This is a genomic window from Ralstonia condita, from assembly GCF_958405655.1.
GTDB classification, from domain to species: Bacteria; Pseudomonadota; Gammaproteobacteria; order Burkholderiales; family Burkholderiaceae; genus Ralstonia; species Ralstonia condita.
The window spans coordinates 112,402-168,274 of the sequence record NZ_CATYWO010000007.1 but is presented as its reverse complement, the minus strand read 5'-3'; the positions used below and the strand labels follow the sequence as shown (position 1 = coordinate 168,274).

The 55,873-nt window shown below is 63.1% G+C and carries 58 protein-coding genes and 4 tRNA genes (1 of these 62 cut by a window edge); 59 read left to right on the top strand and 3 right to left on the bottom strand.

Features of this window, described 5'->3' with window-relative positions:
- The first annotated feature begins 332 nt into the window (after positions 1–332).
- The 21 genes from R2N03_RS18850 (at position 333) to recQ (ending at position 28,211) form a co-directional block, all read left to right on the top strand.
- Positions 333–418 (top strand) — tRNA-Tyr (locus tag R2N03_RS18850).
- Positions 419–475: 57 nt separating this feature from the next.
- A tRNA-Gly gene (locus R2N03_RS18845) sits at positions 476–549 on the top strand.
- Between the two features lie 18 nt (positions 550–567).
- A tRNA-Thr gene (locus R2N03_RS18840) sits at positions 568–642 on the top strand.
- Positions 643–685: 43 nt separating this feature from the next.
- On the top strand, positions 686–1,876 hold the full coding sequence (gene tuf, locus R2N03_RS18835; protein WP_316659353.1) for an elongation factor Tu: 1,191 nt from the start codon (positions 686–688) through the stop codon (positions 1,874–1,876).
- Positions 1,877–1,964: 88 nt separating this feature from the next.
- A tRNA-Trp gene (locus R2N03_RS18830) sits at positions 1,965–2,040 on the top strand.
- Positions 2,041–2,097: 57 nt separating this feature from the next.
- Complete coding sequence (gene secE / locus R2N03_RS18825; protein ID WP_316659369.1) at positions 2,098–2,478, top strand: preprotein translocase subunit SecE; 381 nt, start codon at positions 2,098–2,100, stop codon at positions 2,476–2,478.
- 12 nt (positions 2,479–2,490) lie between these two features.
- A complete protein-coding gene (gene nusG, locus R2N03_RS18820; protein ID WP_004634452.1) occupies positions 2,491–3,075 on the top strand; it encodes a transcription termination/antitermination protein NusG in 585 nt (194 codons plus the stop codon).
- A gap of 164 nt (positions 3,076–3,239) precedes the next feature.
- The gene (gene rplK / locus R2N03_RS18815) at positions 3,240–3,671 is read left to right on the top strand and encodes a 50S ribosomal protein L11 (protein WP_316659368.1); all 432 of its coding nucleotides are present in this window, start codon (positions 3,240–3,242) and stop codon (positions 3,669–3,671) included.
- A gap of 2 nt (positions 3,672–3,673) precedes the next feature.
- Positions 3,674–4,369, top strand: a complete 696-nt coding sequence (gene rplA, locus R2N03_RS18810) for a 50S ribosomal protein L1 (RefSeq protein WP_316659367.1) — start codon at positions 3,674–3,676, stop codon at positions 4,367–4,369.
- 383 nt (positions 4,370–4,752) lie between these two features.
- Entirely contained in the window at positions 4,753–5,259 is a 507-nt protein-coding gene (gene rplJ / locus R2N03_RS18805; RefSeq protein WP_296226226.1) for a 50S ribosomal protein L10, read from the top strand.
- Positions 5,260–5,322: 63 nt separating this feature from the next.
- Positions 5,323–5,697 (top strand): 50S ribosomal protein L7/L12, encoded by a 375-nt coding sequence (gene rplL / locus R2N03_RS18800; protein WP_316659366.1) that lies wholly within the window; start codon positions 5,323–5,325, stop codon positions 5,695–5,697.
- Positions 5,698–6,153: 456 nt separating this feature from the next.
- A complete protein-coding gene (gene rpoB, locus R2N03_RS18795; protein ID WP_316659365.1) occupies positions 6,154–10,260 on the top strand; it encodes a DNA-directed RNA polymerase subunit beta in 4,107 nt (1,368 codons plus the stop codon).
- Positions 10,261–10,387: 127 nt separating this feature from the next.
- On the top strand, positions 10,388–14,623 hold the full coding sequence (rpoC, locus tag R2N03_RS18790) for a DNA-directed RNA polymerase subunit beta' (RefSeq protein ID WP_316659364.1): 4,236 nt from the start codon (positions 10,388–10,390) through the stop codon (positions 14,621–14,623).
- A 214-nt stretch (positions 14,624–14,837) separates the two neighbouring features.
- Positions 14,838–16,691 (top strand): DUF2138 domain-containing protein, encoded by a 1,854-nt coding sequence (locus tag R2N03_RS18785; protein ID WP_316659363.1) that lies wholly within the window; start codon positions 14,838–14,840, stop codon positions 16,689–16,691.
- A complete protein-coding gene (locus R2N03_RS18780; RefSeq protein WP_316659362.1) occupies positions 16,688–17,392 on the top strand; it encodes a DUF1175 domain-containing protein in 705 nt (234 codons plus the stop codon). Before R2N03_RS18785 ends, R2N03_RS18780 begins: the two co-directional genes overlap by 4 nt.
- 8 nt (positions 17,393–17,400) lie before the next feature.
- A complete protein-coding gene (locus tag R2N03_RS18775; protein ID WP_316659361.1) occupies positions 17,401–22,182 on the top strand; it encodes an alpha-2-macroglobulin family protein in 4,782 nt (1,593 codons plus the stop codon).
- 7 nt (positions 22,183–22,189) lie between these two features.
- Positions 22,190–23,920, top strand: a complete 1,731-nt coding sequence (locus tag R2N03_RS18770) for a YfaQ family protein (RefSeq protein ID WP_316659360.1) — start codon at positions 22,190–22,192, stop codon at positions 23,918–23,920.
- Positions 23,921–23,928: 8 nt separating this feature from the next.
- Positions 23,929–24,720 carry a YfaP family protein gene (locus R2N03_RS18765; RefSeq protein ID WP_232041201.1) on the top strand — a complete coding sequence of 264 codons (792 nt, stop codon included), beginning with the start codon at positions 23,929–23,931 and terminating at the stop codon, positions 24,718–24,720.
- A gap of 10 nt (positions 24,721–24,730) precedes the next feature.
- Positions 24,731–25,573, top strand: coding sequence for a YfaP family protein (locus tag R2N03_RS18760; RefSeq protein WP_316659359.1), 843 nt, complete (start codon positions 24,731–24,733; stop codon positions 25,571–25,573).
- Positions 25,574–25,594: 21 nt separating this feature from the next.
- Positions 25,595–26,185: a class I SAM-dependent methyltransferase gene (locus tag R2N03_RS18755; protein WP_260804342.1), complete on the top strand. Its 591-nt coding sequence runs from the start codon at positions 25,595–25,597 to the stop codon at positions 26,183–26,185.
- A 112-nt stretch (positions 26,186–26,297) separates the two neighbouring features.
- Positions 26,298–28,211, top strand: a complete 1,914-nt coding sequence (gene recQ / locus R2N03_RS18750; RefSeq protein WP_316659358.1) for a DNA helicase RecQ — start codon at positions 26,298–26,300, stop codon at positions 28,209–28,211.
- Here the strand turns inward: recQ and R2N03_RS18745 are convergent.
- Positions 28,208–29,128: a LysR family transcriptional regulator gene (locus tag R2N03_RS18745; RefSeq protein ID WP_316659357.1), complete on the bottom strand. Its 921-nt coding sequence runs from the start codon at positions 29,126–29,128 to the stop codon at positions 28,208–28,210. The two genes, recQ and R2N03_RS18745, sit on opposite strands and share 4 nt — an antisense overlap.
- A gap of 99 nt (positions 29,129–29,227) precedes the next feature.
- Between R2N03_RS18745 and R2N03_RS18740 the strand changes: the two genes are divergently transcribed.
- From R2N03_RS18740 to dsbD, 36 genes are all read left to right on the top strand, one after another.
- Positions 29,228–30,487, top strand: a complete 1,260-nt coding sequence (locus R2N03_RS18740) for an MFS transporter (protein ID WP_316659356.1) — start codon at positions 29,228–29,230, stop codon at positions 30,485–30,487.
- 298 nt (positions 30,488–30,785) lie between these two features.
- A complete protein-coding gene (rpsL, locus tag R2N03_RS18735; protein WP_003265519.1) occupies positions 30,786–31,163 on the top strand; it encodes a 30S ribosomal protein S12 in 378 nt (125 codons plus the stop codon).
- A 186-nt stretch (positions 31,164–31,349) separates the two neighbouring features.
- Entirely contained in the window at positions 31,350–31,820 is a 471-nt protein-coding gene (gene rpsG, locus R2N03_RS18730) for a 30S ribosomal protein S7 (protein WP_004634470.1), read from the top strand.
- A gap of 114 nt (positions 31,821–31,934) precedes the next feature.
- On the top strand, positions 31,935–34,046 hold the full coding sequence (gene fusA / locus R2N03_RS18725) for an elongation factor G (protein ID WP_316659354.1): 2,112 nt from the start codon (positions 31,935–31,937) through the stop codon (positions 34,044–34,046).
- 80 nt (positions 34,047–34,126) lie between these two features.
- Entirely contained in the window at positions 34,127–35,317 is a 1,191-nt protein-coding gene (tuf, locus tag R2N03_RS18720; RefSeq protein WP_316659353.1) for an elongation factor Tu, read from the top strand.
- A gap of 105 nt (positions 35,318–35,422) precedes the next feature.
- Positions 35,423–35,734, top strand: a complete 312-nt coding sequence (gene rpsJ, locus R2N03_RS18715) for a 30S ribosomal protein S10 (RefSeq protein ID WP_004634473.1) — start codon at positions 35,423–35,425, stop codon at positions 35,732–35,734.
- A 284-nt stretch (positions 35,735–36,018) separates the two neighbouring features.
- Positions 36,019–36,672, top strand: a complete 654-nt coding sequence (rplC, locus tag R2N03_RS18710) for a 50S ribosomal protein L3 (protein WP_024977883.1) — start codon at positions 36,019–36,021, stop codon at positions 36,670–36,672.
- An 11-nt stretch (positions 36,673–36,683) separates the two neighbouring features.
- A complete protein-coding gene (gene rplD / locus R2N03_RS18705) occupies positions 36,684–37,304 on the top strand; it encodes a 50S ribosomal protein L4 (protein ID WP_004634475.1) in 621 nt (206 codons plus the stop codon).
- Positions 37,301–37,615 (top strand): 50S ribosomal protein L23, encoded by a 315-nt coding sequence (rplW, locus tag R2N03_RS18700; RefSeq protein WP_004634476.1) that lies wholly within the window; start codon positions 37,301–37,303, stop codon positions 37,613–37,615. The genes rplD and rplW overlap by 4 nt, the downstream gene beginning before the upstream one ends.
- Before the next feature lie 2 nt (positions 37,616–37,617).
- Complete coding sequence (gene rplB, locus R2N03_RS18695; protein ID WP_004634477.1) at positions 37,618–38,448, top strand: 50S ribosomal protein L2; 831 nt, start codon at positions 37,618–37,620, stop codon at positions 38,446–38,448.
- Positions 38,449–38,469: 21 nt separating this feature from the next.
- Entirely contained in the window at positions 38,470–38,745 is a 276-nt protein-coding gene (gene rpsS, locus R2N03_RS18690) for a 30S ribosomal protein S19 (RefSeq protein ID WP_004634478.1), read from the top strand.
- Between the two features lie 9 nt (positions 38,746–38,754).
- On the top strand, positions 38,755–39,084 hold the full coding sequence (gene rplV, locus R2N03_RS18685; protein ID WP_004634479.1) for a 50S ribosomal protein L22: 330 nt from the start codon (positions 38,755–38,757) through the stop codon (positions 39,082–39,084).
- Positions 39,085–39,093: 9 nt separating this feature from the next.
- Positions 39,094–39,882 (top strand): 30S ribosomal protein S3, encoded by a 789-nt coding sequence (gene rpsC, locus R2N03_RS18680; RefSeq protein WP_009241892.1) that lies wholly within the window; start codon positions 39,094–39,096, stop codon positions 39,880–39,882.
- A 2-nt stretch (positions 39,883–39,884) separates the two neighbouring features.
- A complete protein-coding gene (gene rplP / locus R2N03_RS18675) occupies positions 39,885–40,301 on the top strand; it encodes a 50S ribosomal protein L16 (RefSeq protein ID WP_003264123.1) in 417 nt (138 codons plus the stop codon).
- A 12-nt stretch (positions 40,302–40,313) separates the two neighbouring features.
- Positions 40,314–40,508, top strand: coding sequence for a 50S ribosomal protein L29 (gene rpmC, locus R2N03_RS18670; protein WP_004634481.1), 195 nt, complete (start codon positions 40,314–40,316; stop codon positions 40,506–40,508).
- Entirely contained in the window at positions 40,505–40,774 is a 270-nt protein-coding gene (gene rpsQ, locus R2N03_RS18665; protein WP_004634482.1) for a 30S ribosomal protein S17, read from the top strand. Before rpmC ends, rpsQ begins: the two co-directional genes overlap by 4 nt.
- Positions 40,775–41,042: 268 nt before the next feature.
- On the top strand, positions 41,043–41,411 hold the full coding sequence (rplN, locus tag R2N03_RS18660) for a 50S ribosomal protein L14 (RefSeq protein ID WP_003264129.1): 369 nt from the start codon (positions 41,043–41,045) through the stop codon (positions 41,409–41,411).
- Between the two features lie 11 nt (positions 41,412–41,422).
- On the top strand, positions 41,423–41,731 hold the full coding sequence (gene rplX / locus R2N03_RS18655; protein ID WP_316659345.1) for a 50S ribosomal protein L24: 309 nt from the start codon (positions 41,423–41,425) through the stop codon (positions 41,729–41,731).
- 26 nt (positions 41,732–41,757) lie between these two features.
- Positions 41,758–42,300, top strand: a complete 543-nt coding sequence (gene rplE, locus R2N03_RS18650) for a 50S ribosomal protein L5 (RefSeq protein WP_009241894.1) — start codon at positions 41,758–41,760, stop codon at positions 42,298–42,300.
- Between the two features lie 9 nt (positions 42,301–42,309).
- Complete coding sequence (gene rpsN, locus R2N03_RS18645) at positions 42,310–42,615, top strand: 30S ribosomal protein S14 (protein WP_004634486.1); 306 nt, start codon at positions 42,310–42,312, stop codon at positions 42,613–42,615.
- Positions 42,616–42,642: 27 nt separating this feature from the next.
- Positions 42,643–43,038 carry a 30S ribosomal protein S8 gene (gene rpsH / locus R2N03_RS18640; protein WP_004634489.1) on the top strand — a complete coding sequence of 132 codons (396 nt, stop codon included), beginning with the start codon at positions 42,643–42,645 and terminating at the stop codon, positions 43,036–43,038.
- 12 nt (positions 43,039–43,050) lie between these two features.
- A complete protein-coding gene (rplF, locus tag R2N03_RS18635; RefSeq protein WP_316659343.1) occupies positions 43,051–43,584 on the top strand; it encodes a 50S ribosomal protein L6 in 534 nt (177 codons plus the stop codon).
- An 11-nt stretch (positions 43,585–43,595) separates the two neighbouring features.
- Positions 43,596–43,952, top strand: a complete 357-nt coding sequence (rplR, locus tag R2N03_RS18630; protein WP_009241896.1) for a 50S ribosomal protein L18 — start codon at positions 43,596–43,598, stop codon at positions 43,950–43,952.
- A 21-nt stretch (positions 43,953–43,973) separates the two neighbouring features.
- Entirely contained in the window at positions 43,974–44,492 is a 519-nt protein-coding gene (rpsE, locus tag R2N03_RS18625) for a 30S ribosomal protein S5 (protein ID WP_004634493.1), read from the top strand.
- 22 nt (positions 44,493–44,514) lie between these two features.
- Positions 44,515–44,697 (top strand): 50S ribosomal protein L30, encoded by a 183-nt coding sequence (rpmD, locus tag R2N03_RS18620; protein WP_003264137.1) that lies wholly within the window; start codon positions 44,515–44,517, stop codon positions 44,695–44,697.
- 18 nt (positions 44,698–44,715) lie between these two features.
- Complete coding sequence (gene rplO / locus R2N03_RS18615; RefSeq protein ID WP_024977880.1) at positions 44,716–45,147, top strand: 50S ribosomal protein L15; 432 nt, start codon at positions 44,716–44,718, stop codon at positions 45,145–45,147.
- 57 nt (positions 45,148–45,204) lie between these two features.
- Positions 45,205–46,527 carry a preprotein translocase subunit SecY gene (gene secY, locus R2N03_RS18610; protein ID WP_316659339.1) on the top strand — a complete coding sequence of 441 codons (1,323 nt, stop codon included), beginning with the start codon at positions 45,205–45,207 and terminating at the stop codon, positions 46,525–46,527.
- Positions 46,528–46,553: 26 nt separating this feature from the next.
- Entirely contained in the window at positions 46,554–46,772 is a 219-nt protein-coding gene (infA, locus tag R2N03_RS18605; protein ID WP_003264140.1) for a translation initiation factor IF-1, read from the top strand.
- Positions 46,773–46,802: 30 nt separating this feature from the next.
- The gene (gene rpmJ, locus R2N03_RS18600) at positions 46,803–46,919 is read left to right on the top strand and encodes a 50S ribosomal protein L36 (protein ID WP_003264141.1); all 117 of its coding nucleotides are present in this window, start codon (positions 46,803–46,805) and stop codon (positions 46,917–46,919) included.
- 21 nt (positions 46,920–46,940) lie between these two features.
- Positions 46,941–47,306: a 30S ribosomal protein S13 gene (rpsM, locus tag R2N03_RS18595; RefSeq protein WP_004634501.1), complete on the top strand. Its 366-nt coding sequence runs from the start codon at positions 46,941–46,943 to the stop codon at positions 47,304–47,306.
- A 24-nt stretch (positions 47,307–47,330) separates the two neighbouring features.
- Positions 47,331–47,732: a 30S ribosomal protein S11 gene (rpsK, locus tag R2N03_RS18590; RefSeq protein ID WP_003264143.1), complete on the top strand. Its 402-nt coding sequence runs from the start codon at positions 47,331–47,333 to the stop codon at positions 47,730–47,732.
- Between the two features lie 201 nt (positions 47,733–47,933).
- Complete coding sequence (gene rpsD, locus R2N03_RS18585) at positions 47,934–48,557, top strand: 30S ribosomal protein S4 (RefSeq protein ID WP_316659328.1); 624 nt, start codon at positions 47,934–47,936, stop codon at positions 48,555–48,557.
- Between the two features lie 238 nt (positions 48,558–48,795).
- Positions 48,796–49,776 (top strand): DNA-directed RNA polymerase subunit alpha, encoded by a 981-nt coding sequence (locus R2N03_RS18580; RefSeq protein ID WP_316659327.1) that lies wholly within the window; start codon positions 48,796–48,798, stop codon positions 49,774–49,776.
- A 155-nt stretch (positions 49,777–49,931) separates the two neighbouring features.
- Positions 49,932–50,330 (top strand): 50S ribosomal protein L17, encoded by a 399-nt coding sequence (rplQ, locus tag R2N03_RS18575; protein ID WP_252684657.1) that lies wholly within the window; start codon positions 49,932–49,934, stop codon positions 50,328–50,330.
- Between the two features lie 162 nt (positions 50,331–50,492).
- A complete protein-coding gene (gene cutA / locus R2N03_RS18570) occupies positions 50,493–50,831 on the top strand; it encodes a divalent-cation tolerance protein CutA (protein WP_316659325.1) in 339 nt (112 codons plus the stop codon).
- 18 nt (positions 50,832–50,849) lie between these two features.
- Positions 50,850–52,667, top strand: a complete 1,818-nt coding sequence (gene dsbD / locus R2N03_RS18565; RefSeq protein ID WP_316659323.1) for a protein-disulfide reductase DsbD — start codon at positions 50,850–50,852, stop codon at positions 52,665–52,667.
- On the opposite strand, the gene hemB is transcribed toward dsbD, so the two are convergent.
- Positions 52,668–53,663, bottom strand: coding sequence for a porphobilinogen synthase (gene hemB / locus R2N03_RS18560; protein ID WP_316659322.1), 996 nt, complete (start codon positions 53,661–53,663; stop codon positions 52,668–52,670).
- Between the two features lie 150 nt (positions 53,664–53,813).
- The gene (gene yihA / locus R2N03_RS18555) at positions 53,814–54,515 is read right to left on the bottom strand and encodes a ribosome biogenesis GTP-binding protein YihA/YsxC (RefSeq protein ID WP_316659321.1); all 702 of its coding nucleotides are present in this window, start codon (positions 54,513–54,515) and stop codon (positions 53,814–53,816) included.
- A gap of 243 nt (positions 54,516–54,758) precedes the next feature.
- Here yihA and R2N03_RS18550 point away from each other — a divergent pair, with 243 nt between their 5' ends.
- Positions 54,759–55,418 carry a c-type cytochrome gene (locus tag R2N03_RS18550; RefSeq protein WP_316659320.1) on the top strand — a complete coding sequence of 220 codons (660 nt, stop codon included), beginning with the start codon at positions 54,759–54,761 and terminating at the stop codon, positions 55,416–55,418.
- A 112-nt stretch (positions 55,419–55,530) separates the two neighbouring features.
- Positions 55,531–55,873 carry the 5' end (the start) of a cytochrome c biogenesis protein ResB gene (locus R2N03_RS18545; RefSeq protein WP_316659318.1) on the top strand. The gene runs 1,844 nt beyond the window's last position, so 343 of the gene's 2,187 nt are visible here — the first part of the coding sequence; its start codon is at positions 55,531–55,533; the stop codon falls past the right edge of the window.

Below are 55,873 nucleotides of genomic sequence, written 5' to 3'. Positions count from 1 at the left end.
TTCCCGTGTGAAAGTAGGTCATCGCCAGGCTCTCCCTCTAAACACCCCAGCTACTCAAATAGCTGGGGTGTTTGCTTTTTACGGGTCGGTTGTTTTTGCTCAAAAGCGGTAAGCATGCGCTAGCTGGTGGCGCGGTTTGCGCTGTACGCAGCTCTGACAGAGCGAAGCTGCAATTGCCCTTCCGGCAAAAGCTCGGGGTCTGTCCACCGTCTGGACCTGCTAAGTGGGCGCTGGCGGGCCATATGCGGAAGATCTGTCAGTGTTTTCATGTGATTTCTTCATTGGGCGCTTGACAAGACATCTTCGCGGTCCCATAATCGCAAGTTCTCTTCGGAGAGGTGCCCGAGTGGCTAAAGGGGGCAGACTGTAAATCTGTTGGCTTACGCCTACGTTGGTTCGAATCCAACCCTCTCCACCAAAATTAAGCAGTGAGTTCGGCCCGCAGGGTCGGGCGGCAAGGGAAGAAGTAACCCGGGCGGGTGTAGCTCAATGGTAGAGCAGAAGCCTTCCAAGCTTACGACGAGGGTTCGATTCCCTTCACCCGCTCCATTCGCTGTTGCAGGTTTCGCCCATGTGGCTCAGTGGTAGAGCACTCCCTTGGTAAGGGAGAGGTCGGCAGTTCGATCCTGCCCATGGGCACCACGCATCCACCAACGCAAATCGCTACCGAGACAGGAGTCGCGACATGGCAAAGGAAAAGTTCGAGCGGACCAAGCCGCACGTGAACGTTGGGACGATTGGTCACGTTGACCACGGCAAGACGACGCTGACCGCAGCGATCGCGACCGTGCTGTCGAGCAAGTTCGGTGGCGAAGCGAAGAAGTACGACGAAATCGACGCTGCGCCGGAAGAAAAGGCACGCGGCATCACGATCAACACCGCGCACATCGAATACGAAACGGCTAACCGCCACTACGCGCACGTTGACTGCCCGGGCCACGCCGACTACGTCAAGAACATGATCACCGGTGCCGCCCAGATGGACGGCGCGATCCTGGTGTGCTCGGCCGCTGACGGCCCGATGCCGCAAACGCGTGAGCACATCCTGCTGGCCCGCCAGGTTGGCGTGCCGTACATCATCGTCTTCCTGAACAAGTGCGACATGGTGGACGACGCTGAACTGCTGGAGCTGGTCGAGATGGAAGTGCGCGAACTTCTGTCGAAGTACGACTTCCCGGGCGACGACACCCCGATCATCAAGGGTTCGGCCAAGCTGGCGCTGGAAGGCGACAAGGGCGAACTGGGCGAAGTGGCCATCATGAACCTGGCCGACGCACTGGACACCTACATCCCGACGCCGGAGCGCGCTGTTGACGGTACGTTCCTGATGCCGGTGGAAGACGTGTTCTCGATCTCGGGTCGCGGCACCGTGGTGACCGGCCGTATCGAGCGCGGCATCATCAAGGTCGGCGAAGAAATCGAAATCGTCGGTATCAAGGCCACGCAGAAGACCACCTGCACGGGCGTGGAAATGTTCCGCAAGCTGCTGGACCAAGGTCAGGCAGGCGATAACGTCGGTATCCTGCTGCGCGGCACCAAGCGCGAAGACGTCGAGCGCGGCCAGGTGCTGTGCAAGCCGGGTTCGATCAAGCCGCACACGCACTTCACGGGCGAGGTCTACATCCTGTCGAAGGACGAAGGCGGCCGTCACACGCCGTTCTTCAACAACTACCGCCCGCAGTTCTACTTCCGTACGACGGACGTGACCGGCTCGATCGAGCTGCCGGAAGGCAAGGAAATGGTCATGCCGGGCGACAACGTGTCGATCACCGTCAAGCTGATCGCCCCGATCGCCATGGAAGAAGGCCTGCGCTTCGCCATCCGTGAAGGCGGCCGTACCGTCGGCGCCGGCGTCGTCGCCAAGATCATCGAGTAAGTGCTGTAAAGCTTCCGTGCGACCGCCAACCGGTCGCGCGTGAAGCGCCAGAGTGGGGTTGACCGAATGGCGACCCCAAAGCTGTTTTAGGGGTATAGCTCAACTGGCAGAGCGTCGGTCTCCAAAACCGAAGGTTGGGGGTTCGATTCCCTCTGCCCCTGCCAATTCATCAGCCGCGTTGCGCGACACCGCGCCACGCGGCTTAGTCTCGTTTGGGAAACATGGCCAATCCGAACGTCGAAACCGTCAACACCGCCAGCGGCAAGTGGCTGCTGGCCGTTGCGTTCCTACTGGTGGTCGCCGGGGTGATCGGTTTTTACCTGCTGGCGCAGCAACCAGGCTACGTCCGTGCCGCTTCGCTGATTGGCGGGCTGGCGCTTGGTGCGGGGGTTGCACTCGTCTCTGCGCCGGGGCAAAGCTTCATTGAGTTTGCGCGCGAGTCGTACCGTGAAGTTCGCAAGGTGGTTTGGCCGACGCGCAAGGAAGCCGGCCAGATGACCGGCCTGGTGTTCGCGTTCGTCGTCGTTATGGCCGTGTTCCTATGGTCTGCGGACAAGCTCATCGAGTGGGTGATCTTTTCCCTCGTGCTGGGCTGGAAATAATCGGGTAAAGCCATGACGGATAACGTAGCGAACGACACGTCCACGGATTCGTCCGCACCGGCCTCAAAGAAGCGCTGGTATGTCGTCCATGCCTACTCGGGCATGGAAAAGAGCGTGCAACGCGCGCTGCAGGAGCGCATTGAGCGCGAAGGCCTGCAACATCTGTTCGGCCAGATCTTGGTGCCGTCGGAAGAGGTGATGGAAAGCAAGAGCGGCCGCAAGACCGTGACTGAGCGCCGCCTGTTCCCCGGCTACGTCTTTGTCGAAATGGAGATGACCGACGAGACCTGGCACTTGGTGAAGAACACTTCCAAGGTGACTGGTTTCATTGGTGGTACGGGCAATCGCCCCTCGCCGATTTCCAAGAGCGAAGTCGACAAGATCATGGCTCAGATCCAGGAAGGGGTCGAGAAGCCGCGTCCCAAGACATTGTTCGAAGTGGGCGAAATGGTCCGCGTGAAGGAAGGTCCGTTCACCGACTTCAATGGCAACGTCGAAGAAGTGAATTACGAGAAATCGCGCCTGCGCGTTTCTGTGACGATCTTCGGGCGAGCCACGCCAGTCGAGCTTGAGTTCGGCCAGGTCGAGAAGGTGTGATGAATTGGGCGTGGCGGTATCAGCCGCTGCGCCGATCGCCAGGTTCAACGAACCCGGCGGGCAACGGCGGCGAAGCCGCCCGCGCCAACAGAGGAGCGTCAGTCTTGCGCTGATGCGTTACCACTCAACAGGATTGCCTCGCGGCAGTCCGAGTAGGAGTCAAGATGGCCAAGAAGATTATTGGCTTTATCAAGCTGCAAATCCCGGCTGGTAAAGCAAATCCGTCCCCGCCCGTCGGCCCGGCCCTGGGTCAGCGCGGTCTGAACATCATGGAGTTCTGCAAGGCGTTCAACGCGCAGACTCAAGGTATGGAACCGGGTCTGCCGGTGCCGGTGGTGATCACCGCCTTCGCCGACAAGAGCTTCACCTTCGTGATGAAGTCGCCCCCGGCGACCGTGCTCATCAAGAAGGCAGCAGGTATCCAGAAGGGTTCGTCCAAGCCGCATACCGACAAGGTCGGCAAGATCACCCGCGCCCAGGCTGAAGAGATCGCCAAGGCGAAGAACGCTGACCTTACCGCAGCTGATCTGGACGCCGCCGTGCGCACGATCGCCGGTAGCGCCCGTTCGATGGGTATTACGGTGGAGGGCCTGTAATCATGGCAAAGATTTCGAAGCGCGTGGCCGCGAACAAGGCCAAGGTCGAGCGCACCAAGTTCTACCCGATCGACGAAGCACTGAGCCTCGTCAAGGATTGCGCCAGCGCCAAGTTCGATGAATCCATCGACGTGGCCGTGCAACTGGGTATCGACGCGAAGAAGTCGGACCAGGTGGTTCGTGGTTCGGTGGTGCTGCCTGCCGGTACCGGCAAGTCGGTGCGTGTTGCCGTGTTCGCCCAGGGCGATAAGGCCGAGCAAGCCAAGGCTGCCGGCGCTGAGATTGTCGGCATGGAAGACCTGGCCGAGCAGATCAAGGCTGGCAACATGGACTTCGACGTCGTGATCGCCTCGCCCGACACGATGCGCGTGGTCGGTACGCTGGGTCAGATCCTGGGCCCGCGCGGCCTGATGCCGAATCCGAAGGTCGGTACCGTGACGCCGGACGTGGCTACGGCTGTGAAGAATGCCAAGGCTGGTCAGGTGCAATTCCGCGTCGACAAGGCCGGGATCATCCACGCCACCATCGGCCGCCGCTCGTTCGAGCCGGCAGCGCTGAAGAGCAATCTGGCTGCGCTGCTGGACGCGCTGAACAAGGCCAAGCCGGCCTCCAGCAAGGGCGTGTACCTGCGCAAGATCGCCGTCTCGTCGACGATGGGTGTGGGCGTACGTGTGGACCAGGCGAGCCTGGCAGCCTGATCGCTTTCGATCATTCGCGCCGGGTGGCCCGATAACCGTCCCGGTGTTGGCAGATTTGCGGCGCACGGTCATACCGTGCGCTCCCTTGAAGTTTTGAGGGAAGAACTTTGGGCAGCAGTGCAAGTGTGCGAAGGCACGCAGAAGCTGCTGGTTATCAAAGACCGTTGGCGGTGAAGGACTCAGGATTTCGTCTGGATCTTCACCTTAATCGCAGCGCAATCCGGCAACGGATCAGCGCTGCAGCCAACGCAGATGGCGCCCCCGAAGGGAATGAGTGACTTTGGTATTGCCGAAGTGATTTGTGCCAATCGGACGCCGTACTTTTGGACTGACCGAGGTGACCGCAGTGACTGCGCAAGCCGAAGTCGTTTTGGAGCTTAACCGTGGCACTCAATCTCGAAGATAAGAAGGCCGTCGTGGCCGAGGTAACGGCGCAAGTCGCCAAGGCCTCGACCATCGTCGTCGCCGAATATCGCGGTATCACGGTTGGCGATCTGACCAAGCTGCGCGCGCAAGCGCGCCAGCAAGGCGTCTACCTGCGCGTTCTGAAGAACACGCTGGCTCGCCGTGCTGTTGAAGGCACGCCGTTTGCCGAACTCGCCGAGCAACTGACCGGCCCGCTGATCTACGGTATTTCCGAAGATGCAGTGGCCCCGGCCAAGGTGCTGAACGATTTCGCCAAGGGCAACGACAAGCTGGTGCTGCGCGCCGGTTCTTACGATGGCAAGGTCCTCGATGTCAACGGCGTGAAGGCCCTGGCAACGATCCCGAGCCGGGAAGAACTGCTCAGCAAGCTGCTGTTCGTCATGCAGGCACCGGTGTCGGGCTTTGCCCGCGCCCTGGGTGCCCTGGCTGCCAAGCAAGGCGAAGGCGAGGCTGCCGCGGCCTGATCGGCTGCTGCACCGCGCACAGATCGCACGATCGATACCGAATCACATTCTGGAGTTATTCAAATGGCAATCACCAAAGACGACATCCTGGAAGCCGTTGGCGCGATGTCCGTAATGGAACTGAACGACCTGGTCAAGGCGTTCGAAGAAAAGTTTGGCGTGTCGGCTGCTGCTGTGGCAGTGGCTGGCCCGGCTGGCGGCGCAGCTGCTCCGGCTGCTGAAGAGCAAACCGAATTCACCGTGACGCTGAAGAGCGCCGGCGCGAACAAGGTTGGCGTCATCAAGGCCGTGCGTGAAATCACCGGCCTGGGCCTGAAGGAAGCCAAGGACCTGGTCGATGGCGCACCGAAGCCCGTGAAGGAAGGCGTCGACAAGAAGACTGCTGACGAGCTGGTGAAGAAGCTGGTGGAAGCCGGCGCGGAAGCCGAAGCCAAGTAAGTGCAGGTCTCGCGTGCCGTATCGGTGCGCGATCGAGGCTGGCAAAGGGAAATTTCCCGGCGCCAGCCTTTTTGCGCTTGTAGGACCGGATGTTGAGCGGCCTTACAATCACACCGCAGGTAAGCAATAGGTATTCTTGACGTCACTTTCGCCCGAATTTTCGGCGGCCGGCCCTACTGAGGCCAGCAGAGGTCAAACATCAGTGGCACACTGGACGACTCGCAGTCCGCTGATGTTTGTCTTCTGAACCGACTGCAGAAGGCAAGTTTGGTCGGGTACTCCCCCGTTCGTGGCATGGGCTCCATGGGCCCATGTGCGGGCGGTGCGCGCAGTACTGTCAGCCAGAGGTTGGTAGCGGCCAACCGCCAAATCCCGTCACCAGTCGCTGAACACCTCAAGTGCCAGGCGCGACCACGCCACAGTCCGTCGCTGCACTTGCGATGATTCGGAGATCCCATGGCGTACAGCTTTACCGAGAAGAAGCGTATTCGCAAGAGTTTCGCGAAGCGCGCAACGGTTCATCAGGTTCCGTTCCTGCTTGCTACCCAGATTCAATCGTATACCCAGTTCTTGCAGGAAAACGTGCCGGTCGCGCAGCGCAAGACCGAAGGCCTGCAAGCGGCATTCAACGCCATCTTCCCCATCGTGTCGCACAATGGTTTGGCACGGATGGAGTTCGTGTCATACCACCTGTCCAGCCCGCCGTTCGACGTCAAGGAATGTCAGCAGCGTGGTCTGACCTATCATTCCGCGCTGCGCGCGAAGGTGCGCCTGATCATCAACGACCGCGAGAACCCCACCAAGGTCAAGGAGATCAAGGAGCAGGAAGTCTACATGGGCGAAATTCCGCTCATGACCTCCACCGGTTCGTTCGTGATCAACGGCACGGAACGTGTGATCGTGTCCCAGCTGCACCGTTCGCCAGGCGTGTTCTTCGAGCACGACAAGGGCAAGACGCACAGCTCGGGCAAGCTGCTGTTCTCGGCGCGGATCATTCCGTACCGCGGCTCGTGGCTCGATTTCGAATTCGACCCGAAGGACATCCTGTACTTCCGCGTTGACCGCCGCCGCAAGATGCCGGTGACGATCCTGCTGAAGTCGATTGGCCTGACGCCGGAGCAGATCCTGGCGCACTTCTTCGTGTTCGACAACTTCACGCTCAAGACCGAAGGCGCACTGATGGAATTCGTGCCCGAACGTCTGCGCGGTGAAGTCGCTCGCTTCGACATTTCCGACAAGAACGGCAAAGTCGTCGTCGAGAAGGACAAGCGTATCAATGCCAAGCACATCCGCGACCTGGATTCCGCCGGTACCAAGCTGATCAGCGTGCCGGAAGACTACCTCCTGGGCCGCGTGCTGGCGAAGAACATCGTCGATCCGGATACCGGTGAAGTCCTGGCCAACGCCAACGACGAACTGACCGAAGGCGTGATCGAAAAGCTGCGTGATGCCGGCGTCAAGGAAATCCAGACGCTGTACACGAATGACCTGGATCAGGGTCCGTACATCTCGTCCACGCTGCGCACAGATGACACGGCCGACCAGACCGCCGCGCGTATCGCGATCTACCGCATGATGCGCCCCGGCGAGCCGCCGACCGAAGATGCCGTCGAAGCGCTGTTCCACCGCCTGTTCTACAGCGAGGACTCGTACGACCTGTCGCGTGTGGGCCGCATGAAGGTCAACAGCCGCCTGAACCGCGCGGAGGGCTCGGGCCCGATGGTGCTCACGGATGACGACATCCTCGACACGATCAAGCTGCTCGTGAACCTGCGTAACGGCAAGGGCGAAGTGGACGATATCGACCACCTCGGCAACCGTCGCGTGCGTTGCGTCGGCGAACTGGCCGAAAACCAGTTCCGCGCCGGCTTGTCGCGCGTCGAGCGTGCTGTCAAGGAGCGTCTGGGCCAGGCCGAGACGGAAAACCTGATGCCGCACGACCTGATCAACTCGAAGCCGATTTCGTCGGCGATTCGCGAGTTCTTCGGTTCGTCGCAGCTGTCGCAGTTCATGGACCAGACCAACCCGCTGTCGGAAGTCACGCACAAGCGTCGTATTTCGGCACTGGGCCCGGGCGGTCTGACGCGCGAGCGCGCGGGCTTTGAAGTCCGTGACGTGCACCCGACCCACTACGGCCGCGTGTGCCCGATCGAAACGCCGGAAGGTCCGAACATTGGTCTGATCAACTCGCTGGCGCTGTACGCACAACTGAACGACTACGGCTTCCTCGAAACGCCGTATCGCAAGGTTGAAAACGGCAAGCTGACTGACCAGGTGGATTACCTGTCGGCCATCGAGGAAGGCAAGTACGTGGTGGCGCAGGCCAACGCGACGCTGGACAAGGACGGCAACCTGATCGACGAGCTGGTCTCCGCGCGTGAAGGCAGCGAGCGTGAAACCCGTATGGTCACGCCGGACCGCGTGCAGTACATCGACGTGGCACCGTCGCAGATCGTGTCGGCTGCAGCCTCGCTGGTGCCGTTCCTCGAGCACGATGATGCAAACCGTGCACTGATGGGCGCAAACATGCAGCGTCAGGCCGTGCCTTGCCTGCGCGCAGACAAGCCGCTGGTCGGTACTGGCATTGAGCGTACCGTGGCCGTGGACTCGGGTACGGCCGTGCAGGCCACGCGCGGTGGTCGTGTCGATTATGTCGACGCCAACCGCGTGGTGATCCGCGTGAACGACGACGAAGCCGTGGCCGGTGAAGTCGGCGTGGACATCTACAACCTGATCAAATACACGCGTTCGAACCAGAACACGAACATCAACCAGCGTCCGATGGTCAAGGTGGGCGACATCGTTGCCCGCGGTGACGTGATCGCCGATGGCGCCTCGACCGACATGGGCGAGCTTGCGCTCGGCCAGAACATGCTGGTCGCGTTCATGCCCTGGAACGGCTACAACTTCGAGGATTCGATCCTGATCTCGGAGCGTGTGGTTGCTGAAGACCGCTACACCTCGATCCATATCGAGGAGCTGTCGGTCGTCGCCCGCGACACCAAGCTCGGACCGGAAGAAATCACGCGCGACATCTCGAACCTGGCCGAAGCCCAGCTGGCGCGCCTGGACGAATCGGGCATCACTTACATCGGCGCAGAAGTCGAAGCCGGTGACGTGCTGGTCGGCAAGGTCACGCCGAAGGGCGAGACCCAGCTGACGCCGGAAGAGAAGCTGCTGCGCGCGATCTTCGGCGAGAAGGCGTCCGACGTGAAGGACACCTCGCTGCGCGTGCCCTCGGGCATGAGCGGTACCGTGATCGACGTGCAGGTCTTCACGCGTGAAGGCGTGGTGCGCGACAAGCGCGCCCAGTCGATCATCGACGAAGAACTGAAGCGCTACCGTCTGGACCTGAACGACCAGCTGCGTATCGTGGAAGGCGATGCCTTCCAGCGTCTGGAGCGTCTTCTGGTGGGCAAGGTTGCCAACGGCGGCCCGAAGAAGCTGGCCAAGGGCACCGCGCTCACGAAGGAATACCTGGCCGATCTGGACAAGTGGCACTGGTTCGACATCCGCCCGGCGGAAGACGAAGTCGCGCTGCAACTGGAAGCCGTGAAGGTTGCCATCGAGCAGAAGCGCCACGACTTCGACCTCGCGTTCGAAGAGAAGCGCAAGAAGCTCACGCAAGGCGACGAACTGCCGCCGGGCGTGATCAAGATGGTCAAGGTGTACCTGGCCGTGAAGCGCCGCCTGCAGCCTGGCGACAAGATGGCCGGCCGTCACGGTAACAAGGGTGTGGTGTCGAAGATCACCCCGATCGAAGACATGCCGTACATGGCCGACGGTACGCCTGCCGACATCGTGCTGAACCCGCTGGGTGTGCCTTCGCGGATGAACGTGGGTCAGATTCTCGAAACCCACCTGGGCTGGGCCGCGCGCGGTCTGGGCGAGCGCATCGGCAACATGCTCAAGGCGCAAGCCAAGGCAGCCGAGGTCCGCAAGCTGCTGAACCAGATCTACAACGAAAGCGGCAAGACCGAAGATCTGGACAGCCTGTCCGACGCCGAAGTCCTGGAACTGGCCGAGAACCTGAAGAAGGGCGTGCCGTTCGCGACGCCGGTGTTCGACGGTGCGCATGAGGACGAGATCCGCCGCATGCTGGACCTCGCCTATCCGGAAGACATCGCCAAGGAAAAGGGTCTGACCGCCTCCAAGCAGCAGGTCACGCTGTACGACGGCCGCACCGGCGAAGCGTTCGAGCGTCCGGTCACGCTGGGCGTCATGCACATGCTGAAGCTGCATCACTTGGTCGACGACAAGATGCACGCGCGTTCGACCGGTCCGTACTCGCTGGTGACGCAGCAGCCGCTGGGCGGTAAGGCCCAGTTCGGTGGCCAGCGTTTCGGTGAAATGGAAGTGTGGGCGCTGGAAGCGTACGGCGCGTCGTATGTCCTGCAGGAAATGCTGACCGTCAAGTCGGACGACGTGAACGGCCGGACCAAGGTGTACGAGAACATCGTCAAGGGCGAGCACTCGATCGATGCCGGCATGCCGGAATCGTTCAACGTGCTGGTGAAGGAAATCCGCTCGCTGGGTATCGACATCGACCTCGAGCGCAACTGAGCGCCGATGCGGTGAGGGCGTGGCGGCAACATCGCCATGCCCTGGTAACAGCAGCCATTGACGAAGATTTAGGGCCGGTGCCTTTGGGTCACACCAAGGCGCCAGCCTCAAACTCAAGGAGTTTGGAATGAAAGCATTGCTCGACCTATTCCGTCAGGTACAGCAAGAAGAGCAGTTTGACGCGATCAAGATTGGTCTCGCGTCGCCCGAGAAAATCCGTTCGTGGTCGTACGGCGAAGTCAAGAAGCCCGAGACGATCAACTACCGCACGTTCAAGCCCGAGCGTGACGGTCTGTTCTGCGCCAAGATCTTCGGCCCGATCAAGGACTACGAGTGCCTGTGCGGCAAGTACAAGCGCCTGAAGCACCGTGGCGTGATCTGCGAGAAGTGCGGCGTTGAAGTGACGCTGGCCAAGGTGCGCCGTGAGCGCATGGGCCACATCGAACTGGCTGCGCCGACCGCGCACATCTGGTTCCTGAAGTCGCTGCCGTCGCGTCTGGGCATGGTGCTCGACATGACGCTGCGCGACATCGAGCGCGTGCTGTACTTCGAAGCATTCGTCGTCGTTGAGCCGGGCATGACCCCGCTCAAGAAGAGCCAGATCATGTCGGAAGACGACTACCTGGCCAAGTGCGACGAGTACGGCGAAGGCGAGTTCGTTGCCATGATGGGCGCCGAAGGCATTCGCGAGCTGCTGCGCGGCATCGACATCGAGAAGCAGATCGAAACGATCCGCGCCGAGCTGCAGGCCACGGGCTCGGAAGCCAAGATCAAGAAGTTCGCCAAGCGCCTGAAGGTGCTCGAGGCATTCCAGCGTTCGGGCATCAAGCCGGACTGGATGATCCTCGAAGTGCTGCCGGTGCTGCCGCCCGAGCTGCGTCCGCTGGTCCCGCTGGACGGCGGCCGTTTCGCCACGTCGGACCTGAACGACCTGTATCGCCGCGTCATCAACCGGAACAACCGTCTGAAGCGTCTGCTTGAGCTGAAGGCGCCGGAGATCATCGTGCGCAACGAAAAGCGCATGCTGCAGGAGGCGGTGGACTCGCTGCTGGACAACGGCCGTCGCGGCAAGGCGATGACCGGCGCCAACAAGCGTCCGCTGAAGTCGCTGGCTGAAATGATCAAGGGTAAGGGCGGCCGTTTCCGTCAGAACCTGCTGGGCAAGCGCGTGGACTACTCGGGCCGTTCGGTCATCGTGGTGGGCCCGACGCTGAAGCTGCATCAGTGCGGCCTGCCCAAGCTGATGGCGCTCGAGCTGTTCAAGCCGTTCATCTTCCACAAGCTGGAAACGATGGGCATCGCCACCACGATCAAGGCGGCGAAGAAGGAAGTGGAAAGCCAGACGCCGGTGGTGTGGGACATCCTCGAAGAGGTGATCCGCGAACACCCGGTGATGCTGAACCGTGCGCCGACGCTGCACCGTCTGGGTATCCAGGCGTTCGAGCCGGTACTGATCGAAGGCAAGGCCATCCAGCTGCACCCGCTGGTCTGCGCGGCGTTCAACGCCGACTTCGACGGTGACCAGATGGCTGTTCACGTTCCGCTGTCGCTCGAAGCGCAGATGGAAGCGCGCACGCTGATGCTGGCGTCGAACAACGTGCTGTTCCCGGCCAACGGCGATCCGTCGATCGTGCCGTCGCAAGACGTGGTGCTGGGTCTGTACTACACGACCCGCGACAAGATCAACGGCCGCGGTGAAGGCATGACGTTCGCCGACATCTCGGAAGTGATCCGCGCCTACGAGAACAAGGAAGTCGAACTGGCTTCGCGCGTGAACGTGCGGATCACCGAGTACGACCTGGTGAACCCGGAAGCCGACGGCGACGCCCGCTTCGCACCGAAGATCACGCTGCAGGCCACCACGGTCGGCCGCGCGATCCTGTCGGAGATCCTGCCGAAGGGCCTGCCGTTCTCGGTGCTGAACAAGCCACTGAAGAAGAAGGAAATCTCGCGCCTGATCAACACGGCGTTCCGCAAGTGCGGTCTGCGCGAAACCGTGATCTTCGCTGACAAGCTGCTGCAGTCGGGCTTCCGCCTGGCAACGCGCGCCGGTATCTCGATCGCCATCGACGACATGCTGGTGCCGCCGGCCAAGGAGAAGATCATTTCCGAGGCGGCTGCCAAGGTGAAGGAATACGACAAGCAGTACATGTCGGGTCTGGTGACGGATCAGGAGCGTTACAACAACGTCGTGGACATCTGGGGCGCCGCTGGTGACCAGGTGGGCAAGGCGATGATGGAGCAGCTCCAGACCGAAGACGTGGTTGACCGCAACGGCAACACCGTCAAGCAAGAGTCGTTCAACTCCATCTACATGATGGCCGACTCGGGCGCACGGGGTTCCGCGGCGCAGATCCGTCAGCTCGCCGGTATGCGTGGCCTGATGGCCAAGCCGGACGGCTCGATTATCGAGACGCCGATTACCGCGAACTTCCGCGAAGGCCTGAACGTTCTGCAGTACTTCATCTCGACCCACGGTGCGCGTAAGGGTCTGGCGGATACGGCACTGAAGACCGCGAACTCGGGTTACCTGACCCGTCGTCTGGTTGACGTGACGCAGGATCTGGTGGTGGTGGAAGACGATTGCGGCACCTCCAACGGCGTGGCCATGAAGGCCCTGGTCGAAGGCGGTGAAGTGATCGAAGCCCTGCGCGACCGTATCCTCGGCCGCGTGGTCGTCAACGACGTGGTGAACCCGGAAACGCAGGAAACCGCGATTGAAGCCGGCACGCTGCTGGACGAAGACCTGGTCGAGCTGATCGATTCGATCGGCGTGGACGAGGTCAAGGTCCGCACGCCGCTGACCTGCGACACGCGCTACGGGCTGTGCGCGAAGTGCTATGGCCGCGACCTGGGCCGTGGTGTGCTAGTGAACTCCGGCGAAGCGGTGGGTGTGATCGCCGCGCAGTCGATCGGTGAGCCGGGCACGCAGCTGACGATGCGTACGTTCCACATTGGTGGTGCGGCATCGCGTGCGGCAGTGGCATCGAGCGTGGAAGCAAAGGCAACCGGTACCGTGCGCTTCACGGCGACCATGCGTTACGTCACCAACGCGAAGGGCGAGCAGATCGTCATCTCGCGTTCGGGCGAAGCGCTGATCACCGACGACCATGGCCGTGAGCGTGAGCGCCACAAGATCCCGTACGGCGCGACGCTGCTGGTGCACGATGGCCAGGCCATCAAGGCCGGCACGCAGCTCGCCACGTGGGATCCGCTGACGCGTCCGATCATCTCCGAGTACTCGGGCACCATCAAGTTCGAGAACGTCGAAGAAGGCGTCACCGTCGCCAAGCAGATGGACGAAGTGACCGGTCTGTCGACGCTGGTGGTGATCGATGCGAAGCGTCGTACCGCTGCCACGAAGGGCATCCGTCCGCAGGTGAAGCTGCTCGACTCGTCGGGCGCGGAAGTGAAGATCCCGGGCACGGACCACTCCGTGACCATCGGCTTCCAGGTGGGCGCGCTGATCACCGTGAAGGACGGTCAGCAAGTGCATGTGGGTGAAGTGCTGGCACGTATCCCGACCGAATCGCAGAAGACGCGTGACATTACCGGCGGTCTGCCGCGTGTGGCCGAGCTGTTCGAAGCCCGTTCCCCGAAGGACGCCGCCGTGCTGGCGGAAGTCACCGGTACGACTTCGTTCGGTAAGGACACCAAGGGCAAGCAGCGCCTGGTGATTACGGATCTCGACGGCAATGCGCACGAGTTCCTGATCGCCAAGGAAAAGCAGGTGCTGGTGCACGACGGCCAGGTCGTCAACAAGGGCGAAATGATCGTCGAAGGCCCGGCCGACCCGCACGACATCCTGCGTCTGAAGGGCGTGGAAGAGCTGGCGACCTACATCGTCGACGAAGTGCAGGACGTGTACCGTCTGCAAGGCGTGAAGATCAACGACAAGCACATCGAAGTGATTGTTCGTCAGATGCTGCGCCGCGTGCAGATCGTCGATACGGGCGATACCAAGTTCATCCCGGGTGAACAGGTGGAGCGCTCGGAGCTGCTCGACGAGAACGACCGCGTGATCGCCGAGGGCAAGCGTCCGGCCACTTACGAGAACCTGCTGCTGGGTATCACGAAGGCATCGTTGTCGACCGACAGCTTTATCTCGGCGGCGTCGTTCCAGGAAACCACGCGCGTGCTGACCGAAGCCGCCATCATGGGCAAGGTCGACGACCTGCGTGGTCTGAAGGAAAACGTCATCGTCGGCCGTCTGATCCCGGCTGGTACCGGTCTGGCTTACCACCGTGCCCGCAAGGCCAAGGAAGCCGCCGACCGCGACCGCGCCGCAGCGATTGCCGAAGAGGAAGCTGCTTCGATCTTCGAGACGCCCGTCGTCCATCAAGAAGAAGGTGGCGCAGCCTGAAGCTAGGCAGCGTCCCTCGCATCAAAGCCCGGCCTTGTGCCGGGCTTTTTTTTGGCTTGCTTGACCTGACGCTCTCAAGGCCGCCTCGACGGCATGCCCGCGGTTATCTCGAAACGTTAACCTGCCTTAACATCGCAGCCGCTATGATTTCGCGATCTTGAACCGGCAACCCGCGCAATCTGCCGGCCCTTCCCGTCTTGCCGATGATTCCTCCATGAAGCTCACACGCAAGCAGATCGCGGTTGGTGCAGTTGCCCTGGTGGCCGCTGGTGCGGCGGTGGTGCAGATGGTCTGGCACTCGTTTGGCCGCACGCGCGCACTGCACGCCCGCCAGGTCCAGCTCGACCTGACCTATCCCGATGCCCTGATCGACAGCCAAAGCCTGTCGCAACTGCCGCGCGACGTGCTGCGTGTGCCGCTGCTGCGCGACGTGCTGACTGAAGATTTCGTGGCCTATTACGAAGGCAACGAAGACCGCCTCTCCGTGGCCGGGGCGCTGCGCCGCCTGGCGTACGAGCAGAAGCTCGACCTGGCCGAGACGGTGCTCAAGCACGTGTTTGACGAGCCCGCCCGTGTGATGCTGTGGCGCGGCCCGGACGACAAGCTGCGTTACTGGGTGCTCTCGATGCAGCGCAACGGCCTGGCCAAGGCGCTGGAAGCCGTCGCCACGGTGGCCACGAGCGATACGCAGCTCACCAAAGTCGCCGATGGGCTGGGCGATTCGGGCGCGCCGGTCTATGCGCTCAGGCTCTCGGCCACGCGTTCGATCCTGATTGCCAGCAAGGGCGATCGGCTGATCGCGCTGTCCGAGCCCGGCATCCTGCTGGACAAGGACGGCAAGCCGATTTCCAAGCAGGCCAGCGCGCTGGCGGCGCTGCTGTCGGACGATACCGGCAGGCGCAATGTCCAGGGCACGGCGTACGCGCTGCCCGCGCAGGAGCCGACGGGCCATCACGTTGTGGTGAGCGCCAACTATCTGTCGTTCGGTTATCAGCAATACTTCCCCGGCATTGAAGCGCTGCGTTTCGACTTCGGTGCGGGCAAAGACGGCGCGGGCAACGGCTGGCAGAGCGCCGCGCTCATCGACCCGGCCCGGCTGACGGCCAAGTGGGACAACGCCGGCCTGTGGCGTGCGCTGCCGTCTGACCCTGCCGCATGCGCGACGCTGCCGGTTGATTGGAAGGCTGCCGGCACGCTGCTGAAGTCCGTGGCAGGCGACGCCAAGGAGATCAGCGAAGCCGCCGCGCATGTTGGCGATGCGTTTGCGGGGCCGGCGGCCGCGTGCTGGTACGGCAAGTCGTCGCTGGTGGCGCCGTTGTTCGTGGCGAAGCTGTCGTCGGCGTCGCAGGCAGAAGCCGTCAAGCCGGCGCTCGGTGCGCTGTTCGGCCAGATTGTCGGGTCGTACGAAGCCAAGGCGCAGGCTGACGACAAGTCCGGTCCGTACAAGCGCCTGCCGGTGACGACAAAGCAGGGGCCCGCCAACGCCACGCTGTGGCAGCGGCCGGTCAGTGCGCGCTACGGTACCGCGCAATCGGCGGGTGCTCCGTTTGCGGCGCAGTTGTCGGCGGATCGCTATTTCCCGGTCACGCTCGCGATTGCGGGCGATGTGGTCGTGTTCTCGCCGGACGCACGCCTCGTCGATGACGCCTTGGCGGTGCTCGCCAAGCGCTTCCCCGCAGTGGCCGACAGCCTGCCGAAGGACAAGACCGATCGCATCGTCCTGACCATGACGCCCGCATCGCTCGCCCCGCTTGTCCGCCGCGAAGCGGGTGCAGCGCTGCCGGCCGACCAGGAAGCGGTGTTCCTGAACGCCGCGCAGACGCATCTGTTCCCGAAGCTCAAGGCGCTGTCGCGGTACGCGCCGGTGTCGCTGGCGCTGGATGGCGGCGTGCCGTCGTCGCGCGGCTGGGTGCCGGTGACGTGGCTCTCAAGCGGACGCGGTCTGCCTGCCGGTGGCGATGGCACGCCGCCGCTGGCTGACGCAACGGCAGCGCAAGCTCCGGCGGCCGATGCGCCGACCGCAGCGGCTGCGGCTTCCGCCTCCGAAGCCAACACCAGCACGCAATGACGTTGCGCGCCCAGGCCGCCGCGCTGAACCGCCGCCGTTGGTTGACGGCGGCGGGCGCCTGCCTGCTCGCTCCGTCTGTGCATGCGTTGTCGGGTTGGGCCGACGCGGCTCCCGCGGATGCCGATGCACTCACGCCGGACCAATCCAGCGTGTTCCGGGCGTGGTTCGTGCGCATCGTCAACGAGCAGCTCCGCCAAGGCCCGACGCCGCGCTGGACGCATCGCGACTGCGCTGGCCTCGTGCGCTTTGCCGCCGGCGAGGCGCTGCGCCCGCACGACGCCCGCTGGCTGCGCGCCAACGGCATGCGCGATGCGGAATCTGCGCGACACCTGCCGCCCGAGCTGAATCTCACGCCTGCCCAGCGCGCGCTCACGCAGCGTTGGGCACGCTTCGATGGCAGTACCGGCGCATATGTCTCGGCGCTGGGGCTCATCCAGCAGAACAGCCGGTTCATCGCCAAGGACGTCAACCAGGCGCTCCCGGGCGATCTGCTCTTCTTCGATCAAGGCGACGACCAGCATCTGATGATCTGGATGGATCGCTACATCGCTTACCACACCGGCACCGTCACCCGCACCGACAACGGCCTGCGCGCGGTCCCGGTTTCTGAACTGATGCAATGGAAAGACTCGCGCTGGCAGCCGCAGAGCGGCAACCCCAACTTCATCGGCGTGTTTCGTCTGGCCTTTTTGACACGGTAGAAAAACGCATGCGCAACCGTTGGCTGTCGTTCAATCTCGTCGCCGCCGTCTGCGTGACGGTGCTGGCGTTCGTCGTTTCGGTGCCGGCAGCGCATGCGGCCGATGCGCCGGAAACGCCCAACCCCACGCTGTTCGACGTGCCGGGCAGCGGCTATGAGCCGTTCAAGGGGCAGCCGTTCTTCCTGCTGTCGGATGCGAGCTACGGCACCGATCAGGAAGCGATGGTCCGTCTTGAAGCGCCGGGCCGCGAGTACAAGGACGAACTCTCCCGCTACGGCGGCGCCGACATCCTCGTCTACCGCGTGCCGCAGCCGCTGGAATTTCTGAAGGCGCAGAAGAACCTGCACCGCATCGACGTCAAGGCCAACTACACGGGCGAAGGCCTGGCCAACACGCTCGCCTATCTGTGGGACAACTGGACACGCCAGGCCCGCCGCGCCTGGCAGCGCGTGTTGTCGTTCGCCACACGCAGCAAGGCCGTGGAAACCGCGCCGCAGTTCAGCATGGGCGACCAGATGACCGCGCCCACGCGCTTCTCGAACAACCCGCAGTACGCGCCGCTCAAGGGCTACGAACTGCTGGGCCGCTTCCGCTACCCGATCTGGGATGCCAAGCCGATCGCGCCGCCCAAGGACGTGAAGCTCGAGGGCAGCAGCAGCGAATGGATGCCGCAAAACGCCGGCAACGTGATGATTCCGGTCGGCAAGCTGCCTGCAGGTCTGTACATCGTTGAGGCGGTGATTGGCGCGTACCGTGCGCACACGCTGCTGTTCGTGTCGGACACCGTGGCCGTCACCAAGGGCACCTCGCAGGGCATGATGGTGTGGACGGCTGAGCGCAAGAGCGGCAAGCCCGTCAGCGGCGCGTCGGTCAGCTGGACCGACGGTGTGGGCGTGCTGGCTTCAGGCACCACCGAAGCGGACGGCACGGCCGACCTGCGCCACGTGTCGCCTGAACGCAGCTACGTGATCGGCAACGATCGCGCGGGCGGTGTGTTCATCTCCGAGAATTTCTATTACGACAGCGAGATCTACAACACCAAGCTGTACGCCTTCACCGATCGCCCGCTGTATCGCCCGGGCGACGAAGTGAACGTCAAGTTCATCGGCCGCAACTTCAAGAACGCGACCGAGTCGACCGTGCCGGCTGCCGGCGACATCAAGCTGCAAGTGCTCGACCCGAACGGCGCGCCGGTGGCCACGACGACCACGCGCCTGGCGGGCGAGACCGGGGCGGACGCACGCTTTACGCTGCCGTCCAACGCGCCGGCCGGCGGCTACTCGCTGCGCTTCGACTACAACGGCGGCACATACGGCGGCGCCTTCCGCGTGGCCGAATACATCAAGCCGCACTTTGACGTGAACCTCTCGCTGGACAAGGCGAGCTACGGCACGGGCGAAGCGGTCAAGGGCAAGATCAGCCTGCGCTATCCGGACGGCAAGCCGGTCAAGAACGGCAAGGTGTCGGTCAGCCTGCGCGCGCAACAGGTGACGATGGTGGAGGGCGAGCTGCGTTACGCGGGCCTGTTCCCCGTCAAGCTGGAGCAGCAGGAGCTGACCACCGACGGCGACGGCAACGCCAAGCTGGAACTGCCCGCCGCCAAGGAACCGAGCCGCTATGTGGTGACCGTGTTTGCCAACGATGGCGCGGCGTACCGTGTGAAGGTGACGCGCGAATTGCTGATCGCACGTGGCGCGACGCCGTACAAGCTGTCGACCACGTCGAACTTCACCACGCCGGGGCAGAACGTGTCGTTCACGCTCACGCCGATGCCGGTTGTGAGCGGCGCAAGCGGTGCCAGCGCGCCGCCCGCCAAGTGGGATCTGGTGCGCCTCGAAACGCGCACGCGCACCGAAGGCACGCTGGCGCCGGATGCCAAGGGCAACGCCACGTTCCCGGTCAAGTTCGACCAGCCGGGTTCGTACACGCTGTCGGTGCGCGATGCGGCCGGCAACCTGCTCGCCGCATCCAGCCACTGGGTGGCCGGTGACGGCGTGCAGACCGTTCCGGGCAACATCGAAATGGTGTTCGACCGCGATCGCTACCAGATTGGCGACACGGCCGAAGCGCTGATCACGTTCCCGCTGCCGGTGGACGATGCGCTGCTCACGCTGGAGCGCGATAAGGTCGAGCGCCACGCGCTGCTCACGCGCGGCGGCGAATGGCTCAGCCTGCAGAAGGTCACGCCGTCGCAGTACCGCGCGCGCATCAAGATCGGTGCGGAGTTCGCGCCCAACATGACGTTCTCGGTGCTGTACGTGCGCGACGGCGACATGGTGTTCCAGAACGCCGGCATTGTCGTCACGCAACCGACGCTGGACCTGGGCGTGCATGCCGACAAGGCCGTCTACGCCCCGGGCGAAACCGTCACGCTGGACTTGACCAGCGCGCTGGCGGGCAAGCCCGTGCCGGCCAACCTGACCGTGTCGGTGGTCGACGAAATGATCTACGTGCTGCAGCCTGAAGTGGCACCCAGCATCGTCGACTTCTTCTATCACCCGCGCCGCAACAGCGTGCGCACCACATCGAGCCAGAGTTTCATCAGCTACGACCTGGCGCTGGCCTCGCTGCCGGGCAAGCCGGGCGGCACGTATGGCCGCCATAACGAGCGTGGCGTGAAGGTGCTTGAGCGCCCGCGCCGCGACGAGAAAGACACCGCTGCCTGGGTCGCCAACCTGCAGACCGGCGCCGATGGCCGTGCGCGCATGACCTTCAAGATGCCGGATTCGCTGGCGCGCTGGCGCATCACGGTGCGCGCCGTGTCCACCACCGGCGCATCGGACGGCATCGTTGGCCAGCGCACGGCAAGCATCCGCTCCGACAAGCCGCTGTATCTGAAGTGGACCGGCCCGCAACGCTTCCGCGAAAGCGATCAGCCGCGCCTGGACATGGTCGCCTTCAACCAGACCGACAAGGACATCACCGCGGACTGGATCGTCTCGGGCGCCGGGCTGAACATCAACCAGCGCGTGACGCTCAAGCGCGGCGCCAACTATCTGCGCGCACCCGTGACCGCGCTGCAGGCGGGTGTCGTGAATGCCGAGCTGAAGCAGGACGACAAGGTTTCGGACCGCCTGCAGACCACGCTCAAGCTGGACGCAACGGGCTGGCTGGCCGACCGCGAAAACGTCGTTCCGCTCACGCAGCTGCAAGGCACGCGCCTGCCGCTGGGCCTGCCCGCCGATGCACGCGACGTGCGCCTGCGCGTGGTCGGCAACACGGCCAGCCAGTTTGCCCGCGTGGCCGATGACCTCATCGAATATCCGTACGGTTGCGCCGAGCAGACCGCCAGCCGCCTGATCCCGCTGGCACTGGCCCAGCAGAGTCTGGCGGCCACAGGCACGCGCCTGGGCGATGGCGGCCCGGCCGGCACGCAAGGCGTCGACGCGCTGCTGCGCACGCAACGCCAGCGTCTTGCACTGCTGGCGGGCACCAACGGCACCTTCGGCTGGTGGGGCGAGCTGACGACCAGCAGCGCGCTGATCACGTCGTATGCGTATTACGCGGATTGGCTCGCCAGCCGCTCGGTCGGCATCAGCCTGCCGGCAGACAACTGGAAGCAGGTGCTCGAAGCCTACAAGCGCACCAGCCAGAACGAGCCGCTGCTGCACCGCGCGCTGGCGCTGTGGTTTGCCAACGAGATGGGCCTGCCGGTGGCGACGCCGCTGTCGGGCGTGGCCAACGAGCTTGCGCCCAGTGGCGGCAAGGCGGCCAAGGCCCCGGTCGATGCCGACCCCGCCGCGGGCGACAGCCTGATCTTCGTGGCGCCGGATTCGCCACGCGGCCGGCAGGTCGCGACGGTGCTGACGGCACAGCTGATGCGCCAAGTCGGCCAGCCGGTGCCGGAAGCGCTGGTCTCCGCAGACATTGCCGCACGCAACGCGCTGGCTGCCGACAATTCCCCGCTGGTGCAAAGCCTGTTGCTGATGGGCGGCGGGCGCTCAGCTGCCGACCCGGCACCGCTGCTGGCTCGCGCCAGCGCCGCCATGCCGACCATGGATCGCGCTGTGGCGCTGGTCTGGCTGCAGAAGGGTTTGGGCGGCCTGCAAGGCGCCAGCGTTGCCACCATCCAGCCGGCCGTTTCTGCTGGCGGCTGGCAGGCGACGCGCTCGCCGGTGGGTGTGCCGACCTGGCGCTGGACCGGCGCGCAAGCGCCCGCCGCGCTGGACCTGACCACGGCTCCGACCGACGTGACCACGCAATCGGGCATCGTGTCGTACCGCAGCCGCGCGGCCGAGGCGTCCAAGCTGCCGATCACGGTGGAGCGCAAGCTGTATCGTCTTGAGCCGATCGACAGCGCGCCCGCCAAGGCCGATCCGAAGGCGCCCAAGCAGCCGGCGGCCGACGCCAGCAGCGGCATCGCGTTCACCACCAAGCCGGTCAAGCCGGGCGACACGCTCGACAGCAATGCGCTCTACGTCGACGAGGTTGTGTTGACGCCGCGCCAGGGCACGTACCGCTACGGCTTGGTCGAAGTGCCGCTGCCGCCGGGCGCCGAAGTGGAAGCCACCACGTGGGGCATCCAGATCGACGGGCTGAAGGGCGAACCGAACGAAGGCAACGGCGCGCAGCCGTTCGAGCGCAAGGCCGCGTATGAAATGGGCCAGCTCTCGTACAACCAGCCGGTGCCTGCGCTGGAGCGCCCGACCGTGCTGCGCCAGCTGGTGCGCTTCTCGCTGCCGGGCCGCTTTGCGCTGCCGCCGGTGCGCTACTTCCGCATGTACCAGCCGGAAGCCAAGGCGTTCCAGGGCGACGGCAAGACGGCCAGCTATCCGTTCAAGGTGGAGTGATCTGGCGATGCCTTCCCGCCTGCTCGCGCGTAGTGTGCTGACCGGCCTGCTGTGGGCTGGCGGCGCACTCGCGCTTGCCGGGCAGGCTGGGCACGCCACCGCCGGGCCGGTTGGCCAGCCGCTTACGCAACTGAGATATGCCGCGTTGCAAGGCGATGACGCCAAGCTCTGGCAGTTCAGCGCTGACCCGGCCGGCGGCGTGCCGCAAGCCACCGCGTTGCCGCACGACGCCGAAACGCCGCTCGGCAGCGTCTGGAAGCTCTTCGTCTATAGCTACCTTGTCTCGCGCCGCATCAGCACGCCCGACTACACGTGCCACGGTAACGACCCCGAAGAGGTGTACTGCTGCACCGCAGGCAACAGCATCGACCGCGAGCGCGCGCTCATCCAATCGTGCGGGCGCTATTTCGAACCGGCGCGTCTCGGGCTGGACCGCGCGGATTGGCGCCGCTTCTGGCAGCAAGCTGGATCGCCCACGTGGCTACGTGACCTGCGTGCCATGCAGCCGACGCATCGCGTGCCGGTCGCCGATCTGCTCACAGCGCTGCGCAGCGTTCCGGCCGAGGGGCGCGAAACTGCCGCGCAGACACTCGTCTCCGTGCTGACCGTCGGACGTGGCGAGGGCACGGTGTCGGACTTCGGTGGTCTGCTGCGCGCCAAGACGTGGACGATGCCCGACCCGCAGCGGCCCGGCGCGTCGATCGGCGGCGCCGCGGGCTGGCTGGCCGACGGCACGCCCGTCTGGCTGGGCGGTGCGGGGTCGAGCAACCAGGTGCTGGCCGCTGCCGCACCGCGCCTGACGCCGCTGATCGAGCAGACGCCCGTGCCCGACGATGATGCCTGCGTCGCGGTGGACTTCTTCGCGCGTTACCCGATTCGCGAGGTGCGCGATGCCAGCGGCAAGCCGGTCGCCCCCGGCCGCCTGGAAGGCCGCTATGCCGTGCGCTTCGTCAATGGCAACACGCTGCCGATCGAAAGCAAGGGCGAGTTGACGCTCGCGCGCCAGAACAACACGCCGGTCATTACGGGCCGCCTGGGCATGAACGACTACGTGGCGCGCGTGGTCGAGCGCGAAGGCGAACTCGCCGAGCCGCAGGCCGCGCGTGCGTTGGCCGTGGCGGCGCGCAGCTACCTCGTGCAGCACGCCTCGCGCGACAAGGGCTGCTACCGCATCGCCGACAGCTCGCGGACGCAGCGCGTGCTGCCGCGTCCACCGCTGGCCGCCGCGCGCAACGCAGCCGAATTTACCGACACGCTGGTCCTAACCGGCCAGTCCGTGCAGTACCACGGCACCATCAGCGCACGCGGCCAGATGAGCTGGACCGCCGCGCGTGCCGCTGCCCAGCGCGGCCAGGGTTTCGACGCGATTCTCGCGCAGTGGTGGCCGCAGGCGACGCTCACGTCGTTCCAGAGCCCGGTGGCGGGGGATTGTTCACCCGTGGCGGGTGCGCAGCCATGGCTGCAGACGCACGCACCGCGTTGGTCCGCGCGCCTCAGTGCCGAGCCCGGCTACGAGACACCGCCGCTGCCGGCCGTGTGCGTCGTACAAGAGGGCCGCCCGTATGCCGACGCGCGCCGCAACCGGCTCTACGTGCACCGGTTCGCCACCGAGGAAGACCGCATCGCGCTGACGCACGAATATCTGCACCTCGCCTTTGCGCGCCACCCGCGCGGGCAGGACGAACAGTTTGTCGAGGCGATGGCGCGTCGCCTGATCCGAGGGGAGGGTTTGCTGTGAAGAGTGGGATGACGCGCTTGGCGCTGGGCACCGTTGCGCTGCTGCTGGCCGCTTCGGCGCTGGCTGAGCCGGTGGCCGATCTGGAAGGGCCGATCGGCGGCTGGCGCAACAGCAAGCTGACCAACGAGCTGGAGCAGTACACCGCGGCGTATCCGAAGCCGCCCGTAGACCGCGGCGCGCAAAAGTACCGCACGCTCATTGCCGGGCGCATCCGCGCGGCCGGCAAGCAGCGCCGCCCGCCGGTGTTGGTCGTCAATGGCAACGCCATGCCGTTGTATGGCGATGGCGAAGGCCGTTTCGCGCGCCCCTGGGCGTTCGGCCCGGGTTCGAACAGCGTCGAAATCGTCAGCGCCGACGGCCAGTCGCGCCAACGTCTGCAGTTCTACGAGGCGGACACCACCAAGACGTCGGCCAAGCTGCGCGCCGTCCTCACGTGGGACGACCCGCGCGCCGAGGTCGACATGCACGTCATTTCGCCGATTGGCGATCACGCGTTCTGGGCGCAACCGCTGCTCTCCGACGGCGGTGGGCTCGACGTGGACAGCGTCGACGGCGCCGGCCCCGAGATTTTCTCGACCGCCGCGCCGCGCCCCGGCGTCTGGCTGTTCTACGTGAACTACTGGGGCAACTTCAACGCCGGCGGCTACAACTTCGACGAAAAGGCGCACGACCGCGATCTCATCACCGCGCAACTGACGCTGATCTATAACGAGAACACGCCCAACGAGCGGCGCGAGTTCGTCAGCGTGCCGCTGCGCAAGATCGGCGAGCTGGCGCTGATGAAATCGATCCGCTTCTGACGTGACACACATGACGCCTTCCAATTTCCGTCTCGCCGTCGCCATCGCGCTGGCTACGTTTGCGGCTGCTGGCAGCGTGCTCGCGCAAACCGACGCCGGGAATATCGAGATCACCGCGCCGCTCAATGGCTGGCGCAATTCGGCGGGCGACGAATCCCGCTACACGCAAGACGTGCATTACCCGGCGGTGTCGGTGTCGACGCCGCAGGGGCAGGGCATCGCGTCGATGATCGCCGGGCGCATCCGCAACCAGCCGAAGGCTGCCGCAGCAACGGACGAAAACAAGCCGCGCCGCCGCCGTGGCGCCGATGGCGCGTCGGTCGGTACGCTGATCGTCAACGGCGTGGCCATGCCGCAGCGCATTGAGGCTGACGGCACGTTCTCCCGTCCGTACGCATTTGGCGCGGGCAGCAACAGCGTCGAGGTGCGCAGCGCGCGCGGCGACGCCAAGCGCGTGCAGTTCTACGACAGCTACGCCGGCAAGCAGCGTCCGCGTCTGCGCGTGGTCCTGTCTTGGGACACCGACGGCACCGATCTCGACTTGCACGTCATTTCGCCCGATGGCCAGCATGCCTGGTACGGCAACCGCGTGGTCCAGAACGGCGGCGCGCTCGACGTGGACGTCACGACCGGCTATGGTCCTGAGATCTATTCGAACCCGGCCCCCGTCCCCGGCACGTATCTCGTCTACGTGAACTACTACGGCAGCGGCAACGACAACAGCATCATCACCACGGCCACTGTCAACATCATTACTGACGAAAACACGCCGTCCGAGCGCCAGCAGACGTTTGTCGTGCCGATGCGCAAGGCCGGCGATCTGACGCTGTTACGCAGTTTCACGATGAAGTAGCCACACGCTTTCGGAGCCGCCATGGATACGCAAACCGTTGCCGCCTACGACACCCTTGCTGAGGCTTTCGCGCAGGAGTGGCGCGAGCAGCCCGCGCCTGAAGACCTGTACGCGTTGCTGCGCCGCGAGTTCAAGGCGGGCGGCGCCACCGCCGACATCGGCTGCGGCGCGGGCCGCGAGGTGGCGTGGCTCAACGCCAACGGGTATCCGGCTGTCGGCTACGACGCCTCGGCGGGGTTGCTGGAAGCGGCGCGGGAGCAGTATCCAGGGCTGTCCTTCCGGCAGGCGCTGCTGCCCGAGTTGGTCGGTATTGCCGAAGGCGCGTTCGACAACGTCCTCTGCGAGACCGTCATCATGCATTTGCCGCCCGAGCAGATTGGTGCGGCGGTGGAGCGCCTGGTGTCGTTGCTGCGCCAGGAGGGCACGCTGTACCTGAGTTGGCGGGTCACGCCTGAGGCCGATCAGCGCGATGGACGCGGCCGGCTGTTCACGTCGTTCGATGCGGCACCTGTGCGCCAGGCGCTGGCCGGCACCGAACTCGTCTTTGACGAGGCGGCCGTCAGCCAGTCGTCGGGGCGGACGATCCATCGCATCGTTGCACGCAAGGTCTGACGGCGGCGTTGCCGACAATCCGACTGTCCTGATTGACCACCCTGCGGCGGGGTTTGTCACAATAGCGGTTTCGCCCAGCCCGCGCGTGACACCGCGCGCACCCGCCGCCCCGATGTACGACTCCCCCGCCATAGACCACGCGCTGCAGGCGCTGCCCGAGGACACCGCCGCCGCCACGCATGCAGTGCTGCACGATGTGTTCGGCTACAGCGCCTTCCGCGGCCCGCAGGCGGAGATCGTCGCCCACGTGGCGGATGGCGGCGATTGCCTCGTGCTGATGCCCACCGGCGGTGGCAAATCGCTCTGCTATCAGATCCCGGCGCTCGTACGGCACCGGCGCGGGCAGGGCGCCGGTATTGTCGTGTCGCCGCTGATCGCGCTGATGCAGGATCAGGTGGCCGCGCTGGAAGAGGCCGGCGTGCGCGCCGCATACCTCAACTCTGCGCTGACGGGCGCCGAGGCAGCGCAGGTCGAGCGCGATCTGGCGGCGGGGCGGCTGGATCTCGTCTACGTGGCGCCCGAGCGGTTGATGACGCCGCGCTTCCTCGAGCTGCTTGAGCGATCGCGCATTGGCCTGTTCGCCATCGACGAAGCGCACTGCGTGTCGCAATGGGGGCACGATTTCCGGCCCGAGTACATCCAGCTTTCCGTGCTGCACGAGCGATTCCCGCACGTGCCTCGCATTGCGCTCACCGCCACGGCCGATGCCGTCACCCGCGACGAGATCGTTGAACGGCTGGCACTGACGGACGCGCGCGTCTTCCTCTCCAGCTTCGATCGCCCGAACATCCGCTACACCATCGTCGAGAAGGACAGCGCGCGCCAGCAGCTGCTGCGCTTCATTCGCGCCGAACACATGGACGGTGACACCTGCGACGCCGGCATCGTCTACTGCCTGTCGCGCAAGAAGGTGGAGGAGACCGCGCAGTGGCTGGCCGAGCAGGGCATCCGCGCGCTGCCGTATCACGCCGGGATGGACTCCGAAGTGCGCGCCCGCCATCAGGCGATCTTCCGCAAGGAGGAGGGCGTCGTCATGGTGGCGACCATCGCCTTTGGCATGGGCATCGACAAGCCGGACGTCCGCTTCGTTGCGCACCTCGATTTGCCCAAGAGCCTCGAAGGTTATTACCAGGAAACCGGCCGCGCAGGCCGCGACGGCATGCCCGCCAACGCGTGGATGGCGTATGGCTTGTCTGACGTGGTGCAGCAGCGCCGCATGATCGATGAGTCCGATGCGGACGATGTGCACAAGCGCGTCTCAACCGCCAAGCTCGAAGCGCTGCTCGGCCTGTGCGAAGCCGCAAGCTGCCGCCGTGTGGCGCTGCTTGCTTACTTTGGCGAAAGCAGCCAGCCGTGCGGCAACTGCGATACGTGCCTGACGCCGCCGCAAACGTGGGACGCCACGCGCGAGGCGCAGATGGCGCTGTCTTGCGCATACCGCGTCCAGCAGGCCAGCCGCGTGAGCTTTGGCGCGGGACAACTCATCGACATCCTGCGGGGCAACGCGACCGAGCGCGTCAAGCAGTGGCATCACGAGACGCTGTCGACCTTCGGCATCGGCAGCGATTTGTCAGAAGCCGCGTGGCGCGGCGTGTTCCGACAGTTGGTCGCGCAGGGCTTGTTTGCGGTGGATCACGGCGGCCACGGCGCACTGATCCTGACCGACGCGGCCCGCCCCGTGCTCAAGGGCGCGCAGTCGGTGATCCTGCGTCGTCAGGTCGAGAAGGTACGTGGTGCGTCTTCGTCGTCCGCGAAGAAGGAGCGTCGCGCCGATCCGGCCGCCGAGCTTTCCGCCGAGGCGCAGGTGCGCTGGCAGGCGTTGCGTGCCTGGCGGACGCAGGCCGCGCGTGAGCACAGTGTGCCGGCATATGTGATCTTCCACGACGCCACGCTCGCGCGCATCGCCGAGACCGATCCGGATTCGCGCGAAGCGCTCGGCGAGTTGCCCGGTATCGGCATGGCCAAGCTGGACCGCTACGGCCAGGCGCTGCTCGACGTGCTGGAGAAATGCCGCGAGCAAGTCTAAGCGGACAGCGGCAATGGCCCCATCACGCCGGTGCGGCTCAGGTGATCGCCCAGAAAATCGACAAACGCCCGCACCTTCGGCAGCAGGTGGACACGTTGTGTGAACACGGCGTGCAGCGGCACCTCCCGCGCCGTGTAGTCCGTCAGCACCGCCTGCAGCCGGCCGGCCGCAATATCGTCGCGCACCAGATACGCCGGCCCCAGCGAAACGCCCAGCCCTGAACGCGCCGCCTCGCGCAGCACGAGGCTGTTGTTGGCCAGCATCGAACCATTCACGTGGGCGATGTGGCGCTGGCCCGCGGCGTCCGTCAGCACCCAGTCGTGCGGCCCGTCGTAATTGGCGTAGACCAGGCAGTTGTGGTTGCGCAAATCCTCCGGCGACTGCGGAATGCCACGCTCGCGAAAATACGACGGCGCCCCGTAGATGGCGTGCGCGCAACTCGCCAGCCGCCGCGCCACCAGCGATGAGTCCTCCAGCATGCCAATGCGGATCGCCACGTCGATGCGCCCGGCGACAAGATCGGCGTAGCGGTCGTTCATGTCCAGATCGATCTGCACGGCAGGGTAGCGCGCCTGGAATGCGCCCAACAGCGGCGCCAGCAATGTCACTGCAAACGAGGCCGGCGCTGACACCCGCAGCGTGCCGCGCGCCTCGTCGCGTAACGCGGTCACGGCCTGCTCTGCCGCATCAACGAGCGCCAGTCCTTCGCGGCTTTTTTCGAAGAACGCCGCGCCCGCTTCGGTGAGCGACAGGCGCCGCGTTGTCCGTTGCAGCAGACGCGTCTGCAGCCGCGCCTCCAGCCGCGCCAGCGCCTTACTGATCACACCGCGCGACATCCCCATCGCATCCGCCGCCGCCGACAGGCTGCCGCGCTCCACCACCTGTACGAAGATCGCCACGTCAGAAAGCTGGTCCATATTTGCGCGCTTTTGGAAACAATATCGTGCCAGAGGCTACCTTAATCTGCGCGAATCGGCTGGCTACGATGGGCACTCCGATCCTTCGTCCTGCTCATCATGACTACCGAAGCGCCTGCCGTTGCCGTTTCCAGCCCGCCACCCGCCGATCGGCTCCCCGACGGCGCCACGCCCTTGTTTGCCGCCGCTGTCGGGCTCATCGTCATCAACCTGTTCGGCATCCAGCCACTCGTTGCCGAGATCGCCGCGAGCATCGGCTGGACCACGGCCGCCACGGGGCTGCTGGTGACCGCCACCCTTATCGGCTATGGCATCGGCCTCTTGCTCCTGATGCCGCTGACCGACCTGCAGGACAACCGCACGCTCGCCTCGCGCACCCTATGGGGCGCGGTGGCTTCGCTGGCGCTGACCACTGTCGCGCATAGCGGCCAAGTGCTGATGCTGGCTGCCTTCGCCATCGGCCTCACGTCGACCGTCATTCAGATGCTGATTGCGCTGGCGGGGCGCCTCGCCGCAGACCACCGGCGCGGGCGCGTGCTCGGCGACATCATGATCGGCCTGAACCTGGGCATCCTCCTTTCGCGCCCGGCGGCCAGCCTGATCGCTGCGCAGTGGGGCTGGCGGGCGTTCTACGGCGCATCGGCGGTGGCGATTGCCGTGCTGGCTGTCTTCCTGCCGCGCGTGATGCCGACCTTCGTGCCGCCGCGCGCGCTGTCGTACGGGGCACTGCTGGGCTCGTACGGGCGGCTGCTGCGTAGCGAACCGTTGTTGCGCCGCCGCGCCGCCACCCAGGCCTTGCTGATGGCCGCGTTCACGTTGTTCTGGACGGCTGTCGCACTGCGGCTGGCGGCAGCGCCATTCCATCTTTCGCAGAACGGCATCGGCATCTTTGCGCTGTGCGGCGCGGCTGGGGTCGTGGCCGCGCCCATCGCCGGGCGGCTGGCCGATCGCGGCTTGGTGCGCGTGGGTACGCTGCTCGCGCACGGCAGTGCGGCGACGGGTTTGCTGTTAGCGCTGGCTTCGGCACTGTTGCCGGGCCTCAGCGTCCCCGCCATGTTGGCGATGTTGGTAGCAGCGGCGCTGCTGCTCGACTTCGGCGCCATCGGCGACCAGGCGCTCGGCCGCTACATGGTCAACACGCTGTCCCCCGAGATCCGGGGGCGTGTGAATGGCCTGTATACAGGGGCGTTTTTCTTTGGTGCGGCGGCAGGCGGCGGTTTGGCCGGAGTGACTTGGGCTCGGGCCGGCTGGATCGGCGTATCCGTCCTCGCGCTTGGTTTTGTGGTGACTGCTGCACTCGTCTTCGTATGGCCGGCCAGCGCGGCGCGTGCCATCGGCGCCACACCGCGCCGCTGCTAATCTATTGCCCGCATCGCCAGACTGGAAGCGCGCTTGACGCTTGCAATACGGGCCGCTATAGTGCCAGATTCGAGTTTTTGGCTTCTGGTTTCGCACGTCCATGCCCGGCAAAGCGCTGTGCAAGACATCTGAACCAGACGGGCTCGCGCTCTTTGGTCTTGATCTGTTCCCGCAGGTCCTTCCTTCAGAGCGTTCTGCTCGCCACTTCCATAAAACCCGATTGCGCCGTCCGCCTCACTAATGAGGCGTTCACGTTATGTGAACCGGCGATTTTTCAAAAACCAAGCTGGATTGAACAATGCCAACCATCAATCAACTGGTTCGCAAGCCCCGCGTCTCGGAAAAGCTGAAGAGCAAGAGCCCGGCACTTGAGAACTGCCCGCAGCGTCGCGGCGTGTGCACCCGCGTGTACACCACGACGCCGAAGAAGCCGAACTCGGCACTGCGTAAGGTCGCCAAGGTGCGCCTGACCAACGGTTTCGAAGTCATTTCGTACATCGGCGGTGAAGGCCACAACCTGCAAGAACACAGCGTCGTGCTGATCCGCGGCGGCCGTGTGAAGGACTTGCCGGGTGTGCGTTACCACATCGTGCGCGGCTCCCTTGACCTGCAAGGCGTCAAGGATCGTAAGCAAGCGCGTTCGAAGTACGGCGCGAAGCGTCCGAAGGCGGCCTAAGTCGTCAGTGAGATCGCGCCGCTTTTGCGGTCACGGTCTTGTCATGAGCAGGCGGTACAACGGTGCGTTTTTTGACCGCACTGGCACCGTCGAGTAAGTGGTCACCCGGCTCAGATTGTTGGAAGACAAGCTAGTTGGTGGCCGGAGAACCGAAGCGGTTCTCAACTGAACAGAGAAGGAAAGAAGATGCCACGTCGTCGTGAAGTCCCCAAGCGGGAAATTCTGCCGGACCCGAAGTTCGGCAATGTGGAAGTCGCCAAGTTCATGAACGTCCTGATGCTGGACGGCAAGAAGTCGGTGGCTGAACGTATCGTCTACGGTGCGTTCGACCAGATCGAAAAGAAAGCAGGCAAGGCGCCTATCGAGGTGTTCACGCTGGCAATCGGCAACATCAAGCCGGTGGTCGAAGTGAAGAGCCGTCGTGTTGGTGGCGCCAACTATCAGGTGCCGGTCGAAGTCCGGCCGTCGCGTCGTCTGGCATTGGCGATGCGTTGGCTGCGGGAAGCTGCGAAGAAGCGCAGCGAGAAGTCGATGGCCCTGCGTCTGGCTGGTGAGCTGCTCGAAGCCTCGGAAGGCCGTGGCGGCGCCATGAAGAAGCGCGACGAAGTGCACCGCATGGCTGAAGCCAACAAGGCGTTCTCGCACTTCCGCTTCTAAGCGACGCGAGACGTTGTTGGTTGCTGGGCGGGCTGTGTGCGCACATCTCGCCCATTTGTATTAGGGGCGCTTGGCCACGGGCCGGCGCCCCGTTGACGAATCTGAGGATTAATCGTGGCTCGTAAGACCCCCATTGAGCGCTACCGTAACATCGGTATTTCCGCTCACATCGACGCCGGCAAGACCACCACGACCGAGCGGATCCTGTTCTACACCGGTGTGAACCACAAGATCGGTGAAGTGCATGATGGCGCTGCCACCATGGACTGGATGGAGCAGGAGCAAGAGCGCGGCATCACCATCACGTCTGCTGCTACCACCGCCTTCTGGAAGGGCATGGGCGGCAACTATCCCGAGCACCGCTTCAACATCATCGACACCCCGGGCCACGTGGACTTCACCATCGAGGTGGAGCGTTCCATGCGTGTGCTCGACGGCGCGTGCATGGTGTACTGCGCAGTGGGTGGCGTGCAGCCGCAGTCGGAAACCGTCTGGCGCCAGGCCAACAAGTACAAGGTGCCGCGTCTGGCGTTCGTCAACAAGATGGACCGTACCGGCGCGAACTTCTTCAAGGTCTACGACCAGCTGAAGACCCGTCTGAAGGCTAACCCGGTGCCCGTCGTAGTGCCCATCGGCGCTGAAGACGGCTTCCAGGGCGTCGTCGATCTGCTCGAGATGAAGGCCATCATTTGGGACGAGGCCAGCCAGGGCGTGAAGTTCGAGTACAAGGACATCCCGGCCGAGCTGCAAGCCACCGCCGAAGAATGGCGCGAGAAGATGGTCGAGGCTGCCGCCGAAGCCAGCGAAGAGCTGATGGAAAAGTACCTGGGCGGCGAAGAGCTGACCCGTGCCGAGATCGTCAAGGCGCTGCGTGACCGTACCATCGCCTGCGAAATCCAGCCGATGCTGTGCGGTACCGCGTTCAAGAACAAGGGCGTGCAGCGCATGCTCGACGCCGTGATCGACTTCCTGCCGTCGCCGGTCGACATCCCGCCGGTCAAGGGCGTGGACGAGAACGACGATGAGAAGAAGCTCGAGCGCAAGGCAGACGACAACGAGAAGTTCTCGGCGCTGGCGTTCAAGATCATGACCGACCCGTTTGTCGGCCAACTGATCTTCTTCCGTGTCTACTCGGGCAAGGTGAACTCCGGCGACACGGTCTACAACCCGGTCAAGCAGAAGAAGGAACGTCTGGGCCGTATTCTGCAGATGCACGCCAACCAGCGCGAAGAAATCAAGGAAGTGCTCGCCGGCGACATCGCTGCTGCAGTCGGCCTGAAGGACGCGACCACGGGTGATACGCTGTGCGATCCGGCAGCGCCGATCGTGCTCGAGCGCATGGTGTTCCCGGAGCCGGTGATCTCGCAGGCTGTCGAGCCGAAGACCAAGGGCGACCAGGAAAAGATGGGCTTGGCACTGAACCGCCTCGCTGCAGAAGATCCGTCGTTCCGTGTGAAGACCGATGAAGAATCGGGTCAGACCATCATTTCGGGCATGGGCGAACTCCACCTCGAAATTCTGGTTGACCGCATGAAGCGCGAATTCGGCGTGGAAGCGAACATCGGCGCCCCGCAGGTTGCCTACCGCGAAACCATCCGGAAGACGGCAGCGGACGTGGAAGGCAAGTTCGTCAAGCAGTCGGGCGGCCGCGGCCAGTATGGCCACGCTGTGATCACGCTCGAACCGCAAGAGCCGGGCAAGGGCTTCGAGTTCGTCGACGCCATCAAGGGTGGTGTAATTCCTCGCGAATACATCCCGGCGGTGGAGAAGGGTATCGTCGACACGCTGCCTGCGGGCATCCTGGCCGGCTTCCCGGTGGTGGATGTGAAGGTCACGCTGACGTTCGGCTCGTATCACGATGTGGACTCGAACGAAAACGCGTTCCGCATGGCCGGCTCGATGGCTTTCAAGGAAGCCATGCGCAAGGCCAGCCCGGTTCTGCTGGAGCCGATGATGGCCGTGGAAGTGGAAACGCCGGAAGACTACACGGGTACCGTGATGGGCGATCTGTCGTCCCGTCGCGGTATCGTGCAGGGCATGGACGACATGGTGGGCGGCGGCAAGATCATCAAGGCCGAAGTCCCGTTGTCGGAAATGTTCGGTTACTCGACCGCGCTGCGCTCGGCCACGCAAGGCCGTGCCACGTACACCATGGAATTCAAGCACTACGCTGAGGCACCGAAGAACATCGCCGAAGCCGTGATGGCCGCCAAGGGTACGAAGTAATCAACGTGTTTGGGCGGTCGCACGTGTGACCGCCCCGATCCAAATCTAGTAATTAGCTGATTCCGAATTGAGGAGCTGACATGGCAAAGGAAAAGTTCGAGCGGACCAAGCCGCACGTGAACGTTGGGACGATTGGTCACGTTGACCACGGCAAGACGACGCTGACCGCAGCGATCGCGACCGTGCTGTCGAGCAAGTTCGGTGGCGAAGCGAAGAAGTACGACGAAATCGACGCTGCGCCGGAAGAAAAGGCACGCGGCATCACGATCAACACCGCGCACATCGAATACGAAACGGCTAACCGCCACTACGCGCACGTTGACTGCCCGGGCCACGCCGACTACGTCAAGAACATGATCACCGGTGCCGCCCAGATGGACGGCGCGATCCTGGTGTGCTCGGCCGCTGACGGCCCGATGCCGCAAACGCGTGAGCACATCCTGCTGGCCCGCCAGGTTGGCGTGCCGTACATCATCGTCTTCCTGAACAAGTGCGACATGGTGGACGACGCTGAACTGCTGGAGCTGGTCGAGATGGAAGTGCGCGAACTTCTGTCGAAGTACGACTTCCCGGGCGACGACACCCCGATCATCAAGGGTTCGGCCAAGCTGGCGCTGGAAGGCGACAAGGGCGAACTGGGCGAAGTGGCCATCATGAACCTGGCCGACGCACTGGACACCTACATCCCGACGCCGGAGCGCGCTGTTGACGGTACGTTCCTGATGCCGGTGGAAGACGTGTTCTCGATCTCGGGTCGCGGCACCGTGGTGACCGGCCGTATCGAGCGCGGCATCATCAAGGTCGGCGAAGAAATCGAAATCGTCGGTATCAAGGCCACGCAGAAGACCACCTGCACGGGCGTGGAAATGTTCCGCAAGCTGCTGGACCAAGGTCAGGCAGGCGATAACGTCGGTATCCTGCTGCGCGGCACCAAGCGCGAAGACGTCGAGCGCGGCCAGGTGCTGTGCAAGCCGGGTTCGATCAAGCCGCACACGCACTTCACGGGCGAGGTCTACATCCTGTCGAAGGACGAAGGCGGCCGTCACACGCCGTTCTTCAACAACTACCGCCCGCAGTTCTACTTCCGTACGACGGACGTGACCGGCTCGATCGAGCTGCCGGAAGGCAAGGAAATGGTCATGCCGGGCGACAACGTGTCGATCACCGTCAAGCTGATCGCCCCGATCGCCATGGAAGAAGGCCTGCGCTTCGCCATCCGTGAAGGCGGCCGTACCGTCGGCGCCGGCGTCGTCGCCAAGATCATCGAGTAAAGGCGGATCGATGCGCTGTTTCCGGAAACGGAGCGGCGCATCGCCTGTTGCATCGCTCTTTCAATTTATCGGCGGCTTTGCTGCCATGCTCTTTAAGGAAACATCATGCAGAACCAGAAGATCCGTATCCGCCTGAAGGCTTTCGACTACCGCCTGATCGACCAGTCGGCTGCTGAAATCGTTGAAACCGCCAAGCGCACGGGCGCGATCGTCAAGGGCCCGGTGCCCCTGCCGACCCGCATCCAGCGTTTCGACGTTCTGCGTTCGCCGCACGTCAACAAGACCAGCCGCGACCAGTTCGAAATCCGCACCCACCAGCGCCTGATGGACATCGTCGATCCGACCGACAAGACCGTCGACGCGCTGATGAAGCTGGACCTGCCGGCTGGCGTGGACGTCGAGATCAAGCTGCAATAAGTCTGCAACGCTGCCGGTTCGTGCCGGCAACGAGCGAACGGCGAGCCAAGTGCTCGCCGTTTTGCTTTTTCGGGCACGGTGTTGCGCTTCACGCCACGCGGATGGGCGTATTCAGCTCCCGCACTTGCACATTGTCCGTAACCCGGATATATTGTAGGGCTACCCCTTTAGTCGGGGGAGTGGGCTGGCCATTTGGCCTCGCGCTGTCTCTTTAGGCGCGGCCCAGTTCAAGATTCGTAGTATCAATCAGCCCCGGCCAATCGCAGCTGGGAATGGAGCAAACCATGAGCCTTGGCCTTGTAGGTCGCAAGGTTGGCATGACCCGTATTTTCACGGACGACGGCGATTCGATTCCCGTCACCGTGCTCGAGGTCGGCGACAACCGCGTGACGCAAATCAAGACGGACGAGACCGACGGTTACACCGCGGTTCAAGTCACCTTCGGCACCCGACGCGCCAGCCGCGTCACCAAGCCGCTGGCGGGTCATCTCGCCAAAGCCGGCGTGGAAGCGGGCGAAGTCATCAAAGAATTCCGAGTGGATGCCGCTCGTGCCGCTGAATTCCAGCCTGGCGCGAACATCAGCGTCGACCTGTTCGAAGTCGGTCAAAAGATCGACGTCCAGGGTGTGACGATTGGTAAGGGCTACGCCGGTACCATCAAGCGTTATCACTTCTCGTCGGGCCGCGCCTCGCACGGTAACTCGCGCTCGCACAACGTGCCGGGCTCGATCGGTATGGCGCAGGATCCGGGTCGCGTGTTCCCGGGTAAGCGCATGACCGGTCACATGGGTGACGTCACCCGTACCGTTCAGAACCTGGAAATCGCCAAGATCGACGCAGAGCGCAAGCTGCTGCTGGTCAAGGGTGCGATTCCGGGCGCCAAGGGCGGTCAAGTCATCGTCACGCCGGCCGTGAAGGCCCGCGCCAAGAAGGCATAAGGAGCGAACGCATGGAACTGAAGCTGCTCCAGGACAACGGTCAACTCGGCGCCGGCGTTGCCGCCTCGCCGGAAGTGTTCGGCCGTGACTACAACGAAGCCCTCGTTCACCAAGTCGTCGTCGCTTATCAGGCCAACGCTCGCAGCGGTAACCGTAAGCAGAAGGACCGTGAAGAGGTCAAGCACACGACCAAGAAGCCGTGGCGTCAAAAGGGTACGGGCCGCGCCCGTGCAGGTATGAGCTCCTCCCCGCTGTGGCGCGGGGGTGGTCGTATCTTCCCGAACAGCCCGGAAGAAAACTTCTCGCAGAAGGTCAACAAGAAGATGTACCGCGCCGGCATGCGCTCGATTTATTCGCAGCTTGCCCGTGAAGGTCGCATCAACGTCGTTGACAGCCTGTCCGTCGACGCGCCCAAAACCAAGCTGCTGGCCGACAAGTTCCGCGCCATGGGCCTGGATTCGGTGCTCGTGATTACCGATAACCTGGACGAAAACCTCTTCCTGGCATCGCGCAACCTGGCGCACGTGCTCGTGGTTGAGCCGCGTCACGCCGACCCGCTGTCGCTCGTGCACTACAAGAAGGTGCTCGTGACCAAGGCAGCCGTCGCGCAGATCGAGGAGTTGCTGAAATGACGCAAGTTGCCAAGAACGACCATCGCCTGATGCAGGTGCTGCTGGCGCCTGTGGTGTCTGAAAAGGCAACCCTGGTGGCCGAGAAGAACGAACAGGTCGTGTTCGAAGTGGCTCGCGACGCCAACAAGGGCGAAGTGAAGGCTGCCGTCGAACTGCTGTTCAAGGTCGAAGTCGAGTCCGTCCAGATCCTGAACCAGAAGGGCAAGCAAAAGCGCTTCGGTCGCTTCATGGGTCGTCGTGACCACGTGAAGAAGGCCTATGTTTCGCTGAAGCCGGGCCAGGAAATCAATTTTGAAGCGGAGGCCAAGTAATCATGGCACTCGTCAAAACCAAGCCGACATCGCCGGGCCGCCGCTCGATGGTGAAGGTCGTTAACCCCGACCTTCACAAGGGCGCGCCGCACGCTCCGCTGCTGGAAAAGCAAATCCAGAAGTCGGGTCGTAACAACAACGGCCATATCACCACCCGTCATAAGGGCGGTGGTCACAAGCATCACTATCGCGTCGTCGACTTCAAGCGTAACGATAAGGACGGTATCCCGGCCAAGATCGAACGCCTGGAATACGACCCGAACCGTAGCGCCAACATCGCGCTCGTGCTGTTCGCTGACGGCGAGCGCCGCTACATCATCGCCCCGAAGGGCGCTGTGGTTGGCCAAGCCATCGCCAACGGCTCGGAAGCGCCGATCAAGGCCGGTAACAACCTGCCGATCCGCAACATCCCGGTCGGTACGACGATTCACTGCGTGGAAATCCTGCCGGGCAAGGGTGCACAAGTTGCCCGTTCGGCTGGTACGTCCGCCGTGCTGCTGGCTCGCGAAGGCATCTACGCTCAAGTGCGTCTGCGCTCGGGTGAAGTGCGCCGCGTGCACATCGAATGCCGCGCGACCATCGGTGAAGTCGGCAACGAAGAACACAGCCTGCGCCAGATCGGTAAGGCCGGTGCAACTCGTTGGCGCGGTATTCGCCCGACCGTTCGCGGTGTGGTGATGAACCCGGTCGATCACCCGCACGGTGGTGGTGAAGGTAAGACTGCTGCTGGCCGTGATCCGGTGTCCCCGTGGGGCACGCCGACCAAGGGCTACCGCACCCGTCGTAACAAGCGCACTGACAGCATGATCGTTCAGCGCCGTCACAAGCGTTAATCGGTAGGTAGGAGCTTAGATATGACTCGTTCCGTAAAAAAGGGTCCTTTCATTGACGCCCACTTGCTGAAGAAGGTTGAGGCGGCGGTGCAAACGAAGGACAAGAAGCCCATCAAGACCTGGTCGCGTCGTTCGACCATTCTGCCGGACTTCATCGGCCTGACGATCGCCGTTCACAACGGCCGTCAGCACGTGCCCGTGTATGTCACGGAAAACATGGTTGGCCACAAGCTCGGCGAATTTGCGCTCACGCGTACGTTCAAGGGCCACGCTGCCGACAAGAAAGCGAAGCGATAAGGGGCAATCATGGAAGTTAAAGCGATTCATCGCGGCGCCCGTATCTCCGCACAGAAAACGCGTCTGGTTGCTGACCAGATCCGTGGCCTGTCGATCGAGCGTGCGCTCAACGTGCTGACGTTCAGCCCGAAGAAGGCGGCTGGCATCGTGAAGAAGGTGGTTGAGTCCGCCATCGCGAACGCGGAGCACAACGAAGGCGCCGACATCGACGAGTTGAAGGTCAAGTCGATCTACATCGACAAGGCCACGTCGCTCAAGCGCTTCACCGCGCGTGCGAAGGGCCGTGGCAACCGCATCGAGAAACAAACCTGTCACATCACTGTGACGCTGGGCAACTAAGGGGTCACGATGGGACAGAAGATTCATCCGACTGGCTTCCGTCTGGCTGTCAGCCGTAACTGGGCATCGCGTTGGTACGCGAGCAACACCCAGTTTGCCGGCATGCTCAAGGAAGACATCGAGGTTCGCGAGTTTCTGAAGAAGAAGCTGAAGAACGCGTCGGTGGGCCGCGTGGTCATCGAGCGTCCGGCCAAGAATGCACGTATCACCATTTACAGCTCGCGTCCGGGCGTGGTGATCGGCAAGAAGGGCGAGGACATCGAACTGCTGAAGGCTGAGCTGCAGCGTCGCATGGGCGTGCCCGTGCACGTGAACATCGAAGAAATCCGCAAGCCGGAAGTCGATGCACAGCTGATCGCCGATTCGATCACGCAACAGCTCGAGCGCCGCATCATGTTCCGTCGCGCCATGAAGCGTGCGATGCAGAACGCGATGCGTCTGGGTGCCCAAGGCATCAAGATCATGAGCTCGGGCCGTCTGAACGGCATCGAAATCGCCCGTACCGAGTGGTACCGCGAAGGCCGTGTGCCCCTGCACACGCTGCGCGCCGATATCGACTACGGCTTTTCCGAAGCGGAAACCACCTACGGCATCATCGGTGTCAAGGTGTGGGTGTACAAGGGTGACCACCTTGGTCGCAACGACGCACCCGTCGTGGAAGAGCCGCAAGAAGAGCGTCGCAAGCGTCCGGGTCGCCCGGAAGGTCGTCGCCGTGAGGGCGAAGGTCGCCCGGCCGGTCAGCGCCGCGGTGCTGGTGCAGGTGCCCGTCGTGGCGCCGACGCCAAGACTGGAGAATAAACATGCTGCAACCGAAGCGCAGGAAGTACCGCAAGGAGCAGAAGGGCCGTAACACCGGTATCGCGACGCGCGGCAACGCAGTCTCGTTCGGCGAATTCGGTCTGAAGGCGATGGGCCGTGGCCGTCTGACGGCGCGTCAGATCGAGTCGGCCCGTCGTGCGATGACCCGTCACATCAAGCGTGGCGGCCGCATTTGGATCCGGATTTTCCCGGACAAGCCGATCTCGAAGAAGCCTGCCGAAGTCCGTATGGGTAACGGTAAGGGCAACCCGGAATACTACGTGGCTGAAATTCAGCCGGGCAAGATGCTGTACGAAATGGACGGCGTTGGCGAAGAACTGGCACGCGAGGCATTCCGCCTGGCCGCTGCCAAGCTGCCGATCGCGACCAGCTTCGTGGTGCGTCAGGTCGGAACGTAAGGAGCACACACCATGAAAGCATCCGAACTGCGCGACAAAGATGTCGCCGGGCTGAACCAGGAGCTCTCCGAGCTGCTGAAGGCTCAATTTGGCCTGCGCATGCAAAAGGCGACGCAACAGCTGCAGAACACCAGCCAGCTGAAGAAGGTGCGTCGTGACATTGCGCGTGTCCGCACCGTGCTGGGCCAGAAGGGGAACCAGAAATGACTGAAGCCGCAACGTCCCTGAAGCGCACGCTCGTCGGTCGCGTTGTCAGCAACAAGATGGACAAGACCGTCACGGTCCTGATCGAAAACCGCGTCAAGCATCCGCTGTACGGCAAGTACGTGGTGCGCTCGAAGAAGTACCATGCGCACGACGAAGCCAACCAGTACAACGAAGGCGACAAGGTTGAGATTACGGAATCGCGTCCGCTCTCCCGCACCAAGTCGTGGGTGGTGTCGCGTCTGCTTGAAGCTGCACGCGTGATCTAAAACAACAGCGGGGTAGTTTGCTGTTGCAAGGCCGAGATTATGTGATATAGTCTCGGTCTTTCCCTTTGTGAGGGTGGCCGGCAAACCTGCTGGTGGCTCGGGTGAGGGGGAAAAGCGAATGGGCCGGGCGGCAATCGCCGTAGGGCAGCTACCGACTTCAAGTTGATCAACCCAATCGCAGTTGGCGCAATGCCAGCAGCCGGCGGGACCAAGACTGATCGCCTCTGCGCATTGTGCGTTTGGCGAATTAAGTTGGGACGAGAACACCATGATTCAGACAGAAAGCCGGCTCGAAGTGGCCGATAACACGGGTGCGCGTGAAGTCATGTGCATCAAGGTGCTGGGCGGTTCGAAGCGCCGCTACGCCAGCGTCGGCGACATCATCAAGGTCAGCGTCAAGGATGCTGCCCCGCGTGGTCGCGTGAAGAAGGGCGATATCTACAACGCCGTGGTGGTGCGTACCGCCAAGGGCGTCCGCCGTCCCGACGGCTCGCTCATCAAGTTCGACGGCAATGCCGCCGTGCTGCTGAACACCAAGCTTGAGCCGATCGGCACCCGCATTTTCGGGCCGGTCACTCGCGAACTCCGTACCGAGCGCTTCATGAAGATCGTGTCGCTCGCGCCGGAAGTGCTGTAATCGGAGGCCGCATGAACAAGATTCGCAAGGGCGATCGCGTCATCGTCCGTACCGGTAAAGACAAGGGCAAGCAAGGTACCGTGCTGGCCGTGCTGGCCGAGCATGTGACGGTTGAAGGCGTGAACGTTGCCAAGAAGCACGTGCGCCCGAACCCGATGCTGGGTACGGCGGGTGGTGTGGTCGACAAGGTCATGCCCATCCATATTTCGAACGTTGCGCTCGTGGATGCCAATGGCAAGCCGTCGCGCGTCGGCATCAAGGTTGAAGGCGGCGTGAAGACGCGCGTGCTGAAGACCACCGGTGCTGCCGTCGGCGCTTGATTCTGGGCAATAGAGAGGAGTTGAGCATGACTGCACGTCTGCAAGAGTTTTACAAAGAGAAGGTTGTGCCCGAACTGATCAAGCAGTTTGGTTACAAGTCCGTGATGGAAGTGCCGCGCATCACCAAGATCACCCTGAACATGGGTCTTGGCGAAGCCATCAATGACAAGAAAGTCATTGAGCACGCCACGGGCGACCTGATCAAGATCGCTGGCCAGAAGCCCATCGTGACGAAGGCCCGCAAGGCTATCGCCGGCTTCAAGATCCGCCAGGGTTACCCGATCGGCACGATGGTCACGCTGCGTGGCCAACGTATGTACGAATTCCTGGATCGCTTCATCACTGTGTCGCTGCCCCGCGTGCGCGACTTCCGTGGTGTTTCCGGCAAGGCGTTCGATGGTCGTGGCAACTACAACATCGGTGTGAAAGAGCAGATCATTTTCCCCGAGATTGAATACGACAAGATCGACGCACTCCGTGGTCTGAATATCAGCATCACGACGACTGCGAAGAACGACGAGGAAGCGAAGGCGCTCCTCAACGCGTTCAAGTTCCCGTTCCGTAATTAAGGGGTTACCGTGGCTAAATTGTCTCTGATCGAACGCGAGAAGAAGCGTGCCAAGCTCGTGGCCAAGTACGCTGAGAAGCGCGCCGCTCTCGAAGCCATCGTGGCTGACCAAAGCAAGTCGGAAGAAGAGCGCTACGAAGCGCGTCTGAAGTTGCAGGCGCTGCCGCGCAATGCAAATCCGACTCGTCAGCGCAACCGCTGCTCGATCACTGGTCGTCCCCGCGGTACGTTCCGTAAGTTCGGCCTGGCGCGTAACAAGCTCCGCGAGATCGCCTTCAAGGGCGAGATCCCGGGTCTGACGAAAGCCAGCTGGTAATCACGCACAGGCTACAGGAGAAACAGTATGAGCATGAGCGATCCGATCGCCGATATGCTGACGCGTATCCGCAACGCGCAAGCGGTGGAAAAAGCGTCGGTGGTCATGCCGTCGTCGAAGCTGAAGGTGGCAATCGCCAAAGTCCTGAAGGACGAAGGCTACATCGACGAATTCGCCGTGACCGAGCAGGGTGGCAAGTCCACGCTGACGATTGGTCTGAAGTACTACGCTGGCCGTCCGGTCATCGAGCGCCTGGAGCGCGTCTCGAAGCCTGGTCTGCGTGTGTACAAGGGCCGTAACGAAATCCCGCAAGTGATGAACGGCCTGGGCGTTGCCATCATCTCGACCCCCCAGGGTCTGATGACGGACCGCCGTGCGCGCGCAACCGGTGTCGGTGGCGAAGTCATTTGCTACGTTGCCTAACGGAGGGGAACCATGTCTCGCGTAGGTAAGGCTCCCATCGCGCTGCCGAAAGGCGCCGAAGTAAATTTCGCTGGTGGTCTGCTGACCGTCAAGGGCCCGCTGGGCACCCTGTCGCAGGCGATCCACGAGCTTGTCAAGGTCAACACCGACAACGGCACGATCACGTTCTCGCCCGCAGACGAGTCGCGTGAAGCCAATGCGCTGCAAGGCACGATGCGCGCTCTGACGGCCAACATGGTCAAGGGCGTGACGACGGGCTTCGAGCGCAAGCTGAACCTGGTCGGCGTGGGTTACCGTGCTTCGGTTCAGGGTACCGCCCTGAAGCTGCAACTCGGTTTTTCGCACGACGTGATCCATGAGATGCCGGAAGGCGTGAAGGCGGAAACGCCGACGCAGACCGAAATCATCATCAAGGGTTCGGACAAGCAGAAAGTTGGTCAGGTCGCCGCTGAAGTGCGTGGCTATCGTCCGCCTGAGCCCTACAAGGGCAAGGGTGTGCGCTACGCCGACGAGCGTGTGATCCTGAAGGAAACCAAGAAGAAGTAAGGGTGCACATCATGAACAAAAATGACTCGCGTCTGCGCCGTGCACGTCAGACCCGCCTGAAGATCGCGGAACTGAACGTTGCCCGTCTGGCTGTGCACCGTACGAACTTGCACATCTATGCGCAGGTCTTCTCGGAAGACGGCACCAAGGTCCTGGCTTCGGCCTCGACGGCGGAAGCCGAAGTGCGCAAGGAACTGAACGGCAACGGTGGCAACACCGCTGCCGCCACCCTGGTGGGTAAGCGTATCGCTGAGAAGGCGAAGGCTGCCGGCATCGAAGCTGTGGCGTTCGATCGCTCGGGTTTCCGTTATCACGGTCGCGTGAAGGCTCTGGCTGACGCGGCACGCGAAGCCGGCCTGAAGTTCTAAGCCGGCATAGAGGATATCGTCATGGCAAAAATTCAACCTAAGGTCCAAGGGGACGAACGCGACGACGGTCTTCGCGAGAAGATGATCGCGGTCAACCGTGTGACCAAGGTGGTCAAGGGCGGCCGTATTCTCGGTTTCGCCGCACTGACCGTGGTGGGTGACGGCGACGGCCGCATCGGCATGGGCAAGGGCAAGGCTAAGGAAGTGCCCGTTGCCGTGCAGAAGGCAATGGACGAAGCCCGTCGCAAGATGGTCAAGGTCCCGCTGAAGAACGGTACGCTGCAGCACGAAGTGGTTGGCAAGCATGGCGCCGCAAAGGTGCAGATGATGCCCGCGAAGGACGGTACTGGCGTGATCGCCGGTGGTCCGATGCGCGCCATCTTCGAAGTGATGGGCGTGACGAACATCGTGACCAAGTCGCACGGTTCGACCAATCCTTACAACATGGTGCGCGCAACGCTGGATGGCCTGCGCAAGATGAGCACCCCGGCGGAAGTTGCTGCCAAGCGCGGCAAGTCGGTCGAAGAAATCCTCGGCTAAGCCGAAGGGATAGGTGAACGATATGTCGCAGAAAACCGTGAAAGTCCAACTCGTGCGCAGCCTGATCGGTACGCGCGAAGACCACCGCGCCACGGTGCGCGGCCTGGGCCTGCGCCGCATGAACTCGGTGTCCGAATTGCAGGACACGCCCGCAGTGCGCGGCATGATCAACAAGGTGTCCTACCTGGTCAAGGTCATCGGCTAAGGCAAGACGGAGAAGAACATGCAACTGAATAACCTGAAGCCGGCAGCCGGCTCCAAGCACGCCAAGCGCCGCGTTGGTCGCGGTATTGGTTCGGGCCTGGGCAAGACGGCTGGTCGTGGTCACAAGGGTCAGAAGTCGCGTTCGGGTGGTTTCCACAAGGTCGGCTTCGAAGGCGGCCAGATGCCCCTGCATCGTCGTCTGCCCAAGCGTGGTTTTACCTCGCTGACCAAGGAATTTACCGCTGAAGTGCGTCTGGGTGACCTGGCGGGCCTGCCGATCGAGGAAATCGATCTGCTGTCCCTGAAGCAAGCCGGCCTCGTTGGCGAGATGGTTAAGAGCGCCAAGGTGATCTTGTCGGGTGAAATCGACAAGAAAGTCACTCTGAAGGGTATCGGCGCGACGGCTGGGGCGAAAGCCGCAATCGAAGCAGCTGGTGGCTCGCTGGCCTAATAGCCTGCTGTTTCACACTGACGGAGCATCCGTTTGGCCACGGCGAAACCTAATGTGATGGCCCAAGCCAAGAACACGGCCAAGTACGGCGATCTTCGCCGTCGGCTGGTGTTCCTGGTTCTGGCACTGCTGGTGTACCGGATCGGCGCGCACATTCCTGTGCCTGGTATCGACCCGGATCAACTGGCGCAGCTTTTCCAACGGCAGTCGGGCGGCATCCTCGGGATGTTCAACCTGTTCTCCGGCGGCGCGCTGTCGCGTTTCACGGTGTTTGCGCTGGGGATCATGCCGTACATCTCGGCGTCGATCATCATGCAACTGCTGACGATCGTGCTGCCGCAGCTGGAATCGTTGAAGAAGGAAGGCCAAGCCGGCCAGCGCAAGATTACGCAGTACACGCGCTACGGTACGGTCGTCCTGGCGACGTTCCAGGCGCTGGGGATTGCAGTGGCGCTCGAGGCGCAGCCGGGTCTGGTGTTGGATCCGGGTCTGATGTTCCGGGCCACTGCAGTCATGACGCTGGTGACGGGCACGATGTTCCTGATGTGGCTGGGTGAGCAGATCACCGAGCGTGGTCTGGGCAACGGGATCTCGATCATCATTTTTGGCGGAATTGCTGCGGGACTGCCCAACGCGATCGGCGGGCTGTTCGAGCTGGTGCGTACGGGATCGATGGGGATTTTCTCCGCGATCCTGGTGGTGGCGATCATTGGTGCGGTGACGTATTTGGTTGTGTTCATCGAACGCGGTCAGCGCAAGATCCTTGTCAACTACGCCAAGCGGCAGGTCGGTAACAAGATTTATGGCGGTCAGTCGTCGCATTTGCCGCTGAAGTTGAATATGGCCGGGGTGATTCCGCCGATCTTCGCATCGTCGATCATTCTGTTCCCGGCCACGATCGCGGGCTGGTTTACGGCCGGCAACTCGACGAATCCGGTTGCACGGTTCGTCAAGGATCTGGCGGCGACGCTGTCCCCAGGTCAGCCGGTGTACATCCTGCTGTATGCAGCGGCGATCATCTTCTTCTGTTTCTTCTACACCGCGCTGGTCTACAACAGCCGTGAAGTGGCAGATAACCTGAAGAAGAGTGGTGCGTTCATTCCGGGTATCCGTCCGGGCGAGCAAACCACGCGGTATATCGACAAGATTCTGGTGCGGCTGACGCTGGCGGGTGCGATCTACATCACGCTGGTGTGTTTGTTGCCGGAGTTCTTGGTGCTGCGCTGGAATGTGCCGTTCTACTTTGGTGGGACGTCGCTGTTGATCATCGTGGTCGTCACGATGGACTTCATGGCGCAAGTGCAGTCCTATGTGATGTCTCAGCAGTACGAGTCTTTGATGAAGAAGGCGAATTTCAAGGGCAACCTGACGCTCCGCTAGGGGTGATCGCACGAAACTGAAAAGGCATGGCTAAAGACGACGTGATCCAGATGCAGGGCGAGGTGCTGGAAAACCTCCCCAACGCGACGTTCCGCGTCAAACTGGAAAACGGCCACGTAGTGTTAGGCCATATTTCCGGCAAGATGCGCATGCATTACATCCGCATCTTGCCCGGGGACAAGGTGACGGTCGAATTGACCCCGTATGATCTGTCCCGCGCGCGCATCGTATTCCGGGCGAAGTGAGCGGACTGGAATTGAAGGAAGAGGAAAATCATGAAAGTGCTGGCTTCTGTTAAGCGCATTTGCCGCAACTGCAAAATCATCAAGCGCAAGGGCGTGGTGCGTGTGATCTGCTCGTCGGACCCGCGTCATAAGCAGCGCCAAGGCTAATTTCGCAAAGAGGATTGACGAATGGCACGTATCGCAGGGGTCAACATCCCCAACCACAAACATACCGTGATTGGCCTGACGGCGATCTACGGTATCGGCCGCTCGCGCGCTCAGAAGATTTGCGAGGCTACTGGTATCCCGACCGACAAGAAGGTCAAGGACCTGACGGATCCGGACCAGGACGCGCTGCGTAAGGAAATCGAGAAGTTCCTCGTCGAAGGCGATCTGCGCCGTGAAACGACGATGAACATCAAGCGCCTGATGGATTTGGGCTGCTACCGTGGCGTGCGCCATCGCAAGGGCCTGCCGATGCGTGGTCAGCGTACTCGCACCAATGCCCGTACCCGTAAGGGTCCGCGCAAGGCCGGCGTCGCGCTCAAGAAGTAATCCGTCGGGTAAAGGATAGGAACTATGGCAAAAGCAGCGAATACCGCCGCCCAGCGCGCGCGCAAGAAGGTTCGCAAGAACGTCGCCGACGGCATCGCGCACGTTCACGCGTCGTTCAACAATACGATCATCACGATCACTGACCGCCAGGGCAATGCCTTGTCGTGGGCGACGTCTGGTGGCCAGGGCTTCAAAGGCTCGCGTAAGTCGACCCCGTTCGCAGCCCAGGTGGCCGCTGAGAGTGCTGGCCGTGTAGCGCAGGACCAAGGCATCAAGAACCTGGAAGTTCGCATCAAGGGTCCGGGTCCGGGTCGTGAGTCCGCTGTGCGTGCTCTGAACAACCTTGGCATCAAGATCCAATTGATCGAAGACGTGACGCCGGTGCCTCATAACGGCTGCCGTCCGCCGAAGCGCCGTCGCATCTGAGTGATTCGGCCGGTCCCGCCAGTTCTTGGCGGGTCTGGTCCGCGGGTGTTATACTCGCCCGCTTGCCTGTCTTCCGGTCTGCCGGAAGGCGGGTTTCGTCATTTCATAAGCCCACTGTTCGCTGCGGTTCCGTTGAAGGAGCTGACAGGCGAACCATCCGAGGTCTTGCACCACGGATGATTGATAACGAAGGAACGCAACGTGGCACGCTATACCGGCCCCAAGGCGAAACTGTCTCGCCGCGAAGGTACTGACCTTTTTCTGAAGAGCGCACGTCGCTCGCTCGCCGACAAGTGCAAGCTGGACAGCAAGCCTGGTCAGCACGGCCGCACTTCGGGCGCCCGCACCTCCGACTACGGCAACCAACTGCGTGAAAAGCAGAAGGTCAAGCGTATCTACGGCGTGTTGGAACGCCAATTCCGTCGCTATTTTGCTGAAGCCGACCGCCGCAAGGGCAACACGGGTGAAAACCTGCTGCAACTGCTGGAGTCGCGCCTGGACAACGTCGTCTACCGCATGGGTTTTGGTTCGACTCGCGCTGAAGCGCGTCAGCTGGTGTCGCATAAGGCGATTCTGGTGAACGGCCAAGCCCTGAACGTGCCGTCGGCGCAGATCAAGTCGGGCGATGTGGTCGCTATCCGCGAGAAGTCGAAGAAGCAAGCGCGTATCGCCGAGTCGCTGACGCTGGCAGAGCAATCTGGCTTCCCGACCTGGGTGGCTGTCGACGCGAAGAAGATGGAAGGCACGTTCAAGCAAGCTCCGGATCGTGCTGACATCGCCGGCGACATCAACGAAAGCCTGATCGTCGAACTGTACTCGCGTTAATGACGACGCCCGCGCCGGAAGGTGTGGGCTCGTGCGCCTTTTGGGGACGCTCATTCGTCAACAACATTGTGTGCGCGCGGGGCATTGCCCGCCCGCCGTACTGACCCGAATCGTTACGTGCCGCAACGTGATTGCGGCACGTGCGTCTTTCGTCGCGGCGTTCGCGATGGAAACTTTCCAGTCCAATCCGTCAGCCTTATCGGTGTAACGAGCCGAGGGTATTGAAATAGGACAACCTATGCAAACAGCACTCCTGAAGCCCAAAATTATTGCGGTTGAGCCGCTTGGCGATCATCACGCGAAGGTCGTCATGGAACCGTTCGAGCGCGGCTACGGCCATACGCTCGGTAACGCGCTGCGCCGCGTGCTGCTTTCGTCGATGGTTGGCTACGCGCCGACCGAAGTCACGATCGCTGGGGTCGTCCACGAATACTCCACCATCGATGGCGTGCAGGAAGACGTCGTCAATCTGTTGCTGAACCTGAAGGGCGTGGTCTTCAAGCTGCACAATCGTGATGAAGTCACGGTGTCGCTGCGCAAGGAAGGTGAGGGTGTGGTGACCGCCGCCGATATCGAGCTGCCGCACGATGTCGAGATCATCAATCCGGGTCACGTGATCGCCAACCTGTCGTCCGGCGGCAAGCTGGATCTGCAGCTGAAGGTCGAGCAAGGCCGCGGCTACGTGCCGGGCAACGTGCGCAAGTTCGGCGATGAGTCGAGCAAGGTCATTGGCCGCATCGTGCTGGACGCGTCGTTCGCACCGGTGCGCCGTGTGTCGTACGCGGTGGAGTCTGCACGTGTGGAGCAGCGTACCGACCTCGACAAGCTGGTGATGAACATCGAGACCAACGGCGTGATCTCGCCGGAGGAAGCGATTCGTCAGTCGGCGCGTATCCTGGTTGACCAGCTATCGGTATTCGCCGCGCTGGAAGGCACCGAGAGCGCCGCCGAGGCCGCGGCCGCCCGCGCACCGCAGATCGATCCGATCCTGCTGCGTCCGGTCGACGATCTGGAACTGACGGTGCGTTCGGCCAACTGCCTGAAGGCCGAGAACATCTATTACATCGGCGACCTGATTCAGCGGACCGAGAACGAACTGCTCAAGACCCCGAACCTGGGTCGCAAGTCGCTCAACGAGATCAAGGAAGTCCTCGCTTCGCGTGGCCTGACGCTCGGCATGAAGCTCGAGAACTGGCCGCCCGCGGGTCTCGAGAAGTAAATCGTCATCGTCGGCCGGTGCGTGAGCATCGGCCGGTTTTCCCGCCACCGCCGTTTTGGGTGGCTTATTGTTAAGGCTACCGGCCCGCGCCACGCAGCGTTGTATACGCGGCGGCGATAGAAGAGCTGGTCAAACACACTTAAGAAGGAATCATCATGCGTCACCGTCATGGTTTGCGGAAACTGAACCGCACCTCGTCGCACCGTCTCGCGATGCTGCGCAACATGTCCAACTCGCTGCTGCAGCACGAGCTGATCAAGACCACCCTGCCGAAGGCCAAGGAGCTGCGCAAGGTCGTCGAGCCGCTGATCACGCTGGCCAAGAAGGACACCGTCGCCAATCGCCGTCTGGCATTCGCCCGCCTGCGTGACCGCGACATGGTCACCAAGCTGTTCACCGAACTGGGCCCGCGTTTCGCGACCCGTCCGGGCGGCTACACCCGTATCCTGAAGTTCGGCTTCCGTCAGGGCGACAATGCGCCGATGGCGCTGGTCGAGTTGCTCGACCGCCCGGAAGTTGCCGAGGCCGTGGACGCCGAAGCCGCAGCCGAGTAAGCCACGTTGCGGGTTGGTGCTGGTGCGGCATCGCGTCGCGCCGGCTGGCCCAAGAAGAGCGGGTTTTCGCTCGCATTACAATGAAGCCAGGAGTCGCATCCTGGCTTTTTTGTTGCCTGTGCGTGGCCTTGCGGCCTCACCGCGCGTCCTTGTGGAGTTTGCATGCCCGCTGGAACCGATGTGTTACTGGTCCTGACCACTATGCCCGATGGTGAAAGCGCGGACCATGTGATCAAGATTGTGTTGGAATCTCGTGCGGCCGCGTGTGTCAATCGCTTGCCGGCGTGCGTATCGACCTACTGGTGGAAGGGCGCGATCGAGCAGGCGACAGAGGTTCCACTGCTCATCAAGACAACGCGTGCGTCGTATCCCATGCTGGAAGCGGCGCTGCGTAAGGCGCACCCGTACGAGGTGCCCGAGATCATTGCCATTCCGCTGGCGGCAGGGTTGCCCGCCTATCTCGCATGGGTGTCAGGCGAAACGCGCCCGCTTTCCGTATGAAGTCCGACAGTCGTTGATATGACCTTCCTTTCGTTTCCGTCCTTGCGTCGCGTACTGCAGTTGCTGATGCTGCTGGCCGCCGTGGCGATCCTGCATGCCCCCGCACACGCTGATGACGATTTTCTGCCGCCAGAGCAGGCGTTTCGATTCACGGCGGCACAGGTGGACGGCCAGACCGTGGAGGTCAAGTTCGCCATCGCTGACGGGTACTACATGTATCGCGAGCGGCTGATCGTGGCAGCGGATCCCGCAACAATCACGTTCGCGCCGCTGGAACTGCCGGCGGGCAAGGTCAAGTTCGACGAGACCTTCAACAAGAACGTCGAGACGTATCGCCATGAACTGGTCTTTCGCGTGAAGGCGCAGAACGCATCCACGCCATTTACGCTGGTCGTCACTTCCCAGGGCTGCGCCGACCAGGGGTTGTGCTACCCGCCGATGAAGAGTCGGTTCGAGGTGAAGCCAACGTCGGCGTCCGGTTCGCCTTCGGCAGCCGTGGTCCCGGCCAACTCGGGCGACACACTCGGCCGCATCGCCAGCACGCTGGGCAGCGGCAATCTGGGCGCGATCGCCGCGCTTTTCTTCGGGTTGGGGCTACTGCTGACGTTCACACCGTGCGTGCTGCCGATGCTGCCGATCCTGTCGGCCATCGTGGTGGGCGAGCACGCAACGCGTTCGCGTGCGGCGGTGGTGTCGATCGCCTATGTGCTTGGCATGACGGTTGTCTACACGGCGGTCGGCGTTGCGGCCGGGTTGGCCGGGCAGGGCTTGCAGGCTGCGCTTCAAAACGTATGGGTGCTGGGAGCGTTTGCCGCGCTCATGGTGCTGTTGTCGCTCTCGATGTTTGGGCTGTACGAACTGCAGTTGCCGGCATCCTGGCATCATCGCCTGACTCAGGCATCGAATCATCAAAACGGCGGACAGATCGTTGGCGCCGCGGTCATGGGTGCACTGTCAGCGCTGATCGTATCGCCGTGCGTGACGCCCGCACTGGCGGGCGCGCTCGCTTACATCGCACAGACCGGCAATGCCGCCATCGGCGGCGCGGCGCTCCTGTCCATGTCCATCGGCATGGGCGTGCCGCTGGTGCTGGTGGGCGTGGGCGCGGGCAACTTGCTGCCGCGTGCCGGGCGCTGGCTCGTGGTGACCAAAGCGATCTTCGGCTTCATCCTGCTTGCAGTCGCCCTCTATATCGTGCAGCCGATTGTCCCGCCATGGGCAGCCATGGTGGCGTGGGGCGCGCTGTTGATCGGCGCTGCCGTATTCCTCCGCACCTTCGATTCGCTGCCGGACGGGGCGGGCAATGTGCAGCGCCTGGGCAAGGTGGTGGGGGTGGTACTGGCGCTGGCGGGGGCTGCGCAACTGGTCGGCGTGGCTGCCGGTGGCCGCGACCCGCTGCAGCCGCTGTCCGGCCTCATGCGCGCGTCGGCCGGGACGCCGGTGCGAGAAGAGATGCGCGGCCTCACATTCAAGCGCGTGAAAAGCCCTGCTGAACTCGATGCCGAAGTGCGCAATGCCAGCCTGGCGGGCCGGGCCGTCATGCTTGACTTCTATGCCGACTGGTGCGTCAGTTGCAAGGAAATGGAACGTCTGACATTCACCGATGCCCGTGTGCGCACGGCGCTCACGGATGTGGTGCTCTTGCAGGCCGACGTGACCGCCAACAACGCCGATGACCAGGCGCTGCTCAAGCGTTTTGCCCTGTTTGGGCCGCCCGGCACGATCTTCTTCGATCCGCACGGCCGGGAGGCGAGCGTCCGCGTGATCGGCTTCGAGCGTGCCGAGACCTTCCTGGAAAGCCTGCGCCGGGCACTCAGCCCAGCGCGGGCCGTCTGATCAGGCGCGCAGCAAGCGGGCAGCGTCCAGGGCGAAGTACGTCAGAATCCCGTTCGCACCCGCACGCTTGAATGCGAGCAACGATTCCAGCACGACCTTGTCGTGATCCAGCCAGCCGTTCTGGGCGGCGGCTTTCAACATCGCATACTCGCCGCTGACTTGGTAGACGTAGGTCGGAAAGCGGAATTCATCCTTCACCCGCCGCACGATATCGAGGTAAGGCATGCCGGGCTTGACCATCACCATGTCCGCACCCTCGGCGATGTCGAGCGCGACTTCGCGCAACGCCTCATCCGAATTGGCCGGGTCCATCTGGTAGGTCATCTTGTTGCCCTTGCCCAGATTGGTCGCCGAGCCTACCGCGTCACGGAACGGGCCATAGAACGCGGACGCATACTTGGCCGCGTAGGCCATGATGCGCGTGTGGATGAAGTCATCATGTTCCAGCGCCATGCGCAAGGCGCCGATGCGGCCGTCCATCATGTCGGACGGCGCGACGATGTCCACGCCGGCCTCAGCCTGGACCAGCGACTGGCGTGTCAGGATCTCGACCGTCTCTTCATTGAGCACGTAGCCGTTCTCATCGAGCACACCGTCCTGACCGTGGCTCGTGTACGGGTCGAGCGCCACGTCGGTCAGGATGCCGAGTTCAGGGAAGCGCGCCTTCAGCGCCTTCACTGCGCGCGGAATCAGACCGTCCGGGTTGGTGGCTTCGATGCCGTCCGGTGTCTTGATCGACGGCTCGATCACGGGAAACAGCGCAAGCACCGGAATACCAAGCTGCACGCACTGCTCGGCGACGCCCAGCAGCACGTCGATCGATACACGCTCGACGCCCGGCATGGAGGACACCGCCTGCCGCACACCAGTGCCTTCGAGGATGAAGACCGGGTAGATCAGGTCGTCGGCCGTCAGGCGCGACTCGCGCATCATGCGGCGGGAGAAATCGTCACGGCGCATGCGGCGCGGACGATGGTCGGGGAAGCTAGCGATCATTTCAGCGGACCCTAAGAACACACTGTGAAGTTTCTAAACTTTTGCCGCGATTATCCATCCTACGCACGGACAACGCGCCCGCGACGCTGGTGCGGCGTCCCCCGCGGCTCCTCCCTGACGCGGGTTCCCATCGACGGCTCGATGGGATCGTTACCCCCGTTGCGCGTTTGGCGACGGGGTTTTTTTTGCCTGTTCCGTGTCCGGTGCCGACTTCGATGCCTCCGGCAGGCACAGCCAGCCTGCGACAATGCGCTGCGCCTCTTCGATGCCGCGGCGCTTCAGGCTCGAAAACAACTGCACCGTGAGCGACACGTCGCCGTCGATCTGCGTGCGGTAATCGGCCAGCACCTTGCGCGCTGCCATCAATGCGCGGGAGGCGTCGTTGTTGGTCAGCTTGTCAGCCTTGGTGAGCAGCACGTGGATCGGCTTGCCCGTCGGCAGGAACCACTCGACCATCTGGCAATCGAGGTCGGTAAACGGACGGCGCGCGTCCATCATGATGACGAGACCGGCGAGTTGCTGGCGCGCCTGCACGTAGTCGCCCAGCAGGTGTTCCCAGTGCGACTTGGTCTCGCCGGGCGCCTCGGCATAGCCGTAACCCGGCAGGTCAACCAGGAAGCCGAGCGGGTCTTCCGCCTTGGCTGGCATCACCGAAAAATAATTGATGTGCTGCGTGCGGCCGGGTGTCTTGCTGGAGAACGCGAGCCGCTTCTGGTTGCACAGGATGTTGATGGCGGTCGACTTGCCCGCGTTTGAGCGACCTGCAAATGCGACTTCGGGCACGGCAGTGGCCGGTAAATCGCGCAGATGATTGACGGTGGTAAAGAATCGGGCTTGATGGAGGAGCGACATGCGCGGCAATGCTTGTAGACTGCGTGGGTTGCTGCGCCGCGAGGTCGCATTGCAGGGCTGTTATTGTACAATACGCCGGTTTACGGACGTCCCCACCAGTTCCGTCGCAGGACCGCCCCGAGGCCCGGGCCGGTCCGTTTTCATGCGGCGGTCTGGTCCGAGGAGAGGGGACGCCCGGCGCCGCTGGGTCCGGCAGTGTGCGGCGCACGCAGCATTCGAAAACAATCTAGACAAGGTGTGCGAATGAACCGCATCGCGAACGTTCTTGCTGTCGCAGCGCTGTCCCTGGCATCGGCCCTTTCGGTGGCTCACGCCGAAGAACAGAAAGTCGCAAAAGCCGATGCTGCGCACGGCGAGACGATCTTCAACGCCGGGATCCCCGCCAATGGCGTGCCCGCCTGCACCAGCTGTCATGGCGCCGGCGGTAACAGCGCGATGAACGTCAACCCGAAGCTGGCGGGCCAGCATCCGGAATACATCGAGAAGCAGCTCAAGGATTTCAAGGCCCGGACCGAACGCAACCACCCAGTCATGTCGGTCTATGCCGCCGCGCTGTCCGAGCAGGACATGAAAGACATCGGCGCGTATCTGGGCAAGCAGCCGGCCTGGAAGCCGGGCTTCGCCAAGAGCAAGGACACCATCGAGCTGGGGCAGAAGCTCTATCGCGGCGGCGACGCCAAGCGAGGCATCGCGGCGTGCGCTGGCTGCCACGGCCCGAACGGTGCCGGCATTCCGGCGCAATACCCGCGCATCGCCGGTCAGTTTTCCGAGTACACCGAAGCCCAGCTGACCGCCTTCCAGTCGGGCGCCCGCAAGAACAGCGTGCAGATGACCGCACTGGCCGGCCGCATGACAGCCCAGCAGATCAAGGCCGTGGCCGACTATATTGCCGGCCTGCGCTAATCTGCCGCACCTGACTGTCATGTGACGGTCGCACAATCAACAAGGAGAACGGGGTGGCAATGCGCCTGGCATCGCCGCCCCGTTTTCGTTTCTGAACCGTACCTTCTTCCGCATGTCTTCGGTTTCCACTTCTGGCGTCCAGATCCGTTCGCGCCGGCGCGCACTGCGCGAAACGGTCGAATTGCTGTCGTCGATGCGCTTTGCGATCAGCCTGCTGACCGTGATTGCCATCGCCAGCGTCATCGGTACGGTACTCAAGCAGAATGAGCCGTACCCGAACTACGTCAACCAGTTCGGGCCGTTCTGGGCCGATGTGTTCCGTTCGCTGACGCTGCCCACGGTCTACAGCGCGTGGTGGTTCCTGCTGATCCTGACGTTTCTGGTGGTGTCGACCTCGCTCTGCATCGTGCGTAATGCACCGAAGATGCTGGCCGATATGCGTGCCTGGCGCGAGA

What these genes read in the sequence shown, in the direction of transcription:
- tuf (WP_316659353.1), top strand. Translation starts at nt 686, where the DNA reads ATGGCAAAGGAAAAGTTCGAGCGGACCAAGCCGCACGTGAACGTTGGG.
- secE (WP_316659369.1), top strand. Translation starts at nt 2,098, where the DNA reads ATGGCCAATCCGAACGTCGAAACCGTCAACACCGCCAGCGGCAAGTGG.
- nusG (WP_004634452.1), top strand. Translation starts at nt 2,491, where the DNA reads ATGACGGATAACGTAGCGAACGACACGTCCACGGATTCGTCCGCACCG.
- rplK (WP_316659368.1), top strand. Translation starts at nt 3,240, where the DNA reads ATGGCCAAGAAGATTATTGGCTTTATCAAGCTGCAAATCCCGGCTGGT.
- rplA (WP_316659367.1), top strand. Translation starts at nt 3,674, where the DNA reads ATGGCAAAGATTTCGAAGCGCGTGGCCGCGAACAAGGCCAAGGTCGAG.
- rplL (WP_316659366.1), top strand. Translation starts at nt 5,323, where the DNA reads ATGGCAATCACCAAAGACGACATCCTGGAAGCCGTTGGCGCGATGTCC.
- rpoB (WP_316659365.1), top strand. Translation starts at nt 6,154, where the DNA reads ATGGCGTACAGCTTTACCGAGAAGAAGCGTATTCGCAAGAGTTTCGCG.
- rpoC (WP_316659364.1), top strand. Translation starts at nt 10,388, where the DNA reads ATGAAAGCATTGCTCGACCTATTCCGTCAGGTACAGCAAGAAGAGCAG.
- R2N03_RS18785 (WP_316659363.1), top strand. Translation starts at nt 14,838, where the DNA reads ATGAAGCTCACACGCAAGCAGATCGCGGTTGGTGCAGTTGCCCTGGTG.
- R2N03_RS18780 (WP_316659362.1), top strand. Translation starts at nt 16,688, where the DNA reads ATGACGTTGCGCGCCCAGGCCGCCGCGCTGAACCGCCGCCGTTGGTTG.
- R2N03_RS18775 (WP_316659361.1), top strand. Translation starts at nt 17,401, where the DNA reads ATGCGCAACCGTTGGCTGTCGTTCAATCTCGTCGCCGCCGTCTGCGTG.
- R2N03_RS18770 (WP_316659360.1), top strand. Translation starts at nt 22,190, where the DNA reads ATGCCTTCCCGCCTGCTCGCGCGTAGTGTGCTGACCGGCCTGCTGTGG.
- R2N03_RS18765 (WP_232041201.1), top strand. Translation starts at nt 23,929, where the DNA reads ATGACGCGCTTGGCGCTGGGCACCGTTGCGCTGCTGCTGGCCGCTTCG.
- R2N03_RS18760 (WP_316659359.1), top strand. Translation starts at nt 24,731, where the DNA reads ATGACGCCTTCCAATTTCCGTCTCGCCGTCGCCATCGCGCTGGCTACG.
- R2N03_RS18755 (WP_260804342.1), top strand. Translation starts at nt 25,595, where the DNA reads ATGGATACGCAAACCGTTGCCGCCTACGACACCCTTGCTGAGGCTTTC.
- recQ (WP_316659358.1), top strand. Translation starts at nt 26,298, where the DNA reads ATGTACGACTCCCCCGCCATAGACCACGCGCTGCAGGCGCTGCCCGAG.
- R2N03_RS18745 (WP_316659357.1), bottom strand. Translation starts at nt 29,128, where the DNA reads ATGGACCAGCTTTCTGACGTGGCGATCTTCGTACAGGTGGTGGAGCGC.
- R2N03_RS18740 (WP_316659356.1), top strand. Translation starts at nt 29,228, where the DNA reads ATGACTACCGAAGCGCCTGCCGTTGCCGTTTCCAGCCCGCCACCCGCC.
- rpsL (WP_003265519.1), top strand. Translation starts at nt 30,786, where the DNA reads ATGCCAACCATCAATCAACTGGTTCGCAAGCCCCGCGTCTCGGAAAAG.
- rpsG (WP_004634470.1), top strand. Translation starts at nt 31,350, where the DNA reads ATGCCACGTCGTCGTGAAGTCCCCAAGCGGGAAATTCTGCCGGACCCG.
- tuf (WP_316659353.1), top strand. Translation starts at nt 34,127, where the DNA reads ATGGCAAAGGAAAAGTTCGAGCGGACCAAGCCGCACGTGAACGTTGGG.
- rpsJ (WP_004634473.1), top strand. Translation starts at nt 35,423, where the DNA reads ATGCAGAACCAGAAGATCCGTATCCGCCTGAAGGCTTTCGACTACCGC.
- rplC (WP_024977883.1), top strand. Translation starts at nt 36,019, where the DNA reads ATGAGCCTTGGCCTTGTAGGTCGCAAGGTTGGCATGACCCGTATTTTC.
- rplD (WP_004634475.1), top strand. Translation starts at nt 36,684, where the DNA reads ATGGAACTGAAGCTGCTCCAGGACAACGGTCAACTCGGCGCCGGCGTT.
- rplW (WP_004634476.1), top strand. Translation starts at nt 37,301, where the DNA reads ATGACGCAAGTTGCCAAGAACGACCATCGCCTGATGCAGGTGCTGCTG.
- rplB (WP_004634477.1), top strand. Translation starts at nt 37,618, where the DNA reads ATGGCACTCGTCAAAACCAAGCCGACATCGCCGGGCCGCCGCTCGATG.
- rpsS (WP_004634478.1), top strand. Translation starts at nt 38,470, where the DNA reads ATGACTCGTTCCGTAAAAAAGGGTCCTTTCATTGACGCCCACTTGCTG.
- rplV (WP_004634479.1), top strand. Translation starts at nt 38,755, where the DNA reads ATGGAAGTTAAAGCGATTCATCGCGGCGCCCGTATCTCCGCACAGAAA.
- rpsC (WP_009241892.1), top strand. Translation starts at nt 39,094, where the DNA reads ATGGGACAGAAGATTCATCCGACTGGCTTCCGTCTGGCTGTCAGCCGT.
- rplP (WP_003264123.1), top strand. Translation starts at nt 39,885, where the DNA reads ATGCTGCAACCGAAGCGCAGGAAGTACCGCAAGGAGCAGAAGGGCCGT.
- rpmC (WP_004634481.1), top strand. Translation starts at nt 40,314, where the DNA reads ATGAAAGCATCCGAACTGCGCGACAAAGATGTCGCCGGGCTGAACCAG.
- rpsQ (WP_004634482.1), top strand. Translation starts at nt 40,505, where the DNA reads ATGACTGAAGCCGCAACGTCCCTGAAGCGCACGCTCGTCGGTCGCGTT.
- rplN (WP_003264129.1), top strand. Translation starts at nt 41,043, where the DNA reads ATGATTCAGACAGAAAGCCGGCTCGAAGTGGCCGATAACACGGGTGCG.
- rplX (WP_316659345.1), top strand. Translation starts at nt 41,423, where the DNA reads ATGAACAAGATTCGCAAGGGCGATCGCGTCATCGTCCGTACCGGTAAA.
- rplE (WP_009241894.1), top strand. Translation starts at nt 41,758, where the DNA reads ATGACTGCACGTCTGCAAGAGTTTTACAAAGAGAAGGTTGTGCCCGAA.
- rpsH (WP_004634489.1), top strand. Translation starts at nt 42,643, where the DNA reads ATGAGCATGAGCGATCCGATCGCCGATATGCTGACGCGTATCCGCAAC.
- rplF (WP_316659343.1), top strand. Translation starts at nt 43,051, where the DNA reads ATGTCTCGCGTAGGTAAGGCTCCCATCGCGCTGCCGAAAGGCGCCGAA.
- rplR (WP_009241896.1), top strand. Translation starts at nt 43,596, where the DNA reads ATGAACAAAAATGACTCGCGTCTGCGCCGTGCACGTCAGACCCGCCTG.
- rpsE (WP_004634493.1), top strand. Translation starts at nt 43,974, where the DNA reads ATGGCAAAAATTCAACCTAAGGTCCAAGGGGACGAACGCGACGACGGT.
- rpmD (WP_003264137.1), top strand. Translation starts at nt 44,515, where the DNA reads ATGTCGCAGAAAACCGTGAAAGTCCAACTCGTGCGCAGCCTGATCGGT.
- rplO (WP_024977880.1), top strand. Translation starts at nt 44,716, where the DNA reads ATGCAACTGAATAACCTGAAGCCGGCAGCCGGCTCCAAGCACGCCAAG.
- secY (WP_316659339.1), top strand. Translation starts at nt 45,205, where the DNA reads ATGGCCCAAGCCAAGAACACGGCCAAGTACGGCGATCTTCGCCGTCGG.
- infA (WP_003264140.1), top strand. Translation starts at nt 46,554, where the DNA reads ATGGCTAAAGACGACGTGATCCAGATGCAGGGCGAGGTGCTGGAAAAC.
- rpmJ (WP_003264141.1), top strand. Translation starts at nt 46,803, where the DNA reads ATGAAAGTGCTGGCTTCTGTTAAGCGCATTTGCCGCAACTGCAAAATC.
- rpsM (WP_004634501.1), top strand. Translation starts at nt 46,941, where the DNA reads ATGGCACGTATCGCAGGGGTCAACATCCCCAACCACAAACATACCGTG.
- rpsK (WP_003264143.1), top strand. Translation starts at nt 47,331, where the DNA reads ATGGCAAAAGCAGCGAATACCGCCGCCCAGCGCGCGCGCAAGAAGGTT.
- R2N03_RS18580 (WP_316659327.1), top strand. Translation starts at nt 48,796, where the DNA reads ATGCAAACAGCACTCCTGAAGCCCAAAATTATTGCGGTTGAGCCGCTT.
- rplQ (WP_252684657.1), top strand. Translation starts at nt 49,932, where the DNA reads ATGCGTCACCGTCATGGTTTGCGGAAACTGAACCGCACCTCGTCGCAC.
- cutA (WP_316659325.1), top strand. Translation starts at nt 50,493, where the DNA reads ATGCCCGCTGGAACCGATGTGTTACTGGTCCTGACCACTATGCCCGAT.
- dsbD (WP_316659323.1), top strand. Translation starts at nt 50,850, where the DNA reads ATGACCTTCCTTTCGTTTCCGTCCTTGCGTCGCGTACTGCAGTTGCTG.
- hemB (WP_316659322.1), bottom strand. Translation starts at nt 53,663, where the DNA reads ATGATCGCTAGCTTCCCCGACCATCGTCCGCGCCGCATGCGCCGTGAC.
- yihA (WP_316659321.1), bottom strand. Translation starts at nt 54,515, where the DNA reads ATGTCGCTCCTCCATCAAGCCCGATTCTTTACCACCGTCAATCATCTG.
- R2N03_RS18550 (WP_316659320.1), top strand. Translation starts at nt 54,759, where the DNA reads ATGAACCGCATCGCGAACGTTCTTGCTGTCGCAGCGCTGTCCCTGGCA.